We start from the raw sequence: 56,266 nt of genomic DNA, 5'->3' as shown, positions 1-56,266 counted from the left end.
ATCCCAACCCCTCGCAACGAAGAGGACCGCATGACAGCCACCACAGGGGCCGGCCGTCCTGGTACCGGCGCGCGACAGCCGGTGCTCTCGATGACGGGCATCAACAAGCGGTTCGGTGCCGTCCAGGCGCTCACCGACGTCTCCTTCTCGGTCGCCGCCGGGGAGGTGGTCGCGCTGGTCGGAGACAACGGCGCAGGCAAGTCCACCCTCGTCAAGGTGATGTCCGGAGCCGGCCCGGCCGACAGCGGCCAGATCCTCTTCCAGGGTCGCCAGGTCTCGATCCCCTCGCCGTCGGCCTCGCAGGGCCTCGGCATCGCCACGGTCTTCCAGGACCTCGCGCTCTGCGACAACCTGGACGTCGTCGGCAACCTGTTCCTCGGCAGCGAGCTCACGGTCGGCGGCGTAGCGCTCGACGAGGCCGAGATGGAGAAGCGCAGCTGGGAACTGCTGCGCACGCTCGCGGCCAAGATCCCGAGCGTCCGGATCCCGGTCGCCTCGCTCTCCGGTGGCCAGCGGCAGACCGTCGCGATCTCGCGCTCGCTGCTCGGCAACCCGAAGGTCGTCATCCTCGACGAGCCGACCGCCGCCCTCGGCGTCGCGCAGACCGCCCAGGTGCTCAACCTGGTCGAGCGGCTCCGCGACCGCGGCCTCGCGGTCATCCTGATCAGCCACAACATGGCCGACGTCCAGGCCGTCGCCGACCGGGTGGTCGTGCTGCGTCTGGGCCGCAACGCCGGCGAGTTCGACGCCCGCCAGGTCAGCACGACCGATCTGGTCGCCGCGATCACCGGTGCCAGCGACAACGTGGTGGCCGAGCGCGCCGCCCGGGAACACCGTGCGGCCCCCGGCGGCCGTTACGAAGGGACGATTCAGTGAGCACTCCGACGGAGCCGGTCGACCGGCCGGCAGAAGGTGCCGTCGCGGCGGACCTGCTCGACCCCCGGCTCATCCAGGCCCGCGGCCCGATGGGGTACGTCGGCGCGCTGTTCGCCCGGCTGCGGTCCGGCGACATCGGCTCGCTGCCGATCATCGTCGGCCTGGTCGTCATCGTCATCGTCTTCCAGAGCCTGAACGACACGTTCCTCAACGCGTTCAACCTGGTCAACCTGTGCCTGCAGATCGCCTCGCTGACGATCATCGCGCTGGGCATCACGCTGGTCCTGCTGCTCGGTGAGATCGACCTGTCGATCGGTTCGGTCAGCGGTGTCGCGGCCGCGATCGTCGCGGTCGCGAACGCCACGCACGGGGTCAACCCGTTCCTGTCGGTGATCATGGCCGTCCTGGCCGGCACCGTGATCGGGCTGATCCACGGCATCGTGTTCACCAAGATCGGCGTGCCGTCGTTCGTCATCACGCTGGCCGGTCTGCTCGGCTGGCTGGGCGTCCAGCTGGAGATCCTCGGCAAGCAGGGCACGGTCAACCTGCCGCCCACCGGCGCGCTGATCGACATCGGCCAGCAGAAGTTCCTGCCGACCTGGCTCACCTACGTCGTCGGCCTGGCGCTCGTCGTGCTGTACGTCGTGACCGCGCTGTCGGGCTCGGCCCGCCGTCGCCGGGCCGGCCTGTCCGGCCAGCCGATCTGGGTCACCGCGATCGTGGCGATCTTCCTGATCGTCATCGTGGTCGCGCTGGCGTCCAAGCTCGGGATCGACCGCGGCCTGCCGTGGATCTTCCTGTTCGCGGTCGCGCTGGTGCTGATCTTCGACTGGATCATCCGGCGGACGAAGTACGGCCGGGCGATCCTGGCCGTCGGTGGCAACATCGAGGCCGCGCGCCGGGCCGGCATCAAGGTCGACGCGATCCGGATCTCGGTGTTCATGCTGTGCTCGACGCTGGCCGCGGTCGGTGGCGTCATCGCCGCGATGCGGCTGGGCTTCGCGAACCAGCAGTCCGGCGCCGGTGACGTGCTGGTCAACTCGATCGCCGCCGCGGTCATCGGTGGCACGTCGCTGTTCGGTGGCCGCACCCGGCGCTACGCGCCGCTGCTCGGTGCGGTCGTGATCGGTTCGATCGCGAACGGTCTCGCGCTGCTGTCGCTGACGTCGTCGGTGAAGTACATCATCACCGGCGCGGTCCTCCTCGGCGCCGTCGTGATCGACGCCGCCTCCTCCCGAGGCCGCAAGTCCTCCGGCCGATAGTGCACGGCCCGCTCAGGACGGCGCTGACAGCCGCGCCACCCGACTTGAGTACGACCAGTACGCGACGTCGAGTGGCGCGGATGTCAGCCCCGCCCTGAGCGGGCTCCAGGTTCTTACCAAAAGACAAATGCGGACGCTGTGCTCACGCACAGCGTCCGCGGCGTTGGTGTGGAGATTTCGTGGGGATTCGGTCGCGCGGAAGCGCCCCGAGATGCGGCCGGGACGGCCGTGGCTAGACTCGAAATCCTGAACCAGCCAGCGCGAGGAGTTGCCGCCATCGTGTCCGACCAGGCCCATGAGCTGTTGGCCAGCGTCTCTTCTCCCGAGCAGCTGCGGGCCCTGCCCGCCGAGGCATTGCCCACGCTGGCTGCGGAGATCCGCGACTTCCTGGTCGCCAAGGTCTCGCGCACCGGCGGTCACCTGGGCCCGAACCTCGGCGCGGTCGAGCTGACGATCGCGATGCACCGGGTGTTCGACTCGCCGGCCGACAAGATCCTGTTCGACACCGGCCACCAGGCCTACGTGCACAAGCTGCTCACCGGAAGGCACGACTTCGAGAAGCTGCGCCAGCGCGGCGGGCTGTCGGGCTACCCGAGCCGGGCCGAGTCCGCGCACGACCTGGTCGAGAACTCGCACGCGTCCACCGCGCTCTCCTACGCCGACGGCCTGGCCAAGGCGTTCGCGCTGCGCGGCGAGAAGCGTCACGTGGTCGCGCTGGTCGGCGACGGGGCGCTGACCGGCGGCATGTGCTGGGAGGCGATCAACAACATCGCCGCGGGTAAGGACCGGCCGGTCGTCATCGTCGTCAACGACAACGGCCGCTCGTACGCGCCGACGATCGGCGGCCTCGCCAACCACCTCGCGACCCTGCGGCTCAACCCGGGCTACGAGCGGGTGCTCGACCTCGTCCGCGACTCGCTCTCGCGCACACCGCTCGTCGGCGCGCCGCTCTACGACGCGCTGCACGGCGTCAAACGAGGCTTGAAGGACGCGATCAGCCCGCAGGGCATGTTCGAGGACCTCGGCCTCAAGTACGTCGGGCCGGTCGACGGGCACGACCTCGGCGCGCTGGAGTCCGCGCTGCGCCGGGCGAAGTCGTTCGGCGGACCGGTGATCGTGCACGCGGTCACCCGCAAGGGTTACGGGTACGCGCCGGCCGAGGCCGACGAGGCCGACAACTTCCACGGCCCGGGCGCCTTCGACCCGGCGACCGGCAAGCCGCTGGCGGCACCGAGCCTGAAGTGGACGAAGGTCTTCTCCGAGGAGCTGGTCGCGGTCGCCGAGGAGCGGGAGGACATCGTCGGCATCACCGCGGCGATGGCGATCCCGACCGGCATCGACAAGCTGGCCCAGCGGTTCCCCGAGCGGGCCTACGACGTGGGCATCGCCGAGCAGCACGCGGTCACGTCCGCGGCCGGGCTGGCCATGGGCGGGATGCACCCGGTCGTCGGCGTCTACGCGACGTTCCTGAACCGGGCGTTCGACCAGACGCTGCTCGACGTGGCGATGCACGGGCTGCCGGTCACGTTCGTGCTCGACCGGGCCGGCATCACCGGGCCCGACGGGCCCAGCCACTACGGCATCTGGGACCTGTCGATCCTCGGCGTCGTGCCGGGGATCCGGGTGGCGGCGCCGCGGGACGCGTCGACCCTCCGCGAGGAGTTCCGGGAGGCGGTCGCGGTCTCCGACGGCCCGACCGTCGTGCGGTTCCCGACCGGCGCGGTGCCGGCCGACCTGCCCGCGGTCTCCCGCGTCGGCGGGGTCGACGTGCTGGTCGACGCCGGGAAGAAGCCGGACGTGCTGCTGGTGTCGGTCGGTGCGTTCGCCCACACCGCGGTCGAGGTGGCCGCGCGGGCGGCCGAGCACGGGATCCGGGTCACGGTCGTCGATCCGCGCTGGGTGCGTCCGGTGCCCGCGTCGCTGGTCGACCTGACCCGCGACGCGGCGCTGGTGGTGTCGCTGGAGGACGGCGTCCGCGCCGGCGGCGTCGGAACGGCGCTGGTACAGGCGATGTCGGACGCGGGTGTGTCGGTGCCGGTCCGGGATCTGGGCGTTCCGGCCGACTGGCACCCGCACGGCACGCGCGCGGAGATCCTGGCCGACCTGGGCCTGACCGCCCAGGACATCGCCCGCCAGATCACCGAATGGGCGGCCCTGAAAGCCGACCAGCCGACCGATGAATGGGCGGCCCGCTAGAGGAGTTCGACCGGACAGCGGACGCCCGGCGCTTTGGCCAGCCGGGCGTCACTGGTCACGACCGCACATTCGTAGAGCTCGGCTGCGGCCACGTAGGCGGCGTCGTAGGTGGTGAGGTTCTCGCGGAGCTCCCAGATGCGGTCGGTGAGCTGCACCGCGTCGACCTGGTCGATGACCAGTTCGGGGAGCGCCGCCGCGATCTCGGCGGCCCGCGCCGGGGCCAGGGCGCCGGCCCGCGCCTTCTTGCGGACGACCGAGAGCACCTCGACGAAGAGGTGGGTCGGCGCGGCCCACACCAGGTCGGCCGAGAGCGCCGACCGTGCCGCGTCACCCACCGGGCCGTCGTCCATCATCGCGTCGGCGAGGACGCAGGCGTCGACGACGATCATCTGTGGTCGCGTTCCTCCGCGAGCGCGGCGGCGGTCTCGCCCGGCGCGGCGCGGGTGCCGTCGGAACGCTGCGCGAACCGCTGGAGCACCGCCGCGTTGGCCGGACGGCGAGCCTGCCGGCGCAGCACCTCGAACAGGAACGCCTGGAGCGACTGCCCCTGGGCGCGGGCCTGCTCGACCAACGCGTCCCGGACGTCGTCGGGGACATCCCGAACCTGGAGAGCTGTCATGCATGCATTATGCATCAACGAGCTCAGCTCGGGGAGGCCTTTCGGAGGGCCAGGTCGGCGAAGGCGGCCGGGGGGCGGTCCCAGGGCCAGATGTCGCTCCACTCCCGCCGCCCCACCTTGCGCGTCCGCGCCTCCAGGAGCACCTGGAGCGCCCCGGGCGGCAACGAGGTGCCGTGCCGGTAGGCCAGCGCCACCGCGGCCGTCAGCTGGACGGTGAGGTGCGCTGCGCCCAGCAGCTCGACGAGCCGGGCGTCCACCTCGATGTTGCCGGTCGCGGTGCGCCCCAGATGTCCGAGGCTCAGGTTGGCGCTCGACCGGGCCAGCGCACGGGGCTCGTCGTCGGGCACCGCGATCAGCGCAGGCACCACGCCCGGCGTCCCCGGGAACCAGGCCAGCAGCTCGGCCGCACCGGCCGCGACCGCCGGGTCGGGGTCGGCGAGCCAGTTCAGGTACCGGTAGCCGTGCCGGGCCCCGGCCTCGTAGGCCGCCTGGGCCCAGTACGCGGCCACCGCGTCGGTGGCGGCCAGCTGCTGCTCGTCGGGGCGGGTCTCCTCGTCGTAGAGCCAGGTGAGCACCGTGCGCTCGGTCTCCGGCGTGACTCCCCGCGCGCCGGCGAAAGCGGCCTCGGGCGCGAACGGGAGCTCGCCGTCTTCCCGGTCGCCGACCGAGAGCGCGCGCAACAGTCCGATCAGGATCGCCCGGTCGGGGGTGTCCCGGGAGTCGATCAGCCCGGCCACGAACTGCACCACGTACCGCGTCGCCTGCCAGCGGGTGCCCTGGTGGTAGACGGTGCCGAGCAGCGCCGCGCAGGCGTTCTGCCGGACGTCGGGGTCGGGGGAGCGTAAGGAACGGAGGTGCCCCGGGACGTCGGTGGCGACTCCGTAGGCGTGGTGCAGCCGGTTCCACGGCACCGCATCGAGACCGGCGAGTGGCACCGGGGTCGATGGGGGTGGTGGTGGGGGAGTGGACAGCATGCGCACCCCGCGATCGATACCACATCGGCCTGCCCGCGGATTCAGCGCGGTCCGCATTTTCGATTGCCCGGTGTCCCTTTCGCACCTACCGTTTCTCGACGGGGGAGGCCAGTGGCGAACCGGCATCGCCGGGCTCGTCCCGCACGTCGGCACCCCCTCCAACTGGGAAAACGGGTTCGACTCCCGACTACGCGCGGGTCCGCCGCCGTCTTCGGCGGGCCGGTCCTGCGGGCTCACCGCGAGGTGGACGCCCCCACCGTCACGCCGAGGCGGCGGACCCGTGCGCACGACAGAACGACGACAGCGGAAGGAGGCGGCGATGGCGAAGGTCACCGTGATGGAGTACGAGCGCGTGGTGACGTACGTCGACGGAGTGCGGGGCGCGGTGCTGGGGCCCGGTCGGCACGGCTACCGGGCGGGCCGCACCACGCTGGTGCGGATCGACCTGCGGCCGGCGCTGCTCACCGTGCCCGGCCAGGAGCTGCTCACCGCCGACGGGCTCACGGTCAAGGTCAGCGCGCTCGTCTCGTGGCGGGTCGCCGACCCGGCCGGGTACCACGCGAGCGCCGAGCGTCCGCTGGACGTGCTCTACGCGGCCGTCCAGACCGTCCTACGCGACCGCGTGGCCGGTCTGGCGCTCGAGGCAGCCATCCGGGACCGCGGCGCGCTCGGAGACGGCCTGACGGCTCCGGTGGCCGCGGCCGCCGAGGCGGTCGGGATCGCGGTCGACTCGGTGGCGGTCAAGGACCTGATGCTCGGGGCCGAGCTGCGCCGTGCGTTCGCCGAGACCGCGCTGACGGTCGAGCGCGGACGGGCCGAGCTCGAGCGGGCCCGCTCGGAGGCGGCCGCGCTCCGCACGCTGGCCAACGCGGCCCGGCTCGTGGAGGAGCACCCGTCCCTCCTGCACCTGCGCACCCTGCAGGTGGCCGCCGACCCCGGCACGACCGTGGTGCTCAAGCCCGGTTCGTGACTTCAGGGATTACCGTCGTTGCCAGCGGTTGAACGACGGTGAGGGGCCACGGACGTGCGGGTGCTGGTGATCGAGGACGAGCGGGCGCTCGCCGACGCGGTGGCCCGGGGCCTCCGCCGCGAGGGAATGGCCGTCGACGTCGCCTACCACGGCACCGACGGCCAGGAGATGGCCACCGTCACGCGGTACGACGTCGTCGTGCTCGACCGGGACCTCCCGGGCGTGCACGGCGACGTGATCTGCACCGAGCTGGCCGCGTCGGGCTCGCTCACTCGGGTGCTGATGCTGACGGCCAGCGGCACGGTCGCCGACCGCGTCGAGGGCCTCGGCATCGGCGCCGACGACTACCTGGCCAAGCCGTTCGCGTTCGAGGAGCTGGTGGCCCGGGTGCGTGCGCTCGGCCGCCGGGCCACCCCGCCCGCGCCCCCGGTGCTGACCGTCGGCGACGTCGAGCTCGACCCGGCCCGCCGGGTGGTCAGCCGGGCCGGGCGTCCGGTGGACCTGACCCGCAAGGAGTTCGGCGTCCTCGAGGTGCTGCTGTCGGCCCGCGGCGCGGTCATCTCCAGCGAGGAGCTGCTCGAGCGCGTCTGGGACGCCAACGCCGACCCGTTCACCACCACCGTGCGGGTGACGATGATGACGCTGCGCAAGAAGCTCGGCGACCCGCCGCTGATAGAGACGGTGGTCGGGGCCGGCTACCGGGTGACGCCGAGATGACCGTGTACGGGGCCGAGAAGAAGCCCGGCCGGCTCCGGCCGACGCTCCGGCTGCGGCTGACGCTGCTCAACGGCGTCCTGCTGTTCGGGGCCGGGCTGCTGCTGCTCGTGCTGGCCTGGCTGCTGGTGCGCGACCAGCTGATGTCCACCGACCAGCTCGCCCCGGGCTCCAGCGTCACGCTGGTGGACGCGGACGGCACCACGCACACCGAGAGCGCCACCGCCTGGCAAGACAGCATGGCGTCCACCACGACGACCGAGCTGCTGGTGAAGGGCTTCCTGGCCCTGCTGGTGATCGGTATCGCCGGGATAGTGGGCGGCCACCTGCTCACCGGCCGGGCGCTGCGCCCGCTGCACCAGGTCACGGTCACCGCCCGCCGGCTCTCCACCGAGACGCTCGACCACCGGCTGCACCACACCGGACCGGACGACGAGGTCAAGGAACTCGCCGACACGTTCGACGGCATGCTCGACCGGTTGTCGGCGGCGTTCGGCAGCCAGAAGCGGTTCGTCGCGAACGCCAGCCACGAGCTGAGAACCCCGCTGGCGGTCATGCGCACCGAGATCGACGTGACGCTCGCCGACGAGGACGCCACCAACGACGACCTGCGCCGGATGGGCACGGTCGTCCGGGACGCGTCCGGGCGGGCCAACGACCTGATCGAGGCGCTGCTGCTGCTCGCCCGCACCGAGGCCCAGGCCGGTCGGCTGGCCAAGCAGGTGCCGGTCGACCTGGCCCGCGGGGTGCCGTCGACGCTGTCCGCGGTCGCGACCGAGAGCGAGCGGCTGAACCTGCAGGTCACCACCGACTTCGCGCCGGCGATCGTGGTCGGCGACCCGAGCCTGCTGGAGCGGCTGGCCGGCAACCTGGTCGAGAACGCGGTCCGCTACAACGTGACGCACGGCGAGCTGTCGGTGCGCACCGGCGGTGACGGGCGCCAGGCCTGGCTGGTCGTGGCCAACGACGGGCCCGAGCTCGACCAGCGCGAGGTGCCCGGCCTGTTCGAGCCGTTCCGCCGGGGCGGGGTCGAGCGCACGGGTACCCGCGGGGCGGGGCTGGGGCTGTCGATCGTCCGGGCGGTGGCCGGGGCCCACGGCGGGACCGTGCAGGCGGTCGCGCGTCCGGGCGGTGGCCTGGAGGTCACCGTGCTGCTGCCGGCCGCCGATCCGGCCGTGGCGGCCACGCTGACCGCCCCCGCGAAGACGGCCCCGGCCGCCGGTCGGGTTCGTGGGGTAGCACGACCTCAACCACGCTGAGCGATACTTGCTCAGCTGATCGGACGGAATTTTCCGAAATTCAGCGTCGATGGCGACCACGGCACGTTTGAACCGTCGCGGCAGTTATCCTGTGCGAGTGGTGCCGCGGCCCCAGCGCGGCGCCCCGGAGAACCGGGCCGGTGTCCGCGACCCCGCGAGAAGCGAGAGGAACCCCCACCCGCAATGACCATCGCCGTGTCGACCGTGCTCGTCCTGACGAGCTTGGCGCTTGTACTGCTCATCCTCCTCCACCGAGGAAAGGGTGGTGGGCTGTCCAGCATGTTCGGTGGCGGTGTCTCCTCGAACCTCTCCGGCTCCTCCGTCGCGGAGAAGAACCTCGACCGGATCACGATCGCTACCGGCGTGATCTGGTTCGCCTGCATCGTGACGCTCGGGTTGCTGCTGAAGACGACCGCCGGGTCCTGACGGGCGGTCCCTCCGGCAGCGACCACCCCCACCCCCTCTGGGAAGGAACGGAGCGCTGTAACCGTGGCTGGTGGAAATGCCATCCGAGGCACCCGCGTCGGCGCGGGGCCGATGGGAGAGGCGGAGCGGGGGGAGTCGGCGCCCCGGCGCCACACCCCCTTCTACTGTGCGAACGGGCACGTGACCCGCGTGTCGTTCGCCATCGAGGCGGCCGAGCCGGAGCACTGGGACTGTCCGCGGTGCGGGCTGCCCGCCGGTAAGAACCAGGAAGCACCGCCCGCTGCCCCGCGCAACGAGCCGTACAAGACGCACCTGGCCTACGTGCGTGAGCGGCGCAGCGACGCGGACGGCGAGGCGATCCTCGAAGAGGCCCTGGCCAAGGTCCGCGCCCGCCGCGGGGAGTAGCAGTCGAGTAGTGGTCGGGCGCGCGTACGTCGTCCCGCGCGCCTCAGGCGACAGGCCCCACCCTTCAGGGGGTGGGGCCTGTGTCGTGCGGTGGCGCGCGTTACGACCGGCGGAGCCGGAGCTCCGGTGGGACGTTCACCGCCGCGGCCTCGTCCACCAACCACAACGTCCGGACGCCCCCCAGCGCGCCGGCCGCCGGGATCTGGACGCGCCCGGCACCGGACAGAGCCAGCCCCACCGCCTCGGCCTTACCTTCGCCCGCGGCCAGCAGCCACACCTCGTCGGCGCTGGTGATCGTGCCGAACGTCAGCGAGACGCGGGTCGGCGGCGGCTTCGGGCAGTTGCGCACCGCGCACACCGAGCCCTCGTCGTACGCGGCCGGCGACTCCGGGAAGATCGACGCGATGTGCCCCTCCGGCCCGACGCCGAGCATCAGCACGTCGAACCGGGGGAGGTCGGCGCCGGCCCGGGCCGCCTTGGCCAGCTCGTCGGCGTACTGCTCGGCCGCGCTCTCCGGCGAGTTGCCGGTGTCGGCCGGCATCCGGTGCACCCGCGACGGGTTCACCGGCACGTGGTCGAGCAGCGCCTCGTTCGCCTGCACCTCGTTGCGCTCGCCGTCGCCCGGGGCCAGGTAGCGCTCGTCGCCCCACCAGACGTCGAGCGCGTCCCAGTCGATCGCGTCCCGGGCCGGGCTCGCGTTCAGCGCCTTCAGCGTGCCGATCCCGACCCCGCCCCCGGTGAGGACGATCGACGCGCTCCCGCGCGCCTGCTGGGCGTCCACGATCCGCACCATCAGACGCGCGGCCGCCGCGGCCGCCAGCACGTCGGCGTCTTTGTGGACGACGACGGACAGCTCGCCGACCGTCATGCCGTGGGAGCGGGGGTCGCGGTGGGCATCGGGTCCTTCCAAACGTGCGAGCGGAACGGCGACCGGTGGTTGAGACCGGTCAGCCCGGTCGCCGCCCCCAGCGCCTCGCCGTACGGCTGGTCGGGGTCGAGCCGCTTGATCTCCTCGGCCAGCTGCTCACCGAGCGACCGGCGGGCCATCGGCTGGACCCGGTCGGGTACCCCGGTGCGCCGCAGGATCGCGTGGTTGCTGTCTTGCCGGGTCACCTGGATCCGGGTCCCATCGTCTATGTCGATGTTCACCTCGGCGATCCCGCGCTTGGCCGACTCGTCCAGGACGACGTCCAAGCCGAGGCGGCTGCGCATCCAGCCGACCAGCAGGGTCGCGGTGACGTTGCGCGGAGCCGCGGTGACCGTCACCGCGGTCGGCCGCCCGGTGACCGTGTCGAACGCACCGGCCAGCAGCGTGCGCCAGGGCGTCGTCCGGGACCAGCCCAGGTCGGTGTCGCCGGGGGCGTAGTCCTCGGCCCGCGCCGTGAGCGTGCCGATCGGGTCGGCGGACTCCCGGGCGTCGGTGACCCGGCGGTCGGCGAAGACACCCAGCGGGTCGTAGGCGATCTTCTCCGGCGGCTCGCCGTGCCACCAGGTCACGACCGGTACGTCCGGCGCGAGCAGCGGCAGCGTGACCGACTCGGCGTGCAGCGCCAGCCGGCCGTACATCCGCATCACGACGGCCTCGCCGGGGCCGAGGCGGCCACCGACCGAGATCTCCGCGTCGAGCCGGGGCATCGGCGCCTCGATCTGGCGCCGGACGACGATCAGCAGCCGGCAGGGGTGGGCGGACGCGGCCACGCTGGCCGCCTCCTCCGCCGCCGGCACGTGCTTCTCGTTGGCGACCACGACGAGCGTGAGCGCGACGCCGCTGGCGACGAAGCCCGCCGCCCGCCGCGACTCCGACAGCGCCTTGACGACGTCGGTGCCGGTGGTGTCCCAGAGTGTCGTCACGGCCGCCTCCAGGTGCGTCCCTCGCGGGCGAGCATCTCGTCCGCTGCCTTCGGGCCCCACTCGCCGGCCCGGTACTTGAACGGCGCCTTGCCTTCCCAGAAGTCCTCGAGCGCGTCGATGACGACCCAGCTGGCCTCGACCTCGTCCGCGTTCGGGAACAGCGTCGAGTCGCCGACCAGCACGTCGAGGATCAACCGCTCGTAGGCCTCGGGGGAGGACTCGGTGAACGCCTCGCCGTAGAGGAAGTCCATCGCGACGTCCCGGACCTCCATCGCCGACCCGGGCACCTTCGAGCCGAACTTCAGCGTCATGCCCTCGTCCGGCTGGACCTTGATGACCAGCTGGTTCTGGCCCAGCGCCTCGGTGTCGGTATTCGCGAACGGTAGGTGCGGGGCCTTCTTGAACAGCACCGCGATCTCGGTGACCCGCCGCGGGAGCCGTTTGCCCGCCCGCACGTAGAACGGGACGCCGGCCCAGCGCCGGGTGTGGATGCCGAGCTTGATCGCCGCGTACGTCTCGGTCTTCGAGTCCTCCGGGATGTCTTTCTCCTGGAGGTACCCCGGCACCCGCTGACCGGCCAGCCAGCCCTGCTCGTACTGGCCGCGGATCGCGTCGTGCTCCATGTCGGCCGGAGGCTTCGTCGCGTGCAGCACCTTGAGCTTCTCGGTGCGGATCGCGTCCGCGGTGAAGCTCACCGGCTCCTCCATCGCGGCCAGCGCGAGGAGCTGCAGCAGGTGGTTCTGGACGACGTCCCGGGCGGTGCCGGTCTTGTCGTAGAAGCCGGCCCGGGTCCCGATGCCGACGTCTTCGGCCATCGTGATCTGCACCGAGTCGACGTAGTGGGCGTTCCAGATCGGCTCGAACAGCTGGTTGGCGAAGCGCAGCGCCAGCAGGTTCTGGACCGTCTCCTTGCCCAGGTAGTGGTCGATCCGGAACACGTTCTCGGCCGAGAACACGTCGTCGACCAGGCGGTTGAGCGCCTTGGACGACTCCACGTCGTGCCCGAACGGCTTCTCCACGACGACGCGGCGCCAGCCGCCGTCGGTCGTGGTGTCGGCCATCTTCGTCCGCTCGATCTGGTTGAGCACGACCGGGAACAGCGACGGCGGGATCGACAGGTAGAACGCGGCGTTGCCGAGGATGCCGTGCTCGTCGTGCAGTTCCTTGAGCGTGGTCGAGAGGTGGTCGAACGCCTCGTCGTCGTCGAAGGAGCCGGCGACGAACTTGATGTTCTCCGACAGCCGCTCCCAGGCGTCCTCGCGCCACTGGGTGCGGGCGCCGCTCTTGGCCCACTCACGGCAGACGTCCTCGAACTCGCCGTCGCCCCAGTCGCGCCGGGCGAACCCGAGCACCACGAAGCCGGGCGGCAGCAGATCCCGGTTGGCGAGGTCGTAGATCGCCGGGATGAGCTTCTTGCGGGACAGGTCGCCGGTGACGCCGAAGATCACCAGGGCGCACGGCTCCGGGACCCGCGGCAGGCGCCGGTCGGCCGGGTCGCGCAGCGGGTTGGCCGCGCGTCCACCCGGGGTCGCCGTGAGCTGGCCCGGCGGGATCGCCGGGGCCGGCGAGGTCTTGGTGTCCAGGGCCGGGCTACCGGCCGATGGAGTGCCGGCGGGCGGGCTGCCCGCCTCGGCAGAAGTCTCGGGAGCCTCCGGCGGAGCGGAGGTCGCTGTGTCGGTCGCCTTGGGAGCGCCCGTGGCCGGTTTGGTCATCGCACCGCCTCGATGAGCTGGGCCAGGCCGACGGCCCGGTCGGTGAGCGCGCAAGTAAGGGTCGTCACCGCACCGGCGGCGCCGAAGGCGCCGCCGGAAACGGAGACGAGAGGCCCGCCGGTGGCGGGCCCTCTGTGATCAGGCATCGACCTTGGTGAGTTGCTTCTTGACCGACTCGAGCAGCTCGGTCCACGACTGCTCGAACTTCTCGACGCCTTCGCGCTCGAGCTGGTCGACGACGTCGTCGTAGTCGACGCCGATGCCGGCCAGCGCGTCGAGCACGGCCTGCGCGTCGGCGTAGTACGGGGTGATCGTGTCGCCGCGAACCACGCCGTGGTCGTCGACGGCCTTGAGCGTGGCCTCGGGCATCGTGTTCACGGTGCCCGGGGCGACCAGCTCGACGACGTACTGGGTGTCGTCGTAGGCCGGGTCCTTGACGCCGGTCGACGCCCACAGCGGCCGCTGCGGCTTGGCGCCGGCGTCGGCCAGGGCCTTCCACCGCGGCGTCGAGAAGACCTGCTCGTAGTCGCGGTAGGCCAGCCGCGCGTTCGCGATCGCGGCCTTCCCGCGCAGCGCCTTGGCCTCGTCCGAGCCGAGCTTGTCGAGGCGCTTGTCGATCTCGCTGTCGACGCGCGACACGAAGAACGACGCCACCGAGGCGAGCTTGGTCAGGTCGTGGCCGTTCTCCTTGGCCTGCTCGACGCCGGCGACGAACGCCTCCATGACCTCGCCGTACCGCTCGAGGCTGAAGATCAGCGTGACGTTGACGCTGATGCCCTCGGCCAGCGCCGCGGTGATCGCCGGCAGGCCGGCCTTCGTGGCCGGGATCTTGATCAGCACGTTCGGCCGGTCGACGAGCCACCAGAGGGCCTTGGCCTCGGCGATCGTCGCGGTGGTGTCGTTGGCCAGGCGCGGGTCGACCTCGAGCGAGACCCGGCCGTCGACGCCGTCGCTGCGGTCGTAGACCGGGCGCAGCAGGTCGGCGCCGTCGCGGATGTCGGTGGCCGTGACCATCCGGATGGCCTCGTCGACCGAGACCTTGCGGGCCTTGAGGTCGGTGAGGGTCTCGGCGTAGGTGTCGATGTCCTCGAGCGCCTTCGCGAAGATCGTCGGGTTGCTCGTGACCCCGACGACGTGCTTCTCGGCCACCAGCTGCGCGAGGTTACCGCTGTTCAGGCGCTGGCGGGAGATGTCGTCGAGCCACACTGCCACGCCGGCGGCGGACAGTTCGGCGAGTGCGTCGGACATGTGGACGTCCTTCCTTCAGTTGCCGGTCGGGCTGCCGGTGATGGCCCCGACCTTGGTGAGGCTGGCGTGCGCGGCCGCGACGACGCGGTCGGGAGTGAAGCCGAACTGCTCGTACAACACCGTGTAGGGCGCGCTGGCCCCGAAGTGCTCGATCGAGATGGACTCGCCGGCCTCGCCGACCAGGCCCCGCCACGACATCGCGATGCCGGCCTCGACGCTCACCCGAGCCTTGACGGACCGCGGGAGCACCGACTCCCGGTAGGCCTCGTCCTGCTCCTCGAACCACTCGAAGCACGGCACCGACACCAGCCGGGTCGGCGTGCCCTCGGCCTCCAGGCGCTTGCGGGCCTCGTCGGCGATCGCGACCTCGGAACCGGTGGCCAGCAGGATCACGTGCGGGGTACCGCCGCTGGCCTCGGCCAGCACGTAGGCGCCCTTGGCCGCGTACTCCACCGGAGCGTACTCGCCGGTCGTGCGGTCGAACGTCGGCAGGTTCTGCCGGGACAGGGCCAGCGCGGTCGGCCGGTCGGTGTGCTCCAGCGCCTGCTTCCACGCGACGACGGTCTCGTTGGCGTCGGCCGGGCGGACGACGTCGAGGCCGGGGATCGCCCGCAGCGCGGTCAGGTGCTCGATCGGCTGGTGCGTCGGGCCGTCTTCGCCGAGGCCGATCGAGTCGTGCGTCCACACGTAGATCGTCGGCAGCTTCATCAGCGCCGCGAGCCGGACGGCCGGGCGCATGTAGTCGCTGAAGACCAGGAATGTGCCACCGTAGGGGCGGGTGCCGCCGTGCAGTGCGATGCCGTTGAGGATCGAGCCCATCGCGTGCTCGCGGATGCCGAAGTGGAGCACCCGGCCGTAGGGACCGCCGCTGAACATCTTGGTCTGGCGGTCGGGCGGGAGGAACGACGGCTCGCCCTTGGGCGTCGTCAGGTTGGACTCGGCCAGGTCGGCCGAACCGCCCCAGAGCTCCGGCAGGGCCGGCGCGATCGCGCTCAGCGTGTCACCGGACGCCTTGCGGGTCGCGATGCCCTTGGCGTCGGCCGGGAACGTCGGGAGCTTGTCGGTCCAGCCCTCGGGCAGCGAGCGGGTCGCCATCCGGTCGAACAGCGCCTTGCGCTCCGGGTTGGCCTCGGCCCACTTCTCGAACTCGGCGTTCCAGGCCTCGTGCTTGGCGTGGCCGCGGGCCACGACCTCGCGGGCCCGGTCGAACGCGCCCTGGGGCACCTCGAACGTCTTCTCCGGGTCGAAGCCCAGGATCTCCTTGGTGGCCTTGACCTCGTCCACGCCCAGCGCGGCGCCGTGCGCCTTGCCGGTTCCCTGCAGGTTCGGGGCCGGCCAGCCGATGATCGTGCGCAGCTGGATGAACGACGGGCGGCCGGTCTCGGCCTTGGCCGCCTGCAGCGCGTCCCAGAGCGCGTGGACGTCCTCGTGGTACTCGCCGCCGGCGGTGAAGTCGAGCTTCTGCACGTGCCAGCCGTAGGCCTCGTAGCGGGCCGCGACGTCCTCGGTGAGGGCGATGTTCGTGTCGTCCTCGATCGAGATCTTGTTGTCGTCGTAGATCAGCGTCAGGTTGCCCAGCTGCTGGGTGCCCGCGATCGACGACGCCTCGCCGCTGATGCCCTCCTCGATGTCGCCGTCGCCGGCGATCGCCCAGATGTTGTGGTCGAACGGGCTCTGGCCGGCCGGGGCGTCCGGGTCGAACAGGCCGCGCTCGCGGCGGGCCGCCATCGCCATGCCGACCGCGTTGCCGACGCCCTGGCCCAGCGGGCCGGTCGTGGTCTCGACGCCCGGGGTGTGGCCGTGCTCCGGGTGACCCGGGGTCTGGCTGCCCCACTGGCGGAGCGACTTCAGGTCTTCCAGTGTCAGCGGGTAGCCCGACAGGAAGAGCTGGATGTAGAGCGTCAGGCTGGAGTGACCGGCGCTCAGAACGAACCGGTCGCGGCCGGTCCAGTTCGGGTCGGTCGGATCGTGCTTGAGCACCTTGTTGAACAACAGATAGGCCAGCGGGGCCAGGCTCATCGCGGTGCCCGGGTGGCCGTTGCCCGACTTCTGCACGGCGTCGGCCGCCAGCACGCGGACGGTGTCTACCGCCTTCGCGTCCTGATCGTTCCAGTCGAGTACTGCGTCATTCTCCGAGCTGCTCACAGGCGTGTCCCTCGTCCGAGTCCTTCTTCAGGACGGAATGCCGATCCGGCCGTGGGAGTTCCGCGACCGGCTCCTGCAAAAACCCTACCCACCCAGTGAGTAACGACGCGTCTCTGGATGGTGTCGCGTGAATGTCCTTCCGGTGCGGAAGACTCGTTCACCCCACTATTTTGACGATGGCCCGACCGTCCGGCGCGTCCCACCCACCCACAGCGTGTAGACGATTGGCGGCGGTCTATTCTGACCCGGGCGCGCCGTTCTGCGTCGCGCCGAAGGGCTGACCGGCGGAGCACGGTCGGAACGATCGGAAGGTGGACGGTCTGCTGTGACCCCCCGTATTGCGGCGGAGCCGTCGTGACTGCACAAGTGGAGGCGCCGGCCGGGTCCCGGCCGCCGCGTCTGAAGCCACTGGGTGTGGTCAAGGCCTACGTCGCCCTGACCAAGCCGCGAATCATCGAGACGCTCCTCGTGTCGACGGTTCCGACGATGCTCCTCGCCCAGCGTGGCATGCCCTCGCTGTGGCTCATCGTCGCCACCGTCCTCGGTGGCACGCTCGCGGCCGGTAGTGCGAACGCGCTCAACTGCTACATCGACCGCGACATCGACGAAAAGATGTCTCGCACCAAACGGCGTCCGCTGGCCCAGCACACGGTGGAGCCGCGCAGCGCGCTGATCTTCGGTGTCGCGCTCGGCGTGGTCGCGGTCGCGTTCCTGTGGTGGCAGACCAACGCGCTGGCCGCCGGGCTGGCGCTGGCCGCGATCCTGTTCTACGTCCTGGTCTACACCGCGGTGCTCAAGCGACGGACCAGCCAGAACATCGTCTGGGGCGGCGCGGCCGGCTGCATGCCGGTGCTGATCGGCTGGGCCGCGGTCACGAACTCGCTGAGCTGGGCCCCGCTGGTCCTGTTCGGCGTGATCTTCTTCTGGACGCCGCCGCACTACTGGCCGCTGGCGATGAAGTTCCGCAACGACTACGCCAAGGCCGGCGTGCCGATGCTGCCGGTCGTCGCGGCTCCCAAGGTCGTGACCGGACAGATCCTCGCGTATTCCTGGGCGATGGTGCTGTGCTCGCTGCTGCTCTGGCCGCTGGCCACGGGCTGGATCTACGGCGCGACGGCGCTGGTGCTCGGCGGCTGGTTCCTGGTCGAGGCCCACCGGCTGAACCGGCAGGTGCGGCGGGAGCTGAAGGTCAAGCCGATGCGGCTGTTCCACCTCTCGATCACGTACCTCACGCTGTTGTTCCTGGCCGTCGCCGTCGACGCTTTGATCTCGTAACGTGCGTACCGGCCCTACCGGTCGGTAACGTGTCGGCATGGCTGACATCGTCAAGCGGCTGCAGGGGTTCGCGTCGTCCCATGGCGGGGCGACCGCCGTCGTGGAGTACCTCGGGCAGAAGGGTGCCCGGGTCGTGCTCGTCGGGGCCGACGGCGCCTGGGGCGATCAGGTCGTCGCCGGGGGCGTCGAGGCGGCCACCGCGGCCTGCGCCGAGGCCGAGGTCACGGTCAAGGACGAGTGGGATCGCGACCTCGTCACCGGCATCAAGACCGGCCCGCCCGAGTGGAAATACATGGGCGGGAAGCACTAGTCGTGGCCCGCTGGACCGCGGCCGACATCCCCGACCAGACCGGACGCGTCGCGGTCGTCACCGGCGCCAACAGCGGCATCGGCTACCGCGCGGCCGAGGCGCTGGCCCGCGCGGGCAGCGCGGTCCTCCTCGCCTGCCGGAGCGCGCCCAAAGGCGCGGCCGCGCTCGACCGGCTGCGTGCGGCCGTGCCGGCCGCGGCCGGCCGGATCGAGGTCCGGCCGCTCGACCTCGCCGATCTCGACTCGGTCCGGGCCTTCGCGGACGCCACGACCGGGCCGCTCGACCTGCTGGTGAACAACGCCGGGATCATGAACGTGCCGACCCGGCACACGACCGCCCAGGGCTTCGAGGCCCAGTTCGGCACCAACCACCTGGGTCACTTCGCGCTGACCGGGCTGCTGCTGCCCCGGCTGCTCGAGCGGCCCGGGGCCCGGGTCGTGACGCTCAGCAGCGTCATGCACAAGTTCGGGTCGCCGTCGCTGCTCGACGACCCGCAGAGCGAGCGCCGCTACTCGGCTACCGGCGCGTACAACTTCTCCAAGCTCGCCAACGCCTGGTTCACGCTCGAGCTCGACCGTCGGCTCCGCGCCGCCGGTGCTCCGGTGGCCAGCCTGGGAGCCCACCCCGGCTACACCGCGACCAACCTGGTCACGACCGGCCCGGGGGCGAACGGGGCCACGCTGTTCACCGTGCTCTCGGCGGCCGCGACGAAGGTGATCGGCCAGTCGGCCGCGACCGGCGCGCTGCCGACGCTGCGCGCCGCCACCGATCCGGCCGCGGCGGGCGGCGAGTACTACGGCCCGGGCGGCCCGGGGGAGCTGCGCGGTCGCCCGGTGCGCGTCCGGTACACCGCGGCCGCCTACGACGAGCCGAACGCCCGCCGGCTCTGGGAGTACTCCGCCGACGTGACCGGCGTCCCGATCACGCTCTGACGGTCGGCCCGACCGCGGTCCGGCGGAGCGTCAGGAGGGCGGCGGCCAGCAGCACCGCGCCGGTCCCGAGCCCGGCGACCGGGTCGCTGCTGTCGTCGGCGACGGCCGCGGTCGCCCACGCGACCAGCCCGACGACGACGATCGCCGCGCCGGCCCACCCGAGCAGCGCCTGCCCCAGGAGCCGGGCGAGCGGCACGAAGTGCAGGCCGATCACGATCGTCGTGACCGCCAGCACCACGTCGGACGCGGGGCCGGTGAACCAGGCGGCCGCGGCGGCCACGACGAACTCGACCCCGACCAGGATCGGGGACCGGTGCCTGAACGTGGGGTCGGCCGGCTCGCCACCGGCCGGCGGCGGACCCCAGGCCCGCACCGCGCCCCAGCCCACGACCAGGAACGACGGCGCGATCACCAGGATCAGGGCCCACTCGTAACGCTCGGCCAGCCCGTCCCGCGCCCAGCCGAACCACACCGCGCCGAAGAAGCCCGCGATCACCGCGGCCAACCCACCACGTCTGCGGACGGTGCCGCCGAGGCTGCCGATCATCGGGCCATGGTGCCGGTCCCGGCCGGGGACCGTGGGGCGAATGAGTCAGTTCGGGGCGCGAACGCCGAAGAGCGTGAGAACACCGGTGACGAGCAGCGCCAGGCCGGTGCCGGTGCCGGCGACCGTGCTGCTGCCGGAGTCGGTCGCGAGCGCGACGACCGCCGCGCCGATCGCGACCAGCGAGATCACCACGCCGGAGATCTGCAGCAGCGGCTCACCGAAGAACCGGCCGAGCGGCACGAAGTGCACGCCGACGACCAGCGCGATCCAGGCCGCGATGTACTCGTCGTGGCCGGTGGCCCCGAGCAGGGCCGATCCGGCCCAGATGAGCACGACCTCGATCGCCACCGTGACGTAGTACTGCGTCCGCGTGCGGGCGACGGCCATGGGCGACGACCCGGACGGGCTCCGCACCGCCAGCACGACCCCGCCGACCGCGAGAGCGCCGCTCAGCACCGCGCCGACGATCAGCAGCGGGACGAGCCAGCCCGGCGGCTCGGCCTGAGCCCAGCCGAACCAGCAGGCCGCGAAGCCACCCTCGATCGCGGCCGCGATGCCCCGCCCGCGACCGCCCTGCTCAGGCCGTAAGTCGATCATTCCGCACCCGGAGGCTGAAGAGGACGTGGAGAGCGAACGCCCAGAGGATGGAGGCACCGAGCACGTGCGCGGCCACCAGGCCCACCGGGAGGTGCGTGAAGTACTGGACGTACCCGATCAGCCCCTGGGCCAGCTCGACGACGAGCAGCGCGATCACCGCGTTGCGGGCGGCCGGGACCCCGCGCAGCGCCAGCACGCCCCCGATCGTCAGCCCGATGAGCAGGAACACCGCGTCCGCGTGCAGCTGGCTGACCAGCGCCGGGTCGAACCCGGTCCGCGGGGCGTTCCCGTCGCCCGAGTGCGGGCCGCTCCCGGTCACCACCGTGCCGATGACGATCGTCGCGCCCGCGGCCACGGCGATTCCCCGGCCGACCCAGCGCAGCGGCGCCGTGACCCGCCAGTCGCGCGGCCCGTCGCCCTCGCCGGTGCGGACCCAGAACGCGTAGGCCGCGTAGATCAGGGCCATCGACACCAGGAAGTGCGCCGAAACCGTCCACGGGTTCAGCCCGGTCAGCACCGTGATGCCGCCGACGACGGCCTGGGCGACGATGCCGAAGAACTGGGCCAGCGACAGCCAGACCAGCGAGCGGCGCCGGGGCCGCTGGAGGAACACCGTGATGATCGCCGCGGCCACGATCGCCGACAGGACGAACGTCAGCAGGCGGTTGCCGAACTCGATGTAGCCGTGGATGCCGAACTCGGGCGTGTTCGTGTAGCTGTCGTCGGTGCACTTGGGCCAGGTCGGGCAGCCGAGCCCGGACGCCGACAGCCGGACCGCGGCGCCGGTGAGCACGATCACGATGTTGCCCACGACCGTCCCGAACGCGAGCCACCGGACCAGCGACGGCGCGTTCCGCAGCCGCTGGAACCAGGTCGGGTCCCGGTCCGGTGCTGCCGGCTCGGTAGCGGCGGCGGTCGCGGTACTCATGCGCGGCATTCTATGTGCCGTAGACGATCGGCTCCGAATCGCTCCGGGTAGCCTCCAGGCCGTGCCCGAATCGTCACCCCAGTACGTCCTCACCTTGTCTTGTGCCGACCGTCCCGGCATCGTCCACGCGGTCGCCGGCCGCCTCGCCGGTGCCGGTTGCAACATCCTGGAGAGCCAGCAGTTCGGCGACCCGTTCACCGGCCGCTTCTTCATGCGCGTCCACATCTCCGGTCCGGCAACCGGCAGTGCGGGGGACCTGCGGGACGAGTTCGCGCCGACCGCGGCCGAGTTCGGCATGGACTGGGGCGTCCACGACCTCGCGGTCCGCCCGCGGGTGCTGATCCTGGTGAGCAAGCTCGGGCACTGCCTCAACGACCTGCTGTTCCGCCGCGAGACCGGCGCCCTCAAGATCGACGTCCCGGCGATCGTCTCGAACCACTCGGACTTCGCGGCGCTGGCCCGCTGGCACAACGTCCCGTTCCACCACGTCCCGGTGACACCGGACACCAAGGACGAGGCCGAGGCGAAGCTGCGCGGGCTGATCGACGAACACCGGGTCGACCTGGTCGTGCTCGCCCGCTACATGCAGATCCTGTCCGACGACCTCTGCCGTGACCTGGCCGGACGCGCGATCAACATCCACCACTCGTTCCTGCCCAGCTTCAAGGGCGCCCGGCCGTACCACCAGGCTCACGCCCGGGGCGTCAAGGTGATCGGCGCGACCGCGCACTACGTCACCGGCGACCTGGATGAGGGCCCGATCATCGAGCAGGAGGTCGCCCGAGTCGACCACACCGACGGCCCGGACGAGATGGTGCAGAGCGGCCGGGACGTCGAGTGCCTGGCCCTCTCCCGGGCGGTCAAGTGGCACGTCGAGCACCGGGTGCTGCTCAACGGCGACCGCACGGTGGTCTTCCGCTAAGAGCTCCAGCCCGGCCGGTGCGCCGGGATCCAGGTCGACGCGAAGCGCGCGGCGGCGTCCAGAGCGAAGATCTTGGCCCGGGCCGACCCGACCGGGCCGGCCGTCACCTCGCCGGTGCCCGCGAACGCGGCGCCGAGCGAGGCGAAGTCCCGCTCGTCGGCCACGACGTCGACGTAGTGGGTCCAGCGACGCTCGCCGTCGGCGTCGAGCACCGCGCAGGCGAGCCGTTCCCGCGGAGCTCCGGCCGACCGGGCCTCACCCAGGTGGAACGCGGTGCAGGCGTGGTAGCCGGCGCCGAGCAGCAGCACTCTCGCACCGGCCGCCTCGAGCGCGGCCAGCGGCGACCGGTCTCCGAACCGGCAGTCGAGGTCGTGCCGGGCCATCAGCGCGCCGGCCGACGGGCCGAGCGCGGCGAACGACGTCTGCGGGTGGGTGCTGCGGACCGCGCCGGGCCAGGTCCGCAGCGTCTCGGGCAGCCAGCCCATGCCGTCGGTCGGCGTCCGGGCCGGGTCGAAGCCGGGCGCCTCGGCCCGGATGACGTCCCACCACTCGGCCGGCACGGCCGGCGCCTGCCACTCGGAGGGGTCGGAGTTGGTGCCGGTCTGGGTCGGGACGACGAGCGTGCCGGTCGGCCCGACCGCGTCGAGCAGAGCCAGGATCACCGCGTGTTCGCGCCCGGCGACCCAGCCCAGCGCGGAGACCGAGGTGTGGGTGAGGAGCACATCCCCGTCCCGGACGCCGAGGGCCCGAAGGTCGGCCGCGAGCGTCTTGCGGGTGCGCGGCGCCGGGGTTCGCGCGACCACGGTTGCCTCCCGTGCCGCGGGATCGGCGAGGCGTCCGGCGAGAACTGAAGTCACGGGCGCCATCGTGCCCCACGCGGGGAATGCTCACAGACCACACGATTATCGGGCGTGTCGTAGAAAGGTAAGGCTACCCTGCGTGACCGTGCTCACGAATACCCACGCGTAACCCGCGCTGGCCGGTCCGCCGGATATCCGCAACAATGATGTTGTGAAAAACGTCGAGCCGACCGTCGGGCCCACCGACGAGAGGACCCGTGACCGGGTCGGCCGACTCCTGCTCGAAGAAGGCGCGGCCACGGCCGCCGACCTGAGCGAGCGACTGGGCCTCACCCCGGCGGCCGTCCGCCGCCACCTCGACGCGATGCTCGCCGAGGGCAGCGTCGTCAGCCGGGAGCGGCCGGGCCGCGGCCCGCGGGGCCGCGGACGCCCGGCCAAGGAGTTCGTGCTCACCGACGCCGGTCGGGAGACGTTCCCGCACATGTACGACGACCTGGCCGCCGAGGTGCTCCGGTTCCTCGCCCGCCTGCACGGTGACGACGCGGTGGCGACGTTCGCCGCCGAGCGCGTGCGGGTACTCGAGGAGCGGTGCCGGGCGGCGATGGCCGACGCCGGTGACGATCCGCTGGCGCGGGCCGAGGCCCTGGCCGACGCGCTCTCCGCCGAGGGTTACGCTGCCAGCGCTTCGGCGCTGGCCGGCGGCGGGCAGCTGTGCCAGCACCACTGCCCGGTCGCCCAGGTCGCCGCGGAGTTCCCGCAGCTGTGCGAGGCCGAGACCGCGGTCATCTCGCGGTTGCTCGGCAGCCACGTCCAGCGGCTCGCGACGATCGCGCACGGCGACGGCGTCTGTACGACGCACATACCGGCGCCGCCGAGACCGAAAGAAGCAGTGTGAACCACGGCATTACCTGCACCTACACCCGTCCCGGGAGGACGTCCTCATGACCGCCATCACGCCCGAGAACCGCTCGGAGGCCGGCGCGCCTGTCGCTACCGTGCCGCTCACGCAGGACGAGCAGATCGCGGCGCTGGGCAACTATCAGTTCGGCTGGGCCGACACCGACGTGGCCGGCGCGGCCGCGACGCGTGGTCTGAACGAGGCCGTGGTCCGGGACATCTCGGCGAAGAAGAACGAACCCGAGTGGATGCTCCGCCGCCGTCTCCGGGGGCTGACGCTGTTCGGCAAGAAGCCGATGCCCGACTGGGGCGCCGACCTCGGCGGCATCGACTTCGACAACATCAAGTACTTCGTGCGCTCCACCGAGAAGCAGGCCCAGAGCTGGGAGGAGCTTCCGGAGGACATCAAGGCCACCTACGACAAGCTCGGCATCCCCGAGGCGGAGAAGCAGCGCCTCGTCGCCGGCGTCGCGGCCCAGTACGAGTCCGAGGTCGTCTACCACAAGATCCGGGAAGACCTCGAGGAGCAGGGCGTCGTCTTCCTCGACACCGACACGGCGCTCAAAGAGCACGAGGACATCTTCAAGGAGTACTTCGGCTCGGTGATCCCGGTCGGCGACAACAAGTTCGCCGCGCTGAACACCGCGGTCTGGTCCGGTGGCTCGTTCATCTACGTGCCGAAGGGCGTGCACGTCGAGATCCCGCTGCAGGCCTACTTCCGGATCAACACCGAGAACATGGGCCAGTTCGAGCGGACGCTGATCATCGTCGACGAGGGTGCGTACGTGCACTACGTCGAGGGCTGCACGGCGCCGATCTACACGTCGGACTCGCTGCACTCCGCGGTCGTCGAGATCATCGTCAAGAAGAACGCCCGGTGCCGGTACACGACGATCCAGAACTGGTCGAACAACGTCTACAACCTGGTCACCAAGCGGGCCGTGTGCCACGAGGGCGCGACCATGGAGTGGATCGACGGCAACATCGGCTCCAAGGTGACGATGAAGTACCCGGCCGTGTTCATGACCGGTGAGCACGCCAAGGGCGAGGTTCTCTCGATCGCGTTCGCGGGCGAGGGTCAGCACCAGGACGCGGGCGCCAAGATGGTGCACGCGGCCCCGAACACGTCGTCGACGATCGTCAGCAAGTCGGTGGCCCGGGGCGGTGGCCGGACGTCGTACCGCGGCCTGGTCCAGGTGCTCGACGGCGCGGTCGGCTCGAAGTCGACGGTGAAGTGCGACGCGCTGCTCGTCGACACCGTTTCTCGCTCCGACACGTACCCCTATGTCGACGTTCGCGAGGACGACGTGGCGATGGGGCACGAGGCGACGGTCTCGAAGATCAGCGACGACCAGCTGTTCTACCTGATGAGCCGGGGTCTCACCGAGGACGAGGCGATGGCGATGATCGTCCGCGGCTTCGTCGAGCCGATCGCCCGTGAGCTTCCGATGGAGTACGCGCTGGAGCTCAACCGCCTGATCGAGCTGCAGATGGAAGGCGCAGTCGGTTAATCAGGCCCCCCGAACTTCGAACGAAGGATCAAAGTAAGTGTCTAGCGATGCTCCTGTGCTCGCCGGAGCGCACAGTCACGGCGGCCCGGCCGATGGCAAGCCGCGGGCCAGCAAGGCCGTGGCTCTGCGGTCCTACGACGTGGCCGACTTCCCGCAGCTGACCGGCCGCGAGGAAGAGTGGCGGTTCACGCCGCTCGGCCGGCTCCGTGGCCTGCACGACAGCAGCGCCGCTCCGGCGCCGGACGGCACGCTCGACGAGCGCGCCGGCGCGCCGGACGGCGTCCGCATCGAGCACGTGAGCGCGGACGACCCGCGGGTCGGGAGCGCGCTGACGCCGTTCGACCGCCCCTCGGCCGACGCGTACGGGAAGGTGAAGACCGCGACCGTCGTCACGGTGACCGGCGTGGTGGACGAGTACGTGGTCCTCGACCTGACCGGCCGCAGCGCCGAAGGCGCGAGCTACCACCACACGGTGCTCGACATCAAGCCGAACGCCGAGGTCAAGATCCTCCTCGACCACGCGGGCAACGTCACGCTGGCCGACAACGTCGAGATCCTCGTCGGTGACAACGCCGGGGCGACGGTCGTGACCCGCACCGACTGGTCGGGCGACTCGGTTCAGCTGCAGCACCAGCGGGTGAAGCTCGGCCGCGACTCGCGGCTCACGCACATCCAGATCACGCTCGGCGGCGACCTGGTCCGGCAGTACACGTCGGTCGAGTTCACCGGCCGCGGCGGCGAGATCGACGCCTACGGCATCTACTTCGCCGACGCCGGCCAGCACCTCGAGCACCGGCTGTTCGTCGACCACTCGGTGCCCGACTGCCGGAGCAACGTCGTCTACCGCGGCGCGCTGCAGGGCGCGGACGCGCACACGGTCTGGGTCGGCGACGTGCTGATCCAGGACGAGGCCACCGGCACCGACACGTACGAGATCAACCGGAACCTGGTGCTCACCGACGGCGCCCGGGCCGACTCGGTGCCGAACCTGGAGATCGAGACCGGCGAGATCGTCGGCGCCGGGCACGCGAGCGCGACCGGCCGTTTCGACGACGAGCAGCTGTTCTACCTGCAGTCCCGGGGCATCCCGGCCGACGAGGCCCGGCGACTGGTCGTGCGCGGCTTCTTCGCCGAGATCACGCAGAAGATCGGCAACGACGAGCTGGTCGAGGCGATCACCAGCACGATCGACGCGCGGCTGGCCAAGGCGGGGGCATGAGCTACGTCCGCGCCTGTGCGGTGAGCGACGTCGAGGACGAGGGCGCTCTCGCGGTCGAGATCGACGGCGAGTCGATCGCCGTGGTCCGGTCCGACGGCGAGTTCTTCGCGATCCGCGACGAGTGCTCCCACGCGACGGTTCCGCTCTCCGAGGGCGACGTCGAGGACTGCACGATCGAGTGCTGGCTGCACGGCTCCCGTTTCGATCTGCGGTCGGGCAAACCCACCGGCCTGCCGGCCACGAAGCCGGTGCCCGTCTACCCGGTCCGGGTCGACGGCGACGACGTACTCGTATCTCTCACCACGAACCAGGAGTTCCCCCAGTGAGCACGCTCGAGATCCGCGACCTGCACGTCAGCGTCAACGCGGGCGAAGACAGCAAGCCGATCCTCCGCGGCGTCGACCTCACCGTGAAGTCGGGGGAGACGCACGCGATCATGGGGCCGAACGGCTCCGGCAAGTCCACGCTGGCCTACTCCATCGCCGGCCACCCGAAGTACACGGTCACCAGCGGCAGCGTCCTGCTCGACGGCGAGGACGTCCTCGCGATGACCGTCGACGAGCGGGCCCGGGCCGGCCTGTTCCTGGCCATGCAGTACCCGGTCGAGGTGCCCGGCGTCTCGGTCTCGAACTTCCTGCGCACCGCGGCGACCGCGGTCCGCGGCGAGGCGCCGAAGCTGCGCCTGTGGGTCAAGGAAGTCAAGGGCGCGATGGAGGAGCTGGGCGTCGACCAGTCGTTCGCCGAGCGCAACGTCAACGAGGGCTTCTCCGGCGGTGAGAAGAAGCGGCACGAGATCCTCCAGCTCGAGCTGCTCAAGCCGAAGATCGCGATCCTCGACGAGACCGACTCCGGCCTCGACATCGACGCGCTGAAGGTCGTCTCCGAAGGCGTGAACCGGGCTCGCGGCACCGGGGAACTCGGCACGCTGCTGATCACCCACTACACCCGGATCCTGCGCTACATCCGGCCGGACTTCGTGCACGTGTTCGTCGGCGGTCGGATCGTCGAAGAGGGTGGCGCGGAGCTCGCCGACGAGCTGGAGGAGTCGGGCTACGAGCGCTTCCTCGCCGCGGGAGCCACCTCATGAGCTACGACGTCGAGCTGATCCGGAAGGACTTCCCGCTGCTCTCGCGTCGCCTGCACGACGAGGGCGGCGCGGAGGGCGTTCCGGTCGTCTACCTCGACTCGGCGAACACGTCGCAGAAGCCGCAGGTCGTCATCGACACGATCTCCGAGCACTTCGCCCGGCACAACGCGAACGTGGCCCGGGCGGTGCACACGCTCGGCTCCGAGTCGACGCTCGCCTACGAGGGCGCCCGCGACACGATCGCCGAGCTGATCCACGCGCCGAGCCGCAACGAGATCATCTTCACGAAGAACTCGTCCGAGGCGCTGAACCTGGTCGCGTACTCGCTCGGCAACTCGGCCGGGCGTCCCGACGGCTCGGAGTTCCCGCTGGTCGGCCCGGGTGACGAGATCGTCATCTCGGAGATGGAGCACCACTCGAACATCGTGCCGTGGCAGCTGCTCTGCCAGCGCACGGGTGCGACCCTGCGGTGGTTCCGGATCACCGACGACGGCCGGCTCGACCTCTCCGAGCTCGACACGCTGATCAACGAGCGGACGCGGTTCGTCTCCTACGTCCACCAGTCGAACATCCTGGGGACGCAGAACCCGGTCGAGCCGATCGTGTCCCGGGCCCGGCAGGTCGGCGCGCTGGTGATGCTCGACGCGTCCCAGTCGGTGCCGCACATGCCGGTGAACGTGGCCGACCTGGGCGTCGACTTCATCGCGTTCACCGGGCACAAGATGGTGGGGCCGACCGGCATCGGGGTGCTCTGGGGCCGGGCCGACCTGCTCAACGACATGCCGCCGTTCCTCGGTGGCGGCGAGATGATCGAGACCGTCTCGATGGACGGGTCGACGTTCGCCGAGGTGCCGCACCGCTTCGAGGCCGGCACGCCGCCGATCGCCGAGGCCATCGGGCTCGGCGCGGCCGCGCGGTACCTGATGGATCTGGGGCTGGAGAACGTCCAGGCGCACGAGCACGCGCTGGTCTCGTACGCGTTGCCCCGGCTGAAGTCGGTTCCCGGGCTCACGATCGTCGGGCCCGACACGACCGAGGCGCGGGGCGGGACGATCTCGTTCTCGCTCGGCGCGATCCACCCGCACGACATCGGGCAGTACCTCGACGAGCTGGGCATCGCGGTCCGGGTGGGGCACCACTGTGCGCGCCCGACGTGTGTGCGGTTCGGAGTGCCGGCCACGACCCGCGCGTCTTTTTACCTGTATACGACCGAAGCGGAAATTGATGCGCTGGTCGACGGGTTGCATCAGGTCGTGAGGTTCTTCGGATGAGCGGGCTCTTTGGCGATCAGATGTACCAGGAGATCATCCTGGATCATTACAAGCATCCGCACGGCAAGGGTCTGCGTGACCCGTTCGAGGCGCAGGTGCACCACGTCAACCCGACGTGCGGCGACGAAGTGACGCTGCGGGTCCACCTGACCGACGGTGGCGTCGCCGACGTCTCCTACGACGGTGCCGGGTGTTCTATCAGCCAGGCGTCGGCGTCGGTGCTGCACGAGCTGCTCGTCGGGCAGTCGGTGGAGGAGGCGTTCTCCACCGTCGACACGTTCGTCGAGCTGTTGCAGTCGCGGGGCCAGGTCGAGCCGGACGAGGACGTGCTGGAAGACGCGGTCGCGTTCGCCGGCGTCGCGAAGTACCCGGCCCGGGTGAAGTGCGCTCTGCTGGCGTGGATGGCGTTCAAGGACGCCACGGCCCAGGCCGTGGCCAACGAAGGGGCACAGGCATGACCGAGCCGACCGCGGGCGGCGGAGCCGCCCTCGACATCGCGAAGATCGACGACGTCGAAGAGGCCATGCGTGACGTGGTCGACCCCGAGCTCGGCATCAACGTGGTCGACCTCGGGCTGGTCTACGGGATCCACGTCGACGACGCGAACATCGCGACGCTGGACATGACGCTGACGTCGGCGGCCTGCCCGCTGACCGACGTGATCGAGGACCAGACGCGGGCCGCGCTGGTGAGCGGTGGCCTGGTGGAGGACTTCCGGGTCAACTGGGTCTGGATGCCCCCGTGGGGCCCCGACAAGATCACAGACGACGGCCGTGAGCAGCTACGCGCGCTGGGCTTCAACGTCTGACGTATCGACGGTACGCACCCGCCGCCGGGCCACTACGAGCAGCCCGGCGGCCGGGATCAGCGCGGCCGACCCGGCGACCAGGGCCGCGCGCAGCGACCACCAGGTGCCGATCGCCCCGATCGCCGGGCCCCCGACGACCTGACCGGTCGCGTCGAACATGTCCCGGGCCGACAGGACCGTCGCCCGGACCCTCGGGTCCGTGCGCTCGACGAGCCAGGCGCTGAGCACCGGCGCGAACGCGGTCCGCGCCGCGGCCAGCGCGAGCGCGGCCCCGATCGCCAGCCCCACGTTCGCGGCCAGCCCGAACACGATCGTCGTCACGAGCAGCACCCCGACGACCCCGAGCAGCGTGCTCATCGTCTCCCGGCGACGGGCCGCCAGCACCTGGGTGACCACCAGCCCCAGCAGCGTCGCGGCGACGCCGAGGATGCTGAACCAGGTCGCGTCCTCGGGCCCGGGGAGCCGGAAGTTCTCGATCAGATGCGCGCCCCAGAGCCGATCGATCGCCTCGCTCCACCCACCGACCAGCGCCACCACCCCGAACACCAGCAGGAACGCCGGCCGCACCCGGATCAGCCCCCAGGCCGCCCGCACGGTCTCCGCCGCGCTGGGCTCGGCCTCGACGGTCGTGCGCGCCCGCTCGGACATGACGAGCGGCAGCGCAACCGCCAGCACGATCAGCGCCCCACCCCCGACCAGCAGCGGCAGGTTCACCCGCACCCCGGCCACGAACCCGCTGACCGCGGTGCCGATCAGCGTCCCGGCCAGGCCGGCCTGCGACCCCCGCAGATACACCCGGGCGAGCCCGTCCGTCCCCACCTCGCCGGCGATCCAGGCCTCCAGCACCCCGCTGACCAGCGCATACCCCAGCGCACCGATCACCTGGGCGGCCAGGATCCCGAGAAAGAACGGCAGCAGGCCCTCGACCACGCACCCGGCCCCGAGCACCCCGACCCCGGCCACCACGCAGGTCCGCGCGCTCCCGAGGTCGGCGAGCACCCCGGTCGGCAGCTGGAACGCGAAGTACGCGGCCTCCAGCGTGGTTCCGACCAGCACCAGCTGCAACGGGTCCAGCCCGGCCGCGTCCACCCGGTAGACGACGATCGTCGTGTAGACGAGCCCGGTGACCGCGGCCGTCGCGAACTGGATCCCCAGGAACACCCGGTAGGCCGGCACAGCGTCAGCAGACACCCCGGGGCAAGCGATTATCCGGCCGCCGATTATCCGGCCGCGAGGTCCACCGGCGTGGTCCGGCGCGTCTCGCGTCGCTGCCGGAGCCAGGCCCCGAGCGCCACCAGCCCGAGGCCGATCCCGTAGATGACCGCGTTGACGATCAGGTACGGCCACGGCGTGGCCCCGTCCGCGGAGAACGCGGCGGTGGAGCCGCGGACCCACTCCAGGGTCAGCGACGTGCTCTGGAAGGTGAAGACGAACGAGTGGACCGCGATGTAGGCGACGAACGCGGCGGCCCTCGACCGGACGAGGAAGCCGAGCGGCAGCGGCAGCAGGACGAGCAGGATGAGTTCCATGCCCCGGAGCGTGGCCCGGCGAGCCCTGCGCCGGCATCCCGGCCAGTACAGCTCTGACCTGCGCATCCAACCTGCGTGCTGGCACTGATGCGTTTTCGCTCGGCGCGAGTGACGATGTCGCCATGGTGGCTCGGTTCCCGGTGCACCGGGCCGTGCTGCTGCCCGTGCTGGTGTTCGCGCTAGGCGGGGTGCTGCAGCTCGTCTACCCGCTGGGCGACCCGCTGGCGGTGACCGCGGTGACCGTGGCCGTGCTCGCCGTTCCGGTCCTGCTCGGCGTGCTGCTCGGGATCCGGGTGCCGGGCAACCCGGTGGGGCCCGCGCTGGCCTGGGTCGGGGCCGCGCCCTCGGCCGCGTTCGCGATCGAGTACTGGGGCGCGTCCTCGTGGCCGGCCGCGCGGGTCATCGGGATGGTCTCGCCGGGCGTCTGGGTGTGGAACCTGGCCGGGTTCGTCGCGCTCTGCCTGGTGTTCCCGAACGGCTTGCTGCCGGGCCGGCGGTGGCGCCGGGCCGCGCTGCTCACCGCCGGGGCCGGGTTCCTCGTCAACGCCGTCGGGGCGTTCGCCGCCGTGCCCCGGCCGACCCCGGTGCTGGCCGCGGCGACCGTGATCGGCTTCGGGTCGTGCCTGTCCGCGCTGGTCACCGCGGTGGTCGCGCTGGTCACCCGCAACCGGCGCGGGGACGACGTCACCCGGCAGCAGCTGCGCTGGCTGGTGCTCGGGGCCGGCACGGTCCCGGTGCTGCTCGCCGCGGGCTGGGTCGCGCAGTCGCTCGGCGCCTCGCCGGCGCTCGCCTACACCGGCTTCCTGCTCGCGATGCTGCTCGCGGTCCCGGCCGCGGTGCTCGTCGCGGTGCTCTGGTACGACCTGTTCGACGTCGACCGGCTGCTCGGGGCGTCGGTGTCCTGGCTGCTCACGACCGCGCTGTCGGCCGCCGTGTTCGCCGGGGTGGTGGCGGCCGCCGGCGTGCTCGGCGCCGACAGCCGGCTCGGCGTCACCGGGGCCGCGTTCGTGACCGCGCTGGTGCTCCAGCCACTGCACCGGCGGCTGGCCGAGTCCGTCGGCCGGCTCACCGACCGCGACCGGTACCTGCTCCGCGGCCGGCTGCAGGCGTTCGTCGCCGAGGTCCGCGACGGCACCGCGTCCGCCGACCGGACCGAGGACGTCCTCCGCGCCGTGCTCAACGACCCCGGCCTGCGGTTGCTCCTGCGCGCGCCGGGCGCGGTCGACGTCGACCTGGCCGGGCATCCGGCCGAGCACACGATCCCGCTGCGGTCGGGCGAGGCCGACGTCGGGGTGCTGGCGCTCGGCACGGTGTCGGCCCGGCGGTTGCGCCGCGCCCGCGAGGCCGTGGTCGAGGCGCGGCTGCCGATCGAGGTCTCCCGCCTCCAACTGCACCTTCGGGACGCTCTGCGCGAGGTCAGCGCCAGCCGGCAGCGGCTGCTGACCGCGACCGCGGAGGAGCGACGCAAGCTCGAACGCGACCTGCACGACGGCGCCCAGCAGCGGATCGTCGCCGTGGGCATGCGGCTGCGGTCGCTCCAGCGGACGCTGACCGGACCGGCCGTCGCCGAGCTGGACGTGGCCGTCGAGTCGCTGGAGGCGACGATCGCCGAGCTGCGGCGGCTGGCCCAGGGAATCCGCCCGAGCCTGCTCGACGACGGGTTGCCGGTCGCACTGCAGGCGCTGGTCGGCGACAGCCCGATCCCGGTCGAGCTGGTCGTCGAGGACGTCCGCACGTCGGATCCGGTCGCGACGACCGTCTACTACCTGATCGCCGAGGCGTACGCGAACGCGCTCAAGCACGCGGACGCCGGGCGGATCCGGATCGAGGTGACGTCCTCCGGCGACGTCCTGCGGGTGGAGGTGGCCGACGACGGGGTCGGCGGCGCGGGCACCGACCTGCCGTCGGTACGCGACCGCATCGCCGCGGTCGGAGGTTCGTTGGCGGTCGACAGCCCGCCCGGTGGAGGCACGACCGTGACCGTGGAGATCGCATGCGCGTAGTGGTGGCTGACGACTCGGTGCTGTTCAGGGAGGGGCTGGTGCGGCTGCTCACCGAGGCCGGGCACGAGGTCGTCGCCCAGGTCGGGGACGCCGACGCCCTGGTGGCCGCGGTCGGTGCGCTGGGGCCGGATCTCGCGGTCATCGACGTCCGCATGCCGCCGACGATGACCGACGACGGGGCGCGGGCCGCGCGCACGCTGCGGGAGCAGCATCCGGAGCTGCCGATGATGCTGCTGTCGCAGCACGTCGAGACGCGGCACTCGGTGGCGCTGGTCGCCGGCGGCGGGTTCGGGTATCTGCTCAAGGACCGCGTGCTACGGGTCGACGACTTCCTGGACGCGGTCCGGCGGGTCGCGTCGGGGGGCTCGGCGCTCGACCCCGAGGTGGTCGGAGGGTTGCTGGGGCCGCGCGGGGGACGGTTCGGGGCGTTGACCGGGCGGGAGAACGAGGTGCTGGCGCTGGTCGCCGAGGGGCACTCGAACGCGGCCATCGCCGGGCGGCTGCAGCTGGCCGAGCGGACGGTCGAGTCGCACATGCGCAGCATCTTCGGCAAGCTGGCGATCCCCGACACCGGTGAGCACCACCGCCGGGTGCTGGCGGTGCTGGCGTACCTGGCGAGCCGCCGCCGCTAGGGTGTCGCGGCATGGGGAAGCAACCGGCGGCGGGCGGAGGACGCTGGGTCGAGGTACCGCCCGAGCGCCTGTCCCGCTGGTTCACCGGGTTCTCCGACCGGCACGGCGGCCTCGCCCGCGCCGAGCCTTCTGGGGCTTCCGGGGCTTCTGGGGCTTCTGGGGCTTCTGGGGCGGCCGCGGCCGGCGCTCCGGACCCGGCCGACATGGTCACCGTGTACGGGGCCGACGGCGCGGTCGCGGAGTGCCATCCGCCGTTCCCGCCGGTGGTCGTCGGGGCCGACCCGGTGGCCGACCTGATCGCGCACGCCTCCCGCGACCGGCGGGTCGGGGTGCTGCTCGTGAGGCTCGGCGGATTCGCCGCCGGGGTGTTCGAGGGGTCGACGCTCGTGACGTCGAAGGTCGACACGAGGCTCGTGCACGGCCGCAACAAGGCCGGTGGCCAGTCGGCCCAGCGATTCGCCCGCCGGCGGGAGAAGCAGGCCCGCGAGCTCGCCGAGGCGGCCGCGGCGGTGGCCGCCCGGGTGCTGCTGCCGTCGTCGCTCGACGCCGTGGTGCTGGGTGGGGACCGGGCCGCCGTCGACGCGGTCTTCGAGGACCGCACACTCGCTCCGCTGCGCGCGCTGGCCGTCGAGCGCTTCCTCACCGTCCCCGACCCGCGCCGAGACGTCCTCTCAGCCACCCCTTATGCCTTCCGCGCCACCCGCATCCGGGTGGTCGACGCGGCCTGACGACTTTCCGGGGTTCTGAGCCCGCCCAGAACCCCGGAAAGTCGGTAATCCGCGCTCAGGCGGCGTTGAGCGTGTTGCAGGACTTGGGGTCGCCGCTGGACTGACCGGTGGTGAACCACTTCTCGCGCTGGGCCGCGGAGCCGTGGGTCCAGGTCTCGGGGTTCACGCCGCCGCCGGACTGCTCCTGGATCCGGTCGTCACCGACCGCCCCGGCGGCCTGGATCGCCGACTTGACGTCCTCCTGCGAGACGCTCTTGACCAGGCTCTCCGCGCCGCCGCTGGCGTTCTTCGTCCAGACCCCGGCGTAGCAGTCGGCCTGGAGCTCCAGCGCGATCGAGTACTGGTTCTCCTTCGACGGGTTCTGCTGCTGGAGCTTGCGGATCTCGCCCTCGAACCCGGTCAGGTACTGGATGTGGTGGCCGAACTCGTGCGCCAGCACGTACGCCTGGGCGAACTCGCCGGGCGCCCCGAAGCGCTGCGCGAGTTCGTCGTAGAAGCCCAGGTCGATGTAGATCCGCTGGTCACCGGGGCAGTAGAACGGCCCGACGGCCGACGACGCCTGCCCGCAGGCGGTGTTCACGGCCTGGGTGAAGAACCGCAGCTTCGGGTCGGTGTACTGCGCCCCGAGCGCCTGGGTGCCCTGCGTGCCCCAGTAGTCGCGGAGGTCGTCGAACACCGCGACCTGGCGGCACTCGACGTGGTCGAACCGCTGGGCGTTGCTGGTCGCGCACGTCTGAGCCAGCCCCGCGGTGCTGCTCGGCGCCGGTGACGACGACGAGTCGTTGCCCAGCGTGTTGTAGCCCAGCAGCGCTAACACCACCGTGACGATCAGGCCCAGCGCACCGCCACCGATGGCGATCGGCCCACCGCCGAAGCCACCGCCACCGCCCCGCGCATCCTCGACCTGCGAGAGGTCCAGGTTGGCGTCGTCATCGAAGTCCATCGCTCGTACTCCCGTTCCGGGCCAGGGGTCGCCGATCCGATACCCCGCGGGCGACGGGGCCAACCTAGTGGCAGCTCAACCTCTCGGCGGCGGCGGGTAGACTGGCGGGGTGCGCTCGTAGACCGACCCTCGCCCCGATCTGTCCCGTCTGTCTGCGAGGAACCCTCTTTTGATCACCGTTACCGGGCTGGAGCTGCGCGCGGGTGCGCGCATCCTGCTCTCCGACACCACGCTGCGCGTCCAGCCGGGCGACCGGATCGGCCTGGTCGGCCGCAACGGCGCCGGCAAGACGACGACGCTCAAGGTGCTGGCCGGCGAGGGCCTGCCGTACGCCGGTCACGTCGACCGCCGCGGTGAGGTGGGCTACCTCCCGCAGGACCCGCGCACCGGCGACCTCGACGTGACCGCCCGCGACCGCGTGCTCTCGGCCCGCGGCCTCGACGTCCTGCTCCACGACATGGACAAGGTGCAGGTGGCGATGGCCGAGGCGGCCACCGACGCCGACCGCGACAAGCTCGTCCGTCGTTACGGCCGCCTGGAAGACCAGTTCGCCGCGCTCGGCGGCTATGCCGCCGAGAGCGACGCGGCGCGCATCTGCGCGAACCTCGGCCTGCCCGATCGCGTCCTCGGTCAGCCGCTCCGGACGCTGTCCGGCGGACAGCGCCGCCGCGTCGAGCTCGCCCGCATCCTTTTTTCGGACGCCGAGACGCTGCTCCTCGACGAGCCGACGAACCACCTCGATGCCGACTCGATCACCTGGCTGCGCGACTACCTCAAGGGCCACAAGAGCGGGCTGATCGTCATCTCGCACGACGGCGACCTGCTCGACGCCGTCGTCAACAAGGTCTGGTACCTGGACGCGAACCGCTCCGAGATCGACCAGTACAACCTGGGCTGGAAGGCCTACCACCAGCAGCGGGAGGCCGACGAGCGGCGTCGCAAGCGCGAGCGCGCGAACGCCGAGAAGAAGGCCGGCGCGCTGATGTCGCAGGCCGACAAGATGCGGGCCAAGGCCACCAAGGCCACCGCGGCCCAGAACATGGCCAAGCGGGCCGAGAAGCTGCTGGCCGGGCTGGCCGACGAGCGGCAGTCGGACAAGGTCGCCAAGGTGCGGTTCCCGACTCCGGCGCCCTGCGGGCGCACCCCGCTGACCGCGTCCGGCCTGTCGAAGAGCTACGGCTCGCTGGAGATCTTCACCGACGTCGACCTGGCCGTCGACCGGGGGACGCGGGTCGTGGTCCTCGGGCTCAACGGCGCGGGCAAGACGACGCTGCTGCGGCTGCTGAGCGGCATGGAGCAGCCCGACACCGGTTCGGTGGAGCCCGGACACGGGCTGAAGATGGGCTACTACGCCCAGGAGCACGAGACGCTCGAGACGGAGCGCACGGTGCTGGAGAACATGCGGTCGGCGTCGCCCGACAGCTCCGACGGCGACATCCGCCGCCTGCTCGGCGCGTTCCTGTTCTCCGGGGACGACGTCGACAAGCCGGCCGGGGTGCTCTCGGGCGGCGAGAAGACGCGGCTGGCGTTGGCCGGGCTGGTGAGCTCGGCGGCGAACGTCCTGCTGCTCGACGAGCCGACGAACAACCTCGACCCGGCCAGCCGGATCCAGGTGCTGGACGCGCTGACGACGTACACCGGGGCGGTCGTGCTGGTGACGCACGACCCCGGGGCGGTCGAGGCGCTGAAGCCGGAGAAGGTGATCCTGTTGCCCGACGGGGTCGAGGACAACTGGTCGGACGATCTGATGGAGCTCGTCTCGCTGGCCTGAGCGGCCGCTGACACGACAGAAGGCCGGGGCGAATGGCCCCGGCCTTCGTTCGTGCGCGTCGCGTGCGGGTTACTGGGCGGTCGCGGTGGCACCGGTGGTCGGCGTGGTGGTACCGGTCGTGGCGGTGGCGCCGGTGCTCGGGTCGGTGGTTGCGGTGTTTCCGCTGGTTCCGGTGGCGTCGCTTCCGCCGGTTCCGGCCGCGTCGGTGGAGCCCGTGGTCGGTGCGGCCGTGGTGGGGGCGGCCGTGGTGGGCGCGGTCGTCGGGGCTGCGGTGGTCGGCGCGGCTGTGGTGGGCGCGGCCGTCGTAGGGGCCGTCGTGGGGGCGGTGGTGGTGGGGGCGGTGGTCGGAGGCTTGGTCGTTGCGGCGGCGCTCGGCTGGGTGGCCGGCGCAGCGCTCTGCGTCGACGTTCCGCTTGCGGTGGGTAACGAGGTGGTGGTGCCGGTCTGAGCCCGGCTCTCCGACGACTCGGCGGCCGCGCTCGAGCTGGACGCCGACGCGGTGGGTGCGGTGGTCGTCTGCGTGGCGGCCGCGGCCTTGGCGTCCGGGAACAGCGTGTCGAGGCCGACGTTGCCGCCGGTGAACAGACTGAACGCCAGCAGTCCGATGTAGAGCAGGCAAGCGGCCGACACGACCCCGGTGACGACTCGGAGGTAACGCCGGCGGCGTCCGGTCGTGTCGACGAAGACGGGGGCCTGCGAGGACGAGAGTTCGTCGCCGATCGGCTCGAGACTCTGCGTGATGTCGGGGGGCGCGACGCTGTTCACGCCTCGACAGTAATGACTGTTTCGGGCGCGCTTAGTTCACGCTGAGTTAGGTTGATACGGGGCCGATCCGGACAGAGTGCCTTCGTAATTGGGGCCGAGTCCGGACAAAACCGAGATGGGGCAACGAGTTCGACTATCAGGTAACTCACAGTGAGGCCTGTCGGATAGCGGACATTGACTACTGAGAGTTACTGTCCAAATGCGCTCAGTCGAACAGCGTGTCGAGAAGGGACCGCACCGGGCCCGGCTTGGCGGACGTCGACGGAGCTGCCGCGGTGGGGGTGGCCGGTGCCGACGGGGCCGCCGTCGTGGGGGCGGTGTCGGTTCTCGGGTTCGGGCTCCTGGTCGCGGCTCGGGGCGCCGCGGGCGACGAGTCGGACGGTGCCGACGGTGCCGACAGGGCCGCGGCGGAGCGGGGTGCGGCCGGTGGGCCGGCCGGTCGCTCGGCGGCGGGGGAGCGCTCGAGGGCGGCTTCGGCACTGATCATCGGCGCGGCCGTGGCCGGCGCCGAGGGATGGCGGCGGGCGTCGGGTACCAGGACCGCGGCCTCGTGGCTGCTGAGCATGCTCAGGACGAGCACGGCGGCGTAGGTGAGGCCGGTCAGGCACACGACCCATAACAGCGCCCGGATGCGTTTCTGGCGGCGTCCGGAGGCGTCCAGGAAGACCGGCAGTTCGAATCCGGCCGGGCGGCCGAGGAACTGGGTGTCCTCGGTGCTGTTGTCGGCGTCGGGGGTGGTGTCGGCGGCTTCGGATGGTTCGGTGCAGGTGTCGTCGGTTGGGACGAGAGCCATGGGCTCAGGCTAAAGGCAACCGGAGCGGTTGATCCATCCGCGAAAGCGGATATGTCCTACTTCGAGGGAAGCGGGTTTGGGGGCAATCGTGGCGCCCCCGAACCCGCGTCCCCAGCCTTGTCCCCAGCCGTGCCCTCAGCCTTGGCCGCGGCCGCCGCGCGGGTTGGGGTTGGCGTCCGCGTCGGGGACGACGTCGGGGCTCGGCGAGCCCGGGTCCTGATCGTCGGTCGGGTCGGGGGACTCGCTGGCCCGGGTGCGCGTCGGACGGGGGTCCGGGTCTTCCTCGGCCTCGGTGGGCGGCGGGGGCGCCTGGACGGTCGGCTTGGCGGTCGGCGTCGCCGAGCGGCGGCTGGTCGTCGGGTTCGGTGCCTGGGACGCGGCCGCCGACGGGCTCTTGCTCGGTACCGCGGACTTCGTGACGGCCGGGGTCGGGCTCGGCGTCGAGTCGTCCTTGTCGCCGATGATCGCGCCGCGCATGACGTCCGGGCCGGCGGTGAGGCTCACGATGATGCCGATCAGGAACAGCAGCGCGATGATGCCGACGATCCGGAACGCGATCTTGAGCAGCTTGCTGCGCCGGCCGCTGCTGTCGACGAACACCGGGCGGCCCATGTCGTCCGGGCGCTCGAACATCTGGGTGGCCTGGTCGTCGCCGCCCTGGGGGAGGCCGGGGATGAGCGGCAGGTCCTCCGGGCGCCGGATGATCTGGGTCGACGCGTCGTCGGGCGACGGGCCGCCGCCGCGAGGGCCGCCGGGGCCGCTCGGGGCGCCCGAGGCCGGGCGGGGGATGAACATCTCCGTGCGGTCGTCGTCCTGGTCGCGGAGGGCGCGGTCGAGGGGCGAGCGGTCGGTCTGCTTGGGGAGGATCATCGTGGACTCGGAGTCCAGGTCTGGCGGGGGTACCGGGTCGCGGCGGGGGAGGTCGCCCGGGCGCGCGTTGGGGACGGTGCGGGCGGCCGGGTCCGCGGGGGGCTCGTTGCGGTTGTCGGCGCGGTTGTCGGAGCGGTTGTCGTTACGGCCGTCAGCGCGGTTGTCGAGGCGGCCGTCCGGGCGGTTCTCTCGGCGGCTCAGCGGCGGGAGGCCGAGTTCTTCCGGGCGGACCCGGCGGGTCTCCATCGCGTTCTCGTCGGCGTAGCCGGCGGCCGGGTAGGCCCGGTCGTCCCGGCCCCGCCCGCGCTCGTCCCGCGCCCGCCCCCGATCGTCCCCGGCCCGCCCCCGGTCGTCCCCGCGGCCCCGGTCGTCGCCCCGGCCCCGGTCGTCGCCGCGGCCCCGGTCGTCGCCGCGCCCGCGGGCGTCGCCACGTCCGCGGTCGTCGCCGCGGCCGCGGTCGTCGTAGGACGCGCGCTGGTCGTAGGAGTCGTAATCCGCGCGCTGGTCGTAGTCGCTGCGCTCGGTGCGCCGCCCTCGGTCGCCCTGGTCGTCCCGGCCGCTCCGCTCGTCCCGCCCACGGTCGTCGCGACCCCGGTCGCGGTCGTCGCGCCCACGGTCATCACGTCCGCGGTCATCGCGGCCGCCACGCTCGTCGTAGGACCCGCGCTCGTCGTACGCGCCCCGCTCGTCGTATCGACCGCGGTCGTCGTACCCGCGCTCGCTGTCCGGAGCGCGTCCTCCGTCGGACGGGCGTCCTCCGTCGGACGGGCGTCCTCCGTCGGAAGTACGGCCTCCGTCGGAAGAGCGGCCGCTTCCGCGGCGGTCGTCGTAGCCTCGGGCGTCGTCCGGGCCGCGGCCGCCGCGGCGGTCGTCGTACCCGTCGTCGTCGGCGCCGCGCCGACCGTCGAAGCCCCGATCGTCGAAAGCCCGGTCGTCGTAGCCTCGCGGGTCCTCCGGCGCCCGGGCGGGCGCGGCCCGGCGCTCGTCGTATCCGCGGTAGTCGTCCAGGCGCTCGGTCCGGTCGTCGGGGCGGTCGAAGTCGCCGTAGGCCGCGCGCTGGTCGTAGTCACTGCGATCGGGCCGCCGCCCGCGCTCCCCACCCACCGAGGCGCGCTCGTCGTAGTCGACGGAATAACGATCGTCGCCACCGCGGTCGTAGGAGCCACGCGGCTCGGACGACGAGCGGGGCGCGGGCGGCCGGGGCGACTCCGCGCCACCGCGCCGGCCGTAGGCCCCATCCGATAACGCGGTCCGGCGGTACCCGCCCGCATCGGACTCCACGCCGCGGGGAGGGTCGTACGCCCCACCGCTCGAGCGGGCGTCGTCATGCGGGTAGCCGGGAGCCATGGCTTTCAGAGTAAGGCGTGCGGTGAACCGTTCACGATCTGGAGCCGGGAGTCCCACCCGTTCGGCCCTATTACTACCGACATTTGTTAGCTACTGACCCTGCGTAATCTCGACGAGAACGGGAGTAAACGGAAGGGGACCGAGTGTCCGAGGTGCTTACGCTCCGAATCGCATCGACGCAGACGTTCGACGCGCTCACGCAACTAGGCCGCGAGCTTACCGGCGACGTCCGCGTGCTGGTCCTCCACGTCGCCGACTGGCCCACAGACCCCGCGACCCTCACCGACGAGACGATCGCCGGCTACCAGCAGGCAGTGTCCCGGCTCCAGCGACCGGACCTCGTCCTGGTCACCACCGCCGCCGACCCCCTCACCGGCCTGGCCGCCGAACTGGCCCTCTGCGGCGACCTCCGGTTCTTCGCCCCCGACGCCTCGGTCGCGCTCACCGCCGTCCACGAAGGTCGCGTCCCGATCCTCGGCACCACCGCGCGCCTGGCCGACCTGGTCGGGCCGGCCCGGGCCCTGGAGCTGTGCCTCACCGGCCGCCCGGTCCAGGCCGACGAGGCCGAACGCCTCGGCCTGGCCACCCCGGGCGCCGTCGAGCCGAGCGTCGACCTCCTGACGGGCACCGACCGCAACGCGCTCACCGAGATCAAGGCCCTGATGGCCGGCGCCCGCTACCGCACCCCCACCGAACACGCCACCGAGGAACGCCACGCGTTCCTCCGCCTGGCGTCCCCGGACAGCTAAGAGCCCACGTCCACGACCACCGGCGCGTGATCCGACGGCCCCTTCCCCTTCCGCGCCTCCCGGTCCACGTAGGCATCGGTCACGGACGCCGCCAGCGCGGCGTCCGCATAGAACAGGTCGATGCGCATGCCGAGGTTCTTCGGGAACGCCCCGGCGCGGTAGTCCCAGTAGGTGAACGGATAGTCGTACTTCAACGGTCGCGGGAACACGTCGACCAGGCCCTCCTCGCGCAGCGAGGCGAGCGCCTCGCGCTCGGGCGGGGTCACGTGGGTGGAGTCGACGAAGACGGCGGGGTCCCAGACGTCGCGATCGGTCGGCGCGACGTTGAAGTCGCCGGTCACGACGAACGAGCCGTGGCCGAGCTCGGCGGCCACCGTGGCCCGCAGGGCCTTCAGCCACTCCAGCTTGTACAGGTAGTGCGGGTTCGACGGCTCCCGGCCGTTGGGGACGTAGACCGACCAGATCCGCACCCCGCCGCAGGTCGCCCCGATCGCGCGCGGCTCCGGGTCGGGGAAGCCGGGCTGGTCGACCAGCCCCCGGGTGACGTCGGCCAGGCCCACCCGCGACAGCAGCGCGACGCCGTTCCACCGCCCGTCGCCGTGGGCCGCGGTCTCGTAACCGAGTTCGGCGACCGCGTCGGCCGGGAACCCCTCGGTCGTCGTCTTGATCTCCTGCAGGGCGACGACGTCCGGCTTGGTATCAGCCAGCCATTCGAGCAGCCGGGGGAGCCGTGCCGTCACCGAGTTCACATTCCAGGTCGCCAGGCGCACGGGGTCCATCCTGCCAGCGCCGGGAATCGGGCGGCCTGATTACAGCGTTGCAGGTCCCATGACCCAACCGATGGCCGCGATGCAGATGATGCGGTCGCTGCGCCGCGAGCCCGGCGACCAGCGCAAGCTGCCCCCGGGCACCTGGAAACGCATCCTGCGGTTCGCGCGGCCGTACCGACGCGACATCGTCGTGTTCCTGGCCGCGACCGTCGTGTCGTCGGTGATCGCGGTCGTGACGCCGCTGCTGGCCGGCCGGGTCGTGGACGCGATCAACCGCGGCGGCCCGAGGTCGACCGTGGTCACGGTCGCGCTGGTGATCGCCGGGCTGGCGGTGTTCGACACCGTGCTCTCGATGGTCGGGCGCTGGTTCTCGTCCCGGATCGGCGAGGGCATCATCCTGTCGCTGCGCAGCCGGGTGTTCGGGCACGTCCAGCGGATGCCGGTCGCGTTCTTCAGCCGCACCCAGACCGGCGCGCTGATCAGCCGGCTCAACAACGACGTGATCGGCGCCCAGCGGGCGTTCACGTCGACGCTGTCGGGAGTGGTCGCGAACGTCATCGCGCTGATCCTCACGCTCGCGGTGATGCTGACGCTGTCCTGGCCGATCACGGTCGCCGCGCTGGTGCTGCTGCCGATCTTCGTGTTCCCGGCCCGCCGGGTCGGGCGCCGGCTCGCGTCGATCACCCGCGAGGCGGCCGACCTCAACGCGTCGATGAACACGACGATGACCGAGCGCTTCAACGTCGCCGGGGCGATGCTCGTCAAGCTGTTCGGCCGGCCCGAGGAGGAAGAGGCGGCGTTCGCGAGGAGGGCGGCCCGGGTGCGTGACGTCGGCGTCCTCTCCGCCGTCTACTCGCGCGCGTTCTTCGCCGCGCTGACGCTGGTCGCGGCGCTGGCCACCGCGCTCGTCTACGGGGTCGGCGGCTGGCTGGCGCTGGCCGGCAGCCTGTCCGCCGGTACGGTCGTGAGCCTCGCGCTGCTGCTCACGCGTCTGTACGGGCCGCTGACCGCGCTGTCGAACGTCCAGCTCGACGTCGCGAGCGCGCTGGTGAGCTTCGACCGGGTCTTCGAGGTCCTCGACCTCGAACCGATGATCGCCGAGGGGTCCGGCGCGATTCCGGCCGGCGCGCGGTCGGTCGAGTTCCGCGGCGTCGACTTCAGCTACCCGGCCGCCGACGAGGTCTCGCTGGCTTCGCTGGAGGAGGTCGCGGTCCTCGACACCGCGCCCCGCACCCCGGTCCTGCACGGCATCGACTTCGAGGCCCGGCCGGGTCAGCTGGTCGCGCTGGTCGGCCCCTCCGGGGCCGGGAAGACCACGATCTCCGCGCTGGTCCCCCGCCTCTACGATGTGGACGCCGGAGCCGTGCTCGTCGGCGGCGTCGACGTCCGGGACGCCACGTCCGCGTCGCTGCGGGACGCGGTCGGCGTCGTCACGCAGGAGGCGCACCTGTTCCACGACACGATCCGGGCCAACCTGCTCTACGCCCGGCCGGACGCGACCGACTCCCAGCTCTGGGACGCGCTGCGCCGGGCCCGGATCGAGCCGCTGGTCGCCGCCCTGCCCGACGGGCTCGACACGGTCGTGGGGGAGCGGGGGCACCGGCTCTCGGGCGGCGAGAAGCAGCGGCTGGCGATCGCCCGCCTGCTGCTCAAGGCGCCCGGCATCGTCATTCTCGACGAGGCCACCGCGCACCTCGACTCGGACTCCGAGCAGGCCGTCCAGCGGGCCCTCGACGAAGCCCTCGACGGGCGGACCGCGCTGGTGATCGCCCACCGCCTGTCCACCGTCCGCAACGCCGACCAGATCCTGGTCGTCGACGGCGGCCGCATCGTCGAGCGGGGCACCCACGAGTCCCTGCTCGCCGCCGACGGCCTCTACGCGAACCTCTACCGGACGCAGTTCGCTACCGCGGTGCCGTCGTGATCTCGCCGGTGCGCCGGAGCTTCTGCCAGCGCAGCCGGGCGCCGGTGAGCGCGGTCGCCACCGACTGGATGAGCACCACGTACATCAGCTGCCGGTAGACGATCTGCTGCAGCGGGAACGCCCACAGCGGACGCAGCGGCTCGCGGTCCAGCCGGAACGCGACCGCGGCGATGATCAGCTGGGCGACCAGCATCCCGAGCCACCCGGCCGCCGTCAGGGCGGCGTCGTAGTAGATCAGCCCGTAGATCAGGAAGACGTCGATCAGCGGGGCCAGCAGCGGGAGCACGACCCCGAACAGGGCCAGGAACGGCAGCCCGACCCGTCCGAACCGCCCGGACGGACCGCGGTCGAGGAACGCACCGCGGTGCTTCCACATCGCCTGCATCGTCCCGTACGTCCACCGGTACCGCTGGGTCGCGAGCTGGCCGATCGTCGCCGGGGTCTCGGTCCAGGCCCGCGCGGTGTCCTGGTAGACGACCCGCCAGCCCTCCCGGCTCAGCGCCATCGTCAGGTCGGTGTCCTCGGCCAGCGTGTCGTCACTGACCCCGCCGACGCGGTCCAGCGCCTCGCGTCGGAACGCCCCGATCGCGCCCGGGACCGTCGGCATGCAGCGCATGATCTCGTGGGCGCGCCGGTCGACCGCGAACCCGGTCACGTACTCGATGTGCTGCCAGCGGCCGAGCAGGCTGCCCCGGTTGCCGACCTTCACGTTGCCGGCCACCGCCCCGACCGCCGGATCGGCGAACGGCTGGAGCAGCGCGGTGATCGAGCCCGGCTCGAACAGCGTGTCGCCGTCGACCATGATCACCAGCGGCCGGTCGCTGGCCGCGGTCCCGATGTTCAGCGCCCGGGCCTTGCCGCCGTTCGCCACCCGGATCACCCGGACGTGGTCCAGCCCGAGGGCCGCGACCAGGTCCGCGGTCCCGTCGGTCGACCCGTCGTCGACGACGATGACCTCGACCGGCACCGGGCTGCCGTCCGGCGCCCGGCCGACGTAGTCGCAAGCCGCGAGCGACCGGACCGCGGCCACGATCCCCGCGCTCTCGTTGTAGGCCGGCACGACGACCGTGACCGGCACCGTCACCGGCTCGGACGGCCGCCGTCGTCGTTTCTTGTACAGGTGCCGCCCGGTCAGCACGAGCATCAGGGCCAGCCGGGCCAGCGTCAGCGCGCCGACGATGATCAGCAGATACGCGCACCAGATCACGAACTCGTGGGCTAGCCAGATGCCGTACAGCACGGCCCGGCCGCGCCAGAGTTCGCTGCCGGTCGCGGTCCGGTGGACGGTCGCGGTCCGGTCGTCGCCGAAGTCGATGCCCTGGCTCAGCGTCGTGAACGTGTAGCCGAGCTTCTTCATCTTCGGGATGTAGAGGTCGAGCGCGGCGACGGTCTCCGCCCGGTTCCCGCCCGCGTCGTGCATGAGGACGGCGGCGCCGACGCCGTCTTTCGGCGTCGCGTTCTCGACGATCTTGCGGACGCCCGGCCGGGCCCAGTCCTCGCCGTCGACGTCGGCGACGACCGTGACGTAGTTCAGCGAACCGGCTTCGCGGATGATCGGCCAGTACGTGTCGTCGATCGCGTTGGCGGTGGACGAGTACGGGAAGCGCAGCAGCGACGTCGTGTCCCCGGTCGCGCCGACCACCGCCATCTGCGTCGCCGAGTACTGCAGGCGCCGTTCCCAGGCCGGGATCGTCGACATGTCCGAGTGCGTGAACGTGTGGATGCCGATCTCGTTGCCCTCGGCGTGGACCCGGCGGGCCATCTTCGGGTCCTCGGTGATGCGGGCGCCGACCATGAAGAACGTGCCGTGGATGTCGTGCTTCTTCAGCACGTCGAGGATCTTCGGCGTCCAGGTCGGGTCGGGGCCGTCGTCGAACGTCAGCGCGATCGTCTTGGCCTTCATGCGGAACGACGACGTGGTGCGGCCCTGGGTGGTGTCGATGACCGGGCCGCCGTCGGTGATCTGGGGCGGGACCTCGTTCGCCGGGCCGGCCTCGTGCACGGTGCTCGACGCGCCGACCGATGCGGTCGCGACCGCGTTCAGGAACAGCACCGCGCACAGGAACACCAGCAGGACGATGACGACCGGCACCCGTCCGCGGGGCCGCCGCTCGCCGCGCTCGCGCTGGTGGGGGCTGGGGGAGCGGCGCCGGCCGCGCCGTCGCGAGGCCGCCGGGGGTGGCTCGGGCGTACCGCCGGGCCCGTTCGGCTCACTGAACGCCACCCGGTCAGCGGCACTGACCTCAGCCCCAGGCCCGGGCTCAGCTGCGGGCCCGGGCTCAGCTGCGGGGCCGGGCTCAGCTGCGGGGCCGGGCTCGGCCGGACGCTCGGCTCCGGCCGCGGGTTCGGGCTCGGCGGCGGGGCCGGCTGCGGGGGTGCCTTCCGGGAGGTCGTCGGCGGGGACCTCGCCGGGGTGCGACGGGTGGTGGGCGGGCCGGTGCATCGCGGTCCTTCGGTCGGGCCGACCGGAGCCGGCGAGCGATGCGCACCGCCCGGCCCGGGACCGACCTACCCGGCCGAGCCCGTGGCGCTCGCCGACGCGGTGATGGTCGGCATCGCCGTCGACAGGTCCAGGGACGTGTCGAGCAGGCCGGTGGCCATCGCGCCGACGTACAGGGCGAACGCCAGGCAGACGAGGGCGGTCAGGATCCGCAGCCACCGGGCGCGCCGTCCGGTCGAGTCGACGAAAACCGGTGCGGACGATCGGGGCATCGTGGTGACGGTGCGTAATGCGTGACGGCTCATGAACACAAGCGTAGAAGGCTCATGAACCGCGCTAATCGGGCTCACCGTAGTAACAAATCGCCCAAATCGCTCACGTCCTGACCGGAAAATATGGACATAACGGGACTATCTTATCGCGTCACCCAGTTAAACAGCGCGTAGCGGACGACCGGGCCGTGCCCGGTCGTCCGCGTGATACATCCGAAGGTCCTGAGTTATGTCACCATGCGTGATCGCTCAGGCGCCGAGCGCGACCCACGTCGCCGTGTCGACGACGCCGGTGACCGGCAGACGGTGCGTGCGCTGGAACGTCTTCACCGCGTTCTGGGTCTTGCTCGCGAACGTGCCGGTGACCTGGGGCAGCCTCAGCCGCTTCTGGAGAGCGGTGACCGCGGCGCCCTTCGAGCCGTACTTGAGCGTCGTCTTCTTGTACTGGCTCAGCGGGTTGACCGGCTTCGCCGCCGGCTTCGTCGTGACCGCCGGCTTGGACGTCGTCGGCTTGGACGTCGTCGTGGCGGGCTTGGTGGCGCCGGCGTACGCGCCGGTGGGCTTGTAGGCGAGCAGCAGCGCGCGCCAGGTCGGAGCGTCGACGACGGCGGTGGCCGGCAGGCCGTGGGTGGACTTGAAGTCGACGACGGCGGTCGCGGTCGTGGGTCCGAACGTGCCGTCGGCCGACAGCCCGAGACCCTTCTGCAGCGCGGTCACCGCGTTGCCGTTGGCACCCGACTGCAGCTGCGCGCCGGAGAACTTGACCAGGCCGGTGTAGCCCGCGGCCGAGCCGGCCGGAGCGGTGATCGTCGGGTACGAGGTGCACCGGGTCTTGTTGACGACGCCGGTGTACGGGGCCGCGTAGTTCAGGTCGGAGACCCGGCACGGCCCGTAGTCGACGGCCGCGACGGACCCGGTCCAGAACGACGTCCGCTTCATCGCGCCGGCCCAGCTCAGGCTGAAGTGCACGTGGTCGCGGTGGCAGGTCGTGTCCATGCTCGCCTCGGGGTGCGACGCGCAGGTCATGTACGGCTTCCAGGTCTGGTTGTAGCTGCCCCAGATCTGCCCGTTCCAGATGATGTACATGACGCCGAGCCGGCGGGCGTTGGCGTACTTGTTGCCGGCCGCGTCGGTCGCGAACAGCCAGTTCAGCACCGCGGTGGCCTGGGCGGCCTGGGCCGGCTTGCGGATCGAGTTCATCCAGTCGACCGCGCGGCCGTCGTAGTGTTCGCTGGTCATCGTGCCGGTGCAGCCGCGGGTGACGCCGTACGAGGTGCCGGGGTAGGTGGCCTTGAGGAGCGCGCCGAGGGCCAGCGAACCGGGCTTGTCGACCCACTCGCACGACGTCTGCGGGATGTAGGGCGAGAGCGGCTCGATCCCGCTCGGCAGCTTCACCGCCGCCGCCGGCACGGCCACCGGCGTCGTCGTCGGCGCGCTTACCGGCGTCGCCGTGGGCACGGTGGCGGCGGACGCGGCCGCGGGCGCGAGCCCGACCGCACCGAGCGCGGCCAGGGCGAGCACGGCGCCGGCCGTCCGGAGCCGGCCGCGGGGCGAGCGAGCGGGCCGCCGGGACACGGCGATGGCGGCACTCGGGCGGGAAGCGCGGAAGCGCGGAAGCGTCGTCACGGGGGATCTGTCGGCGCACGACGGTTGCATCCGACCGGAAGCGGGCCCACGCTCCCGTTCCACTACCCAGTGTGAACCTTCGCGGGGAGAGCCCTATCTCTGCCTCAAGAGTCCGCGCCGGGTCTATCCGTGTGCCGCATGCTGCACTTAAGGTCCGCACAGACGTGTGTGACGGGGAGGACGGCAGTGGACGGATACGCGGCTGCGGCGCAGTACTACGACTTACTGCACGCCGAACGCACGGCTGCCAGGGCACGAGCACTGCTGGGGGCGGCCGGGGGCGAGATCCGGCACGGGATCCTCGACCTCGGGGCCGGGACCGGCTCGGTGATCGCGGCGCTCGCCGCCGAGGTGCCGGAGGTGCCGATCGTGGCCGTGGAGCCGTCGGTCGGGATGCGGACGGCCCTGTACGCGCGGTTAGCGGCCGACCCGTCGCTGCGGGGACGGACCACGGTCGTCCCGGATGCCGCCGAGCGGTTCGCCGTGTCCGAGGGGTTCGCGGATCTGGCCGTGTGCCTGGACACCAGCCCGGCGTTCCCGCCGCCGTACCGCCCCGACATCTGGCAGCGGGTGCGCGACGCGCTCGTGCCCGGCGGGGTGTTCCTGCTCGACGAGCCGGCCCTCACCGAGCCGGTCGTGCAGCAGCCGCGGGAGCTCGGCCGGGTCGCGGTCGGCACGCACACGGTCGTCGGGTCGGTGCGCGGCGAGCCGGCCGGCCAGCGGCAGTGGTGGGAGTACCGCTACACGGTGCTCGACGCCGAGGGTGAGGTGCTCTCCGAGGAGGAGACCGAGTTCTACACCTGGCCGATGAGCTCGGAAGACCTGCGAGCCGAGCTCGCCGAAGCCGGCTTCGTCCTCAAGGACGACATCGAGCTGGACGGCCTCACGGTGTTGCAGGCCGTCACCGGCCCCTAGTGGGCGGCCCGCCCAGAACGACGCTGCCGAGCGGGCGCGACGACTTGAGTACAACCAAGGTACGCGGCGTCATCGCGCCCGATCGGCAGCGCCGCCCTGGGCGGGCTCCAGGTCAGAACAAACGGCGCCTAGCGGCGCCGTACCGCTTCTTCCACTAGGTCGAGGACGGTGCCGAGCTTCGCGGCCGGGCGGCCCATGGCCAGGTGGAGGACCAGGCCGTCCAGGGCCAGCTCCAGGAAGCGCTGCAGGGTGTCGAGGTCGACGTCCTCGCGCAGCACCCCGGCCTCGCGCTGACGGGTCAGGCGGTCGTGCGTGGCCTGCGAGATCGCCTCCGACCGGGCCGCCCAGCGCGCGGCGAAGTCCTTGTCGGTACGCAGCCGGCGCGACACCTCGAGCTGCGTCCCGAGCCACCCGGCCTGCTCGGGGCTGAACTCGTCGTCCAGCAGGTTGCGCATCACCTGCACGAGCCCCTGCTCGGCGACGACCGCGGCCATCTCGGCCGCGTCGTCCTCGGCGACGGCGAGGAACAGCGACTCCTTGTCGCGGAAGTGGTGGAAGATCGCGCCGCGGGAGAGCCCGGTCTCCTCCTCCAGCCGACGTACGGTCGCGCCTTCGTAGCCGTGGCGGGCGAAGCACGCGCGCGCACCGGCGAGGATCTCCTGCCGTCGGGCGTCGAGGTGCAGCTGGCTGACCTTGGGCATGTCACTGATCGTGTCAGCCTGGGCGGAATCATGCAATCCGTACGTATGGTTTCCGAGGCCAACGTCCCCGAGGGGACGTTGGCCTCGGATCTCAGCCCAGGAGGCTGCGCAGGACGTACTGCATGATCCCGCCGTGCCGGTAGTAATCGGCCTCGCCCGGCGTGTCGATGCGCACGACCGCGTCGAACTCGACGCCGGTGTCGGTGCTCACCTTCACGGTCTTCGGCGTCGACCCCTCGTTCAGCGCGGTCACCCCGGCCACCGAGAACGTCTCCTCGCCGGTCAGGCCGAGCGACTCGGCCGACTGCCCGGCCGGGAACTGCAGCGGGAGCACGCCCATGCCGATCAGGTTCGACCGGTGGATGCGCTCGTAGGACTCCGCGATGACGGTCTTGACGCCCAGCAGCGCCGTGCCCTTGGCCGCCCAGTCCCGCGACGACCCCGAGCCGTACTCCTTACCGGCCAGCACCACCAGCGGCGTGCCGGCGGCGGCATAGTTCTGGGCCGCGTCGTAGACCGTGGTGACCGGCGCCGACGAGTCGGAGAAGTCCCGGGTGAAGCCGCCCTCGGTGCCCGGCGCGATCTGGTTGCGCAGGCGGATGTTCGCGAACGTGCCGCGGATCATCACCTCGTGGTTGCCGCGCCGCGACCCGTACGAGTTGAAGTCCCGCCGCTCCACCCCGTGCTCGACCAGGTACTTGCCGGCCGGCGAGTCGGCCTTGATCGCCCCGGCCGGGGAGATGTGGTCGGTCGTCACCGAGTCGCCGAGCTTCAGCAGCACCCGGGCGCCGTCGATGTCGGTGACCGGCGTCGGCTCCGGCGGCATGCCCTCGAAGTACGGGGGCTTGCGCACGTAGGTCGACTGGGCGTCCCACTCGAACGTGTCGCCGGTCGGCGTCGGCAGGTTCTGCCAGCGCTCGTCGCCGGCGAAGACGTCGGCGTAGTCGCGGGAGAACATCTCGCTGTGGATCGCGGATGCGATGACCTCCTCGACCTCCTGCGGCGACGGCCAGATGTCGCGCAGGTACACCGGCTGCCCGTCCGACCCGGTACCGAGCGGCTCGGACGTGATGTCGATGTCCATCGACCCGGCCAGCGCGTACGCGACGACCAGCGGCGGCGAGGCCAGGTAGTTCATCTTGACGTCGGGGTTGATCCGGCCCTCGAAGTTCCGGTTGCCGGAGAGCACCGCGGCCACGGCCAGGTCGGCCTCGTTGATCGCCGCGGAGATCTCGTCCTGCAGCGGCCCGGAGTTGCCGATGCACGTCGTGCACCCGTAGCCGACCAGGTTGAACCCGATCTTGTCGAGGTACGGCGTCAGGCCGGCCCGGTCGTAGTAGTCGCTGACGACCTTCGAGCCCGGGGCCAGCGTCGTCTTCACCCAGGGCTTGCGGGTCAGGCCGCGGTCGACCGCGTTCTTGGCCAGCAGCGCGGCGCCGATCATCACCGACGGGTTCGACGTGTTCGTGCAGGACGTGATCGCGGCGATCGTGACCGCGCCGTGGTCGAGCTCGAAGCTCGTGCCGTCGGACAGCGTCACCGGGACCTTGCGCGAGGGCCGCTCGCCCGACTTCTCGGCGTGGTGCGGCTGGTCGGCGGCGGTGCTGCGTCCGTTGGCGGGCGCGTCCGAGGCCGGGAACGACTCCTCGACCGACTCGTCGATCGGCCCGTACTGGGCTTCGTCGGTGACGTAGGTGCGGATGTCCCCACGCCACTGCTCCTTCGACTCGGCCAGGACGATCCGGTCCTGCGGGCGCTTCGGCCCGGCGATCGACGGCACGACCGTCGACAGGTCGAGCTCGAGGTACTCGGAGAACACCGGCTCGACGCTCGGGTCGTGCCACATGCCCTGTTCGCGGGCGTAGGCCTCGACCAGCTTCAGCTGCTGCTCGGGCCGGCCGGTCAGCCGCAGGTAGTTCACGGTCTCGGCGTCGATCGGGAAGATCGCCGCGGTGGAGCCGAACTCCGGGCTCATGTTGCCGATCGTGGCCCGGTTGGCCAGCGGCACCGCCGTGACCCCTTCGCCGTAGAACTCGACGAACTTGCCGACGACGCCGTGCTTGCGCAGCATCTCGGTGATCGTCAGCACCAGGTCGGTGGCGGTGGTGCCCTCGGGCAGTTCGCCGTTCAGCTTGAAGCCCACGACCCGCGGGATCAGCATGCTGACCGGCTGGCCGAGCATCGCGGCCTCGGCCTCGATGCCGCCGACGCCCCAGCCCAGGACGCCCAGCCCGTTGACCATCGTGGTGTGCGAGTCGGTGCCCACGCAGGTGTCGGGATACGCGGTTCCGTTGCGCACCATCACGGTGCGGGCCAGGTGCTCGATGTTGACCTGGTGCACGATGCCGGTGCCCGGCGGCACGACCTTGAACTCGTTGAACGCGCCCTGCCCCCAGCGGAGGAACTGGTAGCGCTCGAGGTTGCGCTGGTACTCCAGCTCGACGTTCCGGGTGAACGCGTCCGGGGCCCCGAAGACGTCGGCGATCACCGAGTGGTCGATGACCAGCTCGGCCGGCGCCAGCGGGTTGATCTTCGCCGGGTCGCCGCCCAGCTCCGCGACCGCCTCGCGCATCGTGGCCAGGTCGACCACGCACGGCACGCCGGTGAAGTCCTGCATCACGACCCGGGCGGGCGTGAACTGGATCTCGGTGTCCGGCTCGGCGTTCGGATCCCAGTTGGCCAGCGCGCGGATGTGATCGGCGGTGACGTTCGCGCCGTCCTCGGTGCGCAGGAGGTTCTCCAGCAGGACCTTCAGCGAGTACGGAAGCTTCGCAATCTTGTCCTGGAGTCCTTCGACGGCGTTCAGCCGGAAGATCTGGTAGTCCTCGTCGCCGACTGTGAGCGAGCCGGCCGACCCGAAACTGTCGATGCGCGGGGGGGAGCCCTCTGACACGTCCAACTCCTTCGTCGGTTCTTCTCGCCAGTCTTGCCTACCGGCCGTTCCGTCCTGCAGGCACCTGGCCCTTCCTTAAAACCGTACGTCCGTCTTTTATCCTACCGGATCCGGTCCACGCTCTGTGATCGGCATACCCAACTTCCGGCCGGAGATCTCCGCCGTCGGGCTTCTCTCCGTTCATGTCTACGCCTGCCGGGCGGGTCCCCGGGGCATCGCCCCGGACGCGCGGCACGCGCCGCGGAGACGCTCCGCTCCGGCGTCGAACTCCCGAGGGTGCCCTCGCGTCCTCGTTACTGCGGCGGCACCCCGACCGCCCCGGCGATCCGGTCGATGTCGGCGTCGAACGTCGTGTGGCCCAGCGTGAGGCCGTTGCGCCGGGTCAGCGGGGCCACGCTCGCGGGGAGTGCGTTCGCCCGGGGCATCTCGGCCCCGCTCACCAGCACCGGGATCACCCGTTTGCCGAGCTCCAACGCGGCCTCGACCTCGAGCCGCACGTAGTCCTCGGGGTCGTCGATGCGTCGCCGCTCGTCGGCCCCGGTCGCGTTCAGCCAGTTCTTGCCGATGACCACCAGGACCACGTCGGCGGCGGTGACCCCGGCCAGCATCTTCTCGACGAAGTCTTCCCCGGGCTTGACCGAGTCGACGTCCATGAAGATGTTCTGCCGCCCGATGAGGGCGCCGAGGGCGGCGCGCAGATAGGCCGCCGCCATGTCGGAGTCGGACCGTCGATAACAGATGAACACGGGTGCGCCGAGGTAGCGGCCGCCGGAGGCGGGAGTGGGGGGCTCGGTGAGGTAGGCGGAGGATTTGTAGAGGGTGGGAGGAAACGGCTCAGACGGATGCGCCCCGGAGCGGGCCGGGTGCGTCGGGGCCGGATCTGGGCGGGCTGATTCTGGGCGGGCTGATTCTGGGCGGGCCGGCTCGGAGAGGGGTGGCGCTTCCGGGTGGGCCGGGTCTGGGTGGGCCGGTTCTGAACGGCGGGCCGGGTCTGGGCGGCGGGCCGGGTCTGGGCGGGCCGGCTCTGAACGGCGGGTCGGCTCGGAGCGGGGTCGTGGTTCTGAGCGGGCCGGCTCTGAGCGGGGTGCCTGCGGCCAGGGCGGCTGAGTTCGAGACGGCGGGGTCGGAGGCGGAGAGGTCGGAGGCGGAGAGGTCGGAGGCGGAGAGGCGCGGAGGCTCTCGGCCGATCGGGTGTCGCTAGGCCGGTTGAAGCCGGTGAACCCCTCGAAGTCGATGTCGGGCGGAAGGCCGGCCTGAGCCCGGCGAACAACGTCCTCCTGCATCCCCGCGACCCACCCGAACGGATCGCGCGGCCCGGCCCCCCGTCGCCCCCGCCGAGCCCTCCGAACAAACCGGAACAAGCCCCGGACCATGATCAGCCCCGCCACCACCGCAATGACCAGCGAGACGATTCCGATGGTCGCGTCCATGTCGCTCCCGCCGACGCCGGGTACCACTCCACCGAGCCCACCCCAGCACTCCACCGCCCCCACCACCACCGAGCCAGCACTGAACTACCGGCCCCCGAACGCCCACCGAAGCACCACCACCGGCCGCCGCCAAAGCCACCCCGGCCTCGCGGCCAAGCCCGACCACCTACCCGAGGCCGGCGCCGCGGGCGTGGGTGCTGCCTGGGGCCGCAGGCGGTGGGTACTGCGCAGGCCGGTAGGGGGCTGCGCAGTCCCTGGGTGGTGGATGGCGCGCAGGGCCGCGCGCCGTGGATGCTGCGCGGGACGACGAGCGGTCGGTGCTGGCCGGGACCGCGGGCGGTGAGTGCGGCGCGGGGCGACGAGCGGTGGGCGCGGCGCGCGGCCGCGGGCGGTGGGTGATGGCCAGGGCCGTGGGCGGTCGGTGCGGCTCGGCGCCGGGATCCTCGTCGGACGCTGCTGGTCGTGGGAGTTCGCCTCGGAGTTGCGCGCGACCGCCCGGGGCGCGGGCTAGGATCGATGCGGACTGCCGGAGGCTGATCACCTGCAGCGCCCCGGGCGCCCAGCGGCAGTCGGCGATGCTGGTCGGCCGGACACCGCGGTCACGCCCGATCGTTGAAACGTCCCGGTCGATGCGCCAGTGCTCCGGCCGGTCCTGTGCGACCCACTCGGCCGTCTGCCTGCGCGGACCGGCGCCGCGGCGAGGCCTGACCGACCGCTGACGCCGCAGAGATCGCGTGATGGCCGCGAGACGCGGTGGTGCGAGGCGCGCGATGCTGCGGCGCGCGAAGCGTGACGCGCCGGGCCGGCCCGGCGAGGCCGGTTGTGCGGGCGCACTGCGCGGGCCGCGGTGATCCAGGGCGCGGACCCGGTGCAGAGGGGCGCGATGCTGAGGTGCAGCGCGCGCGGTGATGGTCCGCGGTGCGCTGGGCGTGGTGCGCGGGCTGGCCCCGCAGGGCCGGGTGCGGGCGCGGTGCGCGGGCCGCGGTGGTGCAGGGCGCGGACGCGGTGCAGGGCGCGCGGTGCTGCGGCGCGCGGGGCGTGGCCCACGGGGCGCGGTGCGGGGTACTGGCCCGCAGGGCCGGTGGAGCAGGCGCGGTGCGCAGCCGCAGTAATGCAGGCGCAGTGATGCAGGCGCAGTGATGCAGGTGCGCTGGCGCGGTGAAGGGGCCCGCGATGCTGGGGTGCGGCAGGCGGTGCTGGTCCGCGGGGCGGGGTGCGCAGGGCTGGTGATGCGGGCGCGGTGCGCGGGCCGCGGTGGTGCGGGGCGCGGGGCGGTTCGGCGTTCGGACTTTGCGGGCTTTCACGGGTGTGGCGGCGCGATCTGGGCTACGACCTCCGAGCGGTCGACTGCATCGGGCATCGCAGACGGCATCCGGGCAGCGGCTGCCTGCGCCGCCCCGCTCC

Annotated in this window: 53 protein-coding genes; 27 read left to right on the top strand and 26 right to left on the bottom strand. The window is 71.9% G+C overall.

Annotated features, from left to right (window positions below):
- The first annotated feature begins 30 nt into the window (after window positions 1-30).
- The 3 genes from FL583_RS30565 to dxs all read left to right on the top strand — a co-directional run bounded on the left by FL583_RS30565 (window position 31) and on the right by dxs (window position 4,334).
- On the top strand, window positions 31-876 hold the full coding sequence (locus FL583_RS30565) for an ATP-binding cassette domain-containing protein (protein ID WP_142708333.1): 846 nt from the start codon (window positions 31-33) through the stop codon (window positions 874-876).
- Window positions 873-2,138 carry a sugar ABC transporter permease gene (locus FL583_RS30560; RefSeq protein WP_205752595.1) on the top strand — a complete coding sequence of 422 codons (1,266 nt, stop codon included), beginning with the start codon at window positions 873-875 and terminating at the stop codon, window positions 2,136-2,138. Before FL583_RS30565 ends, FL583_RS30560 begins: the two co-directional genes overlap by 4 nt.
- A 300-nt stretch (window positions 2,139-2,438) precedes the next feature.
- Entirely contained in the window at window positions 2,439-4,334 is a 1,896-nt protein-coding gene (dxs, locus tag FL583_RS30555; protein WP_205752602.1) for a 1-deoxy-D-xylulose-5-phosphate synthase, read from the top strand.
- Here the strand turns inward: dxs and FL583_RS30550 are convergent.
- From FL583_RS30550 to FL583_RS30540, 3 genes are read right to left on the bottom strand one after another with little or no spacing between them, the layout of a single operon-like run.
- Complete coding sequence (locus FL583_RS30550; protein WP_142708332.1) at window positions 4,331-4,723, bottom strand: type II toxin-antitoxin system VapC family toxin; 393 nt, start codon at window positions 4,721-4,723, stop codon at window positions 4,331-4,333. The genes dxs and FL583_RS30550 overlap by 4 nt on opposite strands.
- Window positions 4,720-4,953 carry a FitA-like ribbon-helix-helix domain-containing protein gene (locus tag FL583_RS30545; protein ID WP_142708331.1) on the bottom strand — a complete coding sequence of 78 codons (234 nt, stop codon included), beginning with the start codon at window positions 4,951-4,953 and terminating at the stop codon, window positions 4,720-4,722. The genes FL583_RS30550 and FL583_RS30545 overlap by 4 nt, the downstream gene beginning before the upstream one ends.
- A gap of 23 nt (window positions 4,954-4,976) precedes the next feature.
- Window positions 4,977-5,888 (bottom strand): HEAT repeat domain-containing protein, encoded by a 912-nt coding sequence (locus tag FL583_RS30540; protein ID WP_142708330.1) that lies wholly within the window; start codon window positions 5,886-5,888, stop codon window positions 4,977-4,979.
- A 358-nt stretch (window positions 5,889-6,246) separates the two neighbouring features.
- Here FL583_RS30540 and FL583_RS30535 point away from each other — a divergent pair, with 358 nt between their 5' ends.
- From FL583_RS30535 to FL583_RS30515, 5 genes are all read left to right on the top strand, one after another.
- Window positions 6,247-6,897, top strand: a complete 651-nt coding sequence (locus FL583_RS30535; protein WP_170323949.1) for a slipin family protein — start codon at window positions 6,247-6,249, stop codon at window positions 6,895-6,897.
- 54 nt (window positions 6,898-6,951) lie between these two features.
- Window positions 6,952-7,614: a response regulator transcription factor gene (locus FL583_RS30530; RefSeq protein ID WP_142708328.1), complete on the top strand. Its 663-nt coding sequence runs from the start codon at window positions 6,952-6,954 to the stop codon at window positions 7,612-7,614.
- Entirely contained in the window at window positions 7,611-8,870 is a 1,260-nt protein-coding gene (locus FL583_RS30525; protein WP_142708327.1) for a HAMP domain-containing sensor histidine kinase, read from the top strand. The genes FL583_RS30530 and FL583_RS30525 overlap by 4 nt, the downstream gene beginning before the upstream one ends.
- A gap of 183 nt (window positions 8,871-9,053) precedes the next feature.
- Window positions 9,054-9,296: a preprotein translocase subunit SecG gene (gene secG, locus FL583_RS30520; protein ID WP_142708326.1), complete on the top strand. Its 243-nt coding sequence runs from the start codon at window positions 9,054-9,056 to the stop codon at window positions 9,294-9,296.
- Between the two features lie 63 nt (window positions 9,297-9,359).
- Window positions 9,360-9,701, top strand: a complete 342-nt coding sequence (locus tag FL583_RS30515) for an RNA polymerase-binding protein RbpA (protein WP_142708325.1) — start codon at window positions 9,360-9,362, stop codon at window positions 9,699-9,701.
- Window positions 9,702-9,801: 100 nt separating this feature from the next.
- Here FL583_RS30515 and pgl read toward each other — a convergent pair whose 3' ends face one another.
- The 6 genes from pgl to tkt are packed head-to-tail and all read right to left on the bottom strand — an operon-like array spanning window position 9,802 to window position 16,657.
- On the bottom strand, window positions 9,802-10,569 hold the full coding sequence (gene pgl / locus FL583_RS30510) for a 6-phosphogluconolactonase (protein ID WP_142708324.1): 768 nt from the start codon (window positions 10,567-10,569) through the stop codon (window positions 9,802-9,804).
- Window positions 10,566-11,552 carry a glucose-6-phosphate dehydrogenase assembly protein OpcA gene (locus FL583_RS30505; RefSeq protein ID WP_142708323.1) on the bottom strand — a complete coding sequence of 329 codons (987 nt, stop codon included), beginning with the start codon at window positions 11,550-11,552 and terminating at the stop codon, window positions 10,566-10,568. The genes pgl and FL583_RS30505 overlap by 4 nt, the downstream gene beginning before the upstream one ends.
- On the bottom strand, window positions 11,549-13,264 hold the full coding sequence (zwf, locus tag FL583_RS30500) for a glucose-6-phosphate dehydrogenase (protein WP_142708322.1): 1,716 nt from the start codon (window positions 13,262-13,264) through the stop codon (window positions 11,549-11,551). Before zwf ends, FL583_RS30505 begins: the two co-directional genes overlap by 4 nt.
- On the bottom strand, window positions 13,261-13,410 hold the full coding sequence (locus tag FL583_RS40470) for a hypothetical protein (protein ID WP_170323948.1): 150 nt from the start codon (window positions 13,408-13,410) through the stop codon (window positions 13,261-13,263). The genes zwf and FL583_RS40470 overlap by 4 nt, the downstream gene beginning before the upstream one ends.
- Complete coding sequence (tal, locus tag FL583_RS30495; protein ID WP_142708321.1) at window positions 13,403-14,512, bottom strand: transaldolase; 1,110 nt, start codon at window positions 14,510-14,512, stop codon at window positions 13,403-13,405. The genes FL583_RS40470 and tal overlap by 8 nt, the downstream gene beginning before the upstream one ends.
- A gap of 15 nt (window positions 14,513-14,527) precedes the next feature.
- Window positions 14,528-16,657: a transketolase gene (gene tkt / locus FL583_RS30490; protein ID WP_142708320.1), complete on the bottom strand. Its 2,130-nt coding sequence runs from the start codon at window positions 16,655-16,657 to the stop codon at window positions 14,528-14,530.
- Between the two features lie 354 nt (window positions 16,658-17,011).
- Here tkt and FL583_RS30485 point away from each other — a divergent pair, with 354 nt between their 5' ends.
- The 3 genes from FL583_RS30485 to FL583_RS30475 are packed head-to-tail and all read left to right on the top strand — an operon-like array spanning window position 17,012 to window position 19,174.
- The gene (locus FL583_RS30485) at window positions 17,012-17,932 is read left to right on the top strand and encodes a heme o synthase (RefSeq protein ID WP_142708319.1); all 921 of its coding nucleotides are present in this window, start codon (window positions 17,012-17,014) and stop codon (window positions 17,930-17,932) included.
- 37 nt (window positions 17,933-17,969) lie between these two features.
- Complete coding sequence (locus tag FL583_RS30480) at window positions 17,970-18,242, top strand: hypothetical protein (protein WP_142708318.1); 273 nt, start codon at window positions 17,970-17,972, stop codon at window positions 18,240-18,242.
- Window positions 18,243-18,244: 2 nt separating this feature from the next.
- A complete protein-coding gene (locus tag FL583_RS30475; protein ID WP_205752594.1) occupies window positions 18,245-19,174 on the top strand; it encodes an oxidoreductase in 930 nt (309 codons plus the stop codon).
- On the opposite strand, the gene FL583_RS30470 is transcribed toward FL583_RS30475, so the two are convergent.
- Genes FL583_RS30470 through FL583_RS30460 form a run of 3 tightly spaced genes read right to left on the bottom strand, consistent with a single transcriptional unit; the run spans window position 19,164 to window position 21,246 of the window.
- Window positions 19,164-19,721, bottom strand: a complete 558-nt coding sequence (locus tag FL583_RS30470; protein ID WP_142708316.1) for a hypothetical protein — start codon at window positions 19,719-19,721, stop codon at window positions 19,164-19,166. The two genes, FL583_RS30475 and FL583_RS30470, sit on opposite strands and share 11 nt — an antisense overlap.
- Window positions 19,722-19,766: 45 nt before the next feature.
- Window positions 19,767-20,318 carry a hypothetical protein gene (locus tag FL583_RS30465; protein ID WP_142708315.1) on the bottom strand — a complete coding sequence of 184 codons (552 nt, stop codon included), beginning with the start codon at window positions 20,316-20,318 and terminating at the stop codon, window positions 19,767-19,769.
- The gene (locus FL583_RS30460) at window positions 20,299-21,246 is read right to left on the bottom strand and encodes a COX15/CtaA family protein (protein ID WP_142708314.1); all 948 of its coding nucleotides are present in this window, start codon (window positions 21,244-21,246) and stop codon (window positions 20,299-20,301) included. Before FL583_RS30460 ends, FL583_RS30465 begins: the two co-directional genes overlap by 20 nt.
- Here FL583_RS30460 and purU point away from each other — a divergent pair.
- A complete protein-coding gene (purU, locus tag FL583_RS30455; RefSeq protein WP_142708313.1) occupies window positions 21,245-22,168 on the top strand; it encodes a formyltetrahydrofolate deformylase in 924 nt (307 codons plus the stop codon). The genes FL583_RS30460 and purU overlap by 2 nt on opposite strands.
- Here purU and FL583_RS30450 read toward each other — a convergent pair.
- Entirely contained in the window at window positions 22,165-22,971 is an 807-nt protein-coding gene (locus FL583_RS30450; RefSeq protein WP_420843223.1) for an AAC(3) family N-acetyltransferase, read from the bottom strand. The genes purU and FL583_RS30450 overlap by 4 nt on opposite strands.
- A gap of 208 nt (window positions 22,972-23,179) precedes the next feature.
- Here FL583_RS30450 and FL583_RS30445 point away from each other — a divergent pair, with 208 nt between their 5' ends.
- Genes FL583_RS30445 through FL583_RS30410 form a run of 8 tightly spaced genes read left to right on the top strand, consistent with a single transcriptional unit; the run spans window position 23,180 to window position 29,761 of the window.
- Entirely contained in the window at window positions 23,180-23,863 is a 684-nt protein-coding gene (locus FL583_RS30445; protein WP_205752592.1) for a helix-turn-helix transcriptional regulator, read from the top strand.
- Between the two features lie 46 nt (window positions 23,864-23,909).
- Window positions 23,910-25,376: a Fe-S cluster assembly protein SufB gene (sufB, locus tag FL583_RS30440; protein ID WP_142708310.1), complete on the top strand. Its 1,467-nt coding sequence runs from the start codon at window positions 23,910-23,912 to the stop codon at window positions 25,374-25,376.
- 55 nt (window positions 25,377-25,431) lie between these two features.
- Complete coding sequence (gene sufD, locus FL583_RS30435) at window positions 25,432-26,595, top strand: Fe-S cluster assembly protein SufD (RefSeq protein ID WP_142708370.1); 1,164 nt, start codon at window positions 25,432-25,434, stop codon at window positions 26,593-26,595.
- Window positions 26,592-26,921, top strand: coding sequence for a non-heme iron oxygenase ferredoxin subunit (locus FL583_RS30430; RefSeq protein ID WP_142708309.1), 330 nt, complete (start codon window positions 26,592-26,594; stop codon window positions 26,919-26,921). The genes sufD and FL583_RS30430 overlap by 4 nt, the downstream gene beginning before the upstream one ends.
- Complete coding sequence (sufC, locus tag FL583_RS30425; RefSeq protein ID WP_142708308.1) at window positions 26,918-27,682, top strand: Fe-S cluster assembly ATPase SufC; 765 nt, start codon at window positions 26,918-26,920, stop codon at window positions 27,680-27,682. Before FL583_RS30430 ends, sufC begins: the two co-directional genes overlap by 4 nt.
- A complete protein-coding gene (locus tag FL583_RS30420) occupies window positions 27,679-28,953 on the top strand; it encodes a cysteine desulfurase (RefSeq protein ID WP_142708307.1) in 1,275 nt (424 codons plus the stop codon). Before sufC ends, FL583_RS30420 begins: the two co-directional genes overlap by 4 nt.
- Complete coding sequence (gene sufU / locus FL583_RS30415; RefSeq protein ID WP_240746866.1) at window positions 28,950-29,411, top strand: Fe-S cluster assembly sulfur transfer protein SufU; 462 nt, start codon at window positions 28,950-28,952, stop codon at window positions 29,409-29,411. Before FL583_RS30420 ends, sufU begins: the two co-directional genes overlap by 4 nt.
- Window positions 29,408-29,761 (top strand): metal-sulfur cluster assembly factor, encoded by a 354-nt coding sequence (locus FL583_RS30410; RefSeq protein WP_142708306.1) that lies wholly within the window; start codon window positions 29,408-29,410, stop codon window positions 29,759-29,761. The genes sufU and FL583_RS30410 overlap by 4 nt, the downstream gene beginning before the upstream one ends.
- Here FL583_RS30410 and FL583_RS30405 read toward each other — a convergent pair.
- Together FL583_RS30405 and FL583_RS30400 are read right to left on the bottom strand one after the other, a co-directional pair.
- Window positions 29,735-30,952 (bottom strand): MFS transporter, encoded by a 1,218-nt coding sequence (locus tag FL583_RS30405; protein ID WP_142708305.1) that lies wholly within the window; start codon window positions 30,950-30,952, stop codon window positions 29,735-29,737. The genes FL583_RS30410 and FL583_RS30405 overlap by 27 nt on opposite strands.
- A 29-nt stretch (window positions 30,953-30,981) precedes the next feature.
- Window positions 30,982-31,290: a hypothetical protein gene (locus tag FL583_RS30400; RefSeq protein ID WP_142708304.1), complete on the bottom strand. Its 309-nt coding sequence runs from the start codon at window positions 31,288-31,290 to the stop codon at window positions 30,982-30,984.
- A 122-nt stretch (window positions 31,291-31,412) separates the two neighbouring features.
- Between FL583_RS30400 and FL583_RS30395 the strand changes: the two genes are divergently transcribed.
- From FL583_RS30395 to FL583_RS30385, 3 genes are read left to right on the top strand one after another with little or no spacing between them, the layout of a single operon-like run.
- Window positions 31,413-33,293 carry a sensor histidine kinase gene (locus tag FL583_RS30395; protein ID WP_142708303.1) on the top strand — a complete coding sequence of 627 codons (1,881 nt, stop codon included), beginning with the start codon at window positions 31,413-31,415 and terminating at the stop codon, window positions 33,291-33,293.
- Complete coding sequence (locus FL583_RS30390; protein WP_142708302.1) at window positions 33,284-33,925, top strand: response regulator transcription factor; 642 nt, start codon at window positions 33,284-33,286, stop codon at window positions 33,923-33,925. Before FL583_RS30395 ends, FL583_RS30390 begins: the two co-directional genes overlap by 10 nt.
- A gap of 11 nt (window positions 33,926-33,936) precedes the next feature.
- The gene (locus tag FL583_RS30385) at window positions 33,937-34,653 is read left to right on the top strand and encodes an acVLRF1 family peptidyl-tRNA hydrolase (RefSeq protein ID WP_142708301.1); all 717 of its coding nucleotides are present in this window, start codon (window positions 33,937-33,939) and stop codon (window positions 34,651-34,653) included.
- Window positions 34,654-34,708: 55 nt separating this feature from the next.
- Here FL583_RS30385 and ypfJ read toward each other — a convergent pair whose 3' ends face one another.
- Window positions 34,709-35,596 (bottom strand): KPN_02809 family neutral zinc metallopeptidase, encoded by an 888-nt coding sequence (gene ypfJ / locus FL583_RS30380; protein ID WP_142708300.1) that lies wholly within the window; start codon window positions 35,594-35,596, stop codon window positions 34,709-34,711.
- Between the two features lie 169 nt (window positions 35,597-35,765).
- Between ypfJ and FL583_RS30375 the strand changes: the two genes are divergently transcribed.
- A complete protein-coding gene (locus tag FL583_RS30375) occupies window positions 35,766-37,367 on the top strand; it encodes an ABC-F family ATP-binding cassette domain-containing protein (RefSeq protein WP_142708299.1) in 1,602 nt (533 codons plus the stop codon).
- Between the two features lie 69 nt (window positions 37,368-37,436).
- On the opposite strand, the gene FL583_RS30370 is transcribed toward FL583_RS30375, so the two are convergent.
- The 3 genes from FL583_RS30370 to FL583_RS30360 all read right to left on the bottom strand — a co-directional run bounded on the left by FL583_RS30370 (window position 37,437) and on the right by FL583_RS30360 (window position 41,142).
- Window positions 37,437-38,132: a hypothetical protein gene (locus FL583_RS30370; protein ID WP_142708298.1), complete on the bottom strand. Its 696-nt coding sequence runs from the start codon at window positions 38,130-38,132 to the stop codon at window positions 37,437-37,439.
- 205 nt (window positions 38,133-38,337) lie between these two features.
- On the bottom strand, window positions 38,338-38,925 hold the full coding sequence (locus FL583_RS40465) for a hypothetical protein (RefSeq protein WP_170323947.1): 588 nt from the start codon (window positions 38,923-38,925) through the stop codon (window positions 38,338-38,340).
- A gap of 135 nt (window positions 38,926-39,060) precedes the next feature.
- Complete coding sequence (locus tag FL583_RS30360) at window positions 39,061-41,142, bottom strand: hypothetical protein (RefSeq protein WP_142708296.1); 2,082 nt, start codon at window positions 41,140-41,142, stop codon at window positions 39,061-39,063.
- 143 nt (window positions 41,143-41,285) lie between these two features.
- Between FL583_RS30360 and FL583_RS30355 the strand changes: the two genes are divergently transcribed.
- Complete coding sequence (locus tag FL583_RS30355; protein WP_142708295.1) at window positions 41,286-41,891, top strand: enoyl-CoA hydratase/isomerase family protein; 606 nt, start codon at window positions 41,286-41,288, stop codon at window positions 41,889-41,891.
- Here FL583_RS30355 and FL583_RS30350 read toward each other — a convergent pair.
- Window positions 41,888-42,661: an exodeoxyribonuclease III gene (locus FL583_RS30350; protein ID WP_142708368.1), complete on the bottom strand. Its 774-nt coding sequence runs from the start codon at window positions 42,659-42,661 to the stop codon at window positions 41,888-41,890. The genes FL583_RS30355 and FL583_RS30350 overlap by 4 nt on opposite strands.
- A 58-nt stretch (window positions 42,662-42,719) precedes the next feature.
- Between FL583_RS30350 and FL583_RS30345 the strand changes: the two genes are divergently transcribed.
- A complete protein-coding gene (locus tag FL583_RS30345) occupies window positions 42,720-44,585 on the top strand; it encodes an ABC transporter ATP-binding protein (protein WP_142708294.1) in 1,866 nt (621 codons plus the stop codon).
- Here FL583_RS30345 and FL583_RS30340 read toward each other — a convergent pair.
- The 3 genes from FL583_RS30340 to FL583_RS30330 all read right to left on the bottom strand — a co-directional run bounded on the left by FL583_RS30340 (window position 44,566) and on the right by FL583_RS30330 (window position 48,923).
- A complete protein-coding gene (locus FL583_RS30340) occupies window positions 44,566-46,809 on the bottom strand; it encodes a bifunctional polysaccharide deacetylase/glycosyltransferase family 2 protein (RefSeq protein WP_205752589.1) in 2,244 nt (747 codons plus the stop codon). The two genes, FL583_RS30345 and FL583_RS30340, sit on opposite strands and share 20 nt — an antisense overlap.
- A gap of 284 nt (window positions 46,810-47,093) precedes the next feature.
- Window positions 47,094-47,330 carry a hypothetical protein gene (locus FL583_RS30335; RefSeq protein WP_142708293.1) on the bottom strand — a complete coding sequence of 79 codons (237 nt, stop codon included), beginning with the start codon at window positions 47,328-47,330 and terminating at the stop codon, window positions 47,094-47,096.
- A 216-nt stretch (window positions 47,331-47,546) separates the two neighbouring features.
- A complete protein-coding gene (locus tag FL583_RS30330; protein WP_142708292.1) occupies window positions 47,547-48,923 on the bottom strand; it encodes a peptidoglycan-binding domain-containing protein in 1,377 nt (458 codons plus the stop codon).
- 186 nt (window positions 48,924-49,109) lie between these two features.
- Between FL583_RS30330 and FL583_RS30325 the strand changes: the two genes are divergently transcribed.
- Window positions 49,110-49,838, top strand: a complete 729-nt coding sequence (locus FL583_RS30325; protein ID WP_170323946.1) for a class I SAM-dependent methyltransferase — start codon at window positions 49,110-49,112, stop codon at window positions 49,836-49,838.
- 128 nt (window positions 49,839-49,966) lie between these two features.
- Here FL583_RS30325 and FL583_RS30320 read toward each other — a convergent pair whose 3' ends face one another.
- The 3 genes from FL583_RS30320 to FL583_RS42590 all read right to left on the bottom strand — a co-directional run bounded on the left by FL583_RS30320 (window position 49,967) and on the right by FL583_RS42590 (window position 54,715).
- A complete protein-coding gene (locus FL583_RS30320; protein WP_142708290.1) occupies window positions 49,967-50,539 on the bottom strand; it encodes a TetR/AcrR family transcriptional regulator in 573 nt (190 codons plus the stop codon).
- 91 nt (window positions 50,540-50,630) lie between these two features.
- Window positions 50,631-53,408, bottom strand: coding sequence for an aconitate hydratase AcnA (gene acnA, locus FL583_RS30315; protein ID WP_142708366.1), 2,778 nt, complete (start codon window positions 53,406-53,408; stop codon window positions 50,631-50,633).
- Between the two features lie 317 nt (window positions 53,409-53,725).
- Window positions 53,726-54,715 carry a toll/interleukin-1 receptor domain-containing protein gene (locus FL583_RS42590; RefSeq protein ID WP_276611652.1) on the bottom strand — a complete coding sequence of 330 codons (990 nt, stop codon included), beginning with the start codon at window positions 54,713-54,715 and terminating at the stop codon, window positions 53,726-53,728.
- Between the last annotated feature and the right edge of the window lie 1,551 nt (window positions 54,716-56,266).

It is taken from the genome of Cryptosporangium phraense, assembly GCF_006912135.1.
Lineage (GTDB): Bacteria > Actinomycetota > Actinomycetes > Mycobacteriales > Cryptosporangiaceae > Cryptosporangium > Cryptosporangium phraense.
This window is presented reverse-complemented; position numbering and strand designations above follow the sequence as displayed.

Excerpts from the sequence above, each read along its gene's own strand:
- zwf (WP_142708322.1), bottom strand. The coding sequence starts at position 13,264 with ATGACCAAACCGGCCACGGGCGCTCCCAAGGCGACCGACACAGCGACC.
- FL583_RS30395 (WP_142708303.1), top strand. The coding sequence starts at position 31,413 with ATGGTGGCTCGGTTCCCGGTGCACCGGGCCGTGCTGCTGCCCGTGCTG.
- tal (WP_142708321.1), bottom strand. The coding sequence starts at position 14,512 with ATGTCCGACGCACTCGCCGAACTGTCCGCCGCCGGCGTGGCAGTGTGG.
- FL583_RS30565 (WP_142708333.1), top strand. The coding sequence starts at position 31 with ATGACAGCCACCACAGGGGCCGGCCGTCCTGGTACCGGCGCGCGACAG.
- FL583_RS30545 (WP_142708331.1), bottom strand. The coding sequence starts at position 4,953 with ATGACAGCTCTCCAGGTTCGGGATGTCCCCGACGACGTCCGGGACGCG.
- FL583_RS30400 (WP_142708304.1), bottom strand. The coding sequence starts at position 31,290 with ATGGAACTCATCCTGCTCGTCCTGCTGCCGCTGCCGCTCGGCTTCCTC.
- ypfJ (WP_142708300.1), bottom strand. The coding sequence starts at position 35,596 with ATGGACTTCGATGACGACGCCAACCTGGACCTCTCGCAGGTCGAGGAT.
- FL583_RS30335 (WP_142708293.1), bottom strand. The coding sequence starts at position 47,330 with ATGAGCCGTCACGCATTACGCACCGTCACCACGATGCCCCGATCGTCC.
- FL583_RS30320 (WP_142708290.1), bottom strand. The coding sequence starts at position 50,539 with ATGCCCAAGGTCAGCCAGCTGCACCTCGACGCCCGACGGCAGGAGATC.
- FL583_RS30390 (WP_142708302.1), top strand. The coding sequence starts at position 33,284 with ATGCGCGTAGTGGTGGCTGACGACTCGGTGCTGTTCAGGGAGGGGCTG.
- FL583_RS30345 (WP_142708294.1), top strand. The coding sequence starts at position 42,720 with ATGACCCAACCGATGGCCGCGATGCAGATGATGCGGTCGCTGCGCCGC.
- FL583_RS30480 (WP_142708318.1), top strand. The coding sequence starts at position 17,970 with ATGGCTGACATCGTCAAGCGGCTGCAGGGGTTCGCGTCGTCCCATGGC.
- FL583_RS30465 (WP_142708315.1), bottom strand. The coding sequence starts at position 20,318 with ATGATCGACTTACGGCCTGAGCAGGGCGGTCGCGGGCGGGGCATCGCG.
- FL583_RS30535 (WP_170323949.1), top strand. The coding sequence starts at position 6,247 with ATGGCGAAGGTCACCGTGATGGAGTACGAGCGCGTGGTGACGTACGTC.
- FL583_RS30385 (WP_142708301.1), top strand. The coding sequence starts at position 33,937 with ATGGGGAAGCAACCGGCGGCGGGCGGAGGACGCTGGGTCGAGGTACCG.
- secG (WP_142708326.1), top strand. The coding sequence starts at position 9,054 with ATGACCATCGCCGTGTCGACCGTGCTCGTCCTGACGAGCTTGGCGCTT.
- FL583_RS30470 (WP_142708316.1), bottom strand. The coding sequence starts at position 19,721 with ATGATCGGCAGCCTCGGCGGCACCGTCCGCAGACGTGGTGGGTTGGCC.
- FL583_RS40465 (WP_170323947.1), bottom strand. The coding sequence starts at position 38,925 with ATGGCTCTCGTCCCAACCGACGACACCTGCACCGAACCATCCGAAGCC.
- purU (WP_142708313.1), top strand. The coding sequence starts at position 21,245 with ATGCGCGGCATTCTATGTGCCGTAGACGATCGGCTCCGAATCGCTCCG.
- FL583_RS42590 (WP_276611652.1), bottom strand. The coding sequence starts at position 54,715 with ATGCAGGAGGACGTTGTTCGCCGGGCTCAGGCCGGCCTTCCGCCCGAC.
- FL583_RS30550 (WP_142708332.1), bottom strand. The coding sequence starts at position 4,723 with ATGATCGTCGTCGACGCCTGCGTCCTCGCCGACGCGATGATGGACGAC.
- sufB (WP_142708310.1), top strand. The coding sequence starts at position 23,910 with ATGACCGCCATCACGCCCGAGAACCGCTCGGAGGCCGGCGCGCCTGTC.
- FL583_RS30430 (WP_142708309.1), top strand. The coding sequence starts at position 26,592 with ATGAGCTACGTCCGCGCCTGTGCGGTGAGCGACGTCGAGGACGAGGGC.
- pgl (WP_142708324.1), bottom strand. The coding sequence starts at position 10,569 with ATGACGGTCGGCGAGCTGTCCGTCGTCGTCCACAAAGACGCCGACGTG.
- FL583_RS30410 (WP_142708306.1), top strand. The coding sequence starts at position 29,408 with ATGACCGAGCCGACCGCGGGCGGCGGAGCCGCCCTCGACATCGCGAAG.
- FL583_RS30360 (WP_142708296.1), bottom strand. The coding sequence starts at position 41,142 with ATGGCTCCCGGCTACCCGCATGACGACGCCCGCTCGAGCGGTGGGGCG.
- FL583_RS40470 (WP_170323948.1), bottom strand. The coding sequence starts at position 13,410 with ATGCCTGATCACAGAGGGCCCGCCACCGGCGGGCCTCTCGTCTCCGTT.
- FL583_RS30460 (WP_142708314.1), bottom strand. The coding sequence starts at position 21,246 with ATGAGTACCGCGACCGCCGCCGCTACCGAGCCGGCAGCACCGGACCGG.
- FL583_RS30420 (WP_142708307.1), top strand. The coding sequence starts at position 27,679 with ATGAGCTACGACGTCGAGCTGATCCGGAAGGACTTCCCGCTGCTCTCG.
- FL583_RS30525 (WP_142708327.1), top strand. The coding sequence starts at position 7,611 with ATGACCGTGTACGGGGCCGAGAAGAAGCCCGGCCGGCTCCGGCCGACG.
- sufU (WP_240746866.1), top strand. The coding sequence starts at position 28,950 with ATGAGCGGGCTCTTTGGCGATCAGATGTACCAGGAGATCATCCTGGAT.